At 62.8% G+C, this 57,075-nt stretch carries 50 protein-coding genes, 1 tRNA gene and 2 pseudogenes (1 of these 53 only partly in view); 29 read left to right on the forward strand and 24 right to left on the reverse strand.

Going from position 1 to position 57,075, the window contains the following annotated elements; all coding sequences use genetic code 11:
• Nucleotides 1-488 precede the first annotated feature (488 nt).
• Nucleotides 489-1,688, reverse strand: a complete 1,200-nt coding sequence (tyrS, locus tag PPL01S_RS11845) for a tyrosine--tRNA ligase (protein ID WP_016393174.1) — start codon at nt 1,686-1,688, stop codon at nt 489-491.
• A gap of 215 nt (nt 1,689-1,903) precedes the next feature.
• On the opposite strand from tyrS, the gene PPL01S_RS11850 reads away from it, so the two are divergent.
• Both PPL01S_RS11850 and PPL01S_RS11855 read left to right on the forward strand, forming a co-directional pair.
• Nucleotides 1,904-3,322 carry a peptidoglycan DD-metalloendopeptidase family protein gene (locus tag PPL01S_RS11850; RefSeq protein WP_028625698.1) on the forward strand — a complete coding sequence of 473 codons (1,419 nt, stop codon included), beginning with the start codon at nt 1,904-1,906 and terminating at the stop codon, nt 3,320-3,322.
• A gap of 4 nt (nt 3,323-3,326) precedes the next feature.
• A complete protein-coding gene (locus PPL01S_RS11855; RefSeq protein WP_016393176.1) occupies nt 3,327-4,418 on the forward strand; it encodes an anhydro-N-acetylmuramic acid kinase in 1,092 nt (363 codons plus the stop codon).
• A gap of 55 nt (nt 4,419-4,473) precedes the next feature.
• Here the strand turns inward: PPL01S_RS11855 and erpA are convergent, their stop codons facing one another.
• Together erpA and argC are read right to left on the reverse strand one after the other, a co-directional pair.
• The gene (gene erpA / locus PPL01S_RS11860; RefSeq protein ID WP_008089525.1) at nt 4,474-4,824 is read right to left on the reverse strand and encodes an iron-sulfur cluster insertion protein ErpA; all 351 of its coding nucleotides are present in this window, start codon (nt 4,822-4,824) and stop codon (nt 4,474-4,476) included.
• A gap of 144 nt (nt 4,825-4,968) precedes the next feature.
• The gene (gene argC / locus PPL01S_RS11865) at nt 4,969-6,003 is read right to left on the reverse strand and encodes an N-acetyl-gamma-glutamyl-phosphate reductase (RefSeq protein ID WP_016393177.1); all 1,035 of its coding nucleotides are present in this window, start codon (nt 6,001-6,003) and stop codon (nt 4,969-4,971) included.
• Nucleotides 6,004-6,144: 141 nt separating this feature from the next.
• Between argC and hemJ the strand changes: the two genes are divergently transcribed.
• From hemJ to PPL01S_RS11895, 6 genes are all read left to right on the forward strand, one after another.
• Nucleotides 6,145-6,570, forward strand: coding sequence for a protoporphyrinogen oxidase HemJ (gene hemJ, locus PPL01S_RS11870; protein WP_016393178.1), 426 nt, complete (start codon nt 6,145-6,147; stop codon nt 6,568-6,570).
• Nucleotides 6,571-6,593: 23 nt separating this feature from the next.
• Entirely contained in the window at nt 6,594-7,550 is a 957-nt protein-coding gene (locus PPL01S_RS11875; RefSeq protein WP_016393179.1) for an NAD(P)H-dependent flavin oxidoreductase, read from the forward strand.
• Between the two features lie 67 nt (nt 7,551-7,617).
• Nucleotides 7,618-8,400, forward strand: a complete 783-nt coding sequence (locus PPL01S_RS11880) for an SDR family NAD(P)-dependent oxidoreductase (RefSeq protein WP_016393180.1) — start codon at nt 7,618-7,620, stop codon at nt 8,398-8,400.
• Nucleotides 8,401-8,464: 64 nt separating this feature from the next.
• Nucleotides 8,465-8,803 (forward strand): histidine triad nucleotide-binding protein, encoded by a 339-nt coding sequence (locus tag PPL01S_RS11885; RefSeq protein ID WP_008089536.1) that lies wholly within the window; start codon nt 8,465-8,467, stop codon nt 8,801-8,803.
• A 65-nt stretch (nt 8,804-8,868) separates the two neighbouring features.
• Nucleotides 8,869-9,516 carry a 2-polyprenyl-3-methyl-6-methoxy-1,4-benzoquinone monooxygenase gene (coq7, locus tag PPL01S_RS11890; protein WP_016393181.1) on the forward strand — a complete coding sequence of 216 codons (648 nt, stop codon included), beginning with the start codon at nt 8,869-8,871 and terminating at the stop codon, nt 9,514-9,516.
• Between the two features lie 10 nt (nt 9,517-9,526).
• Complete coding sequence (locus PPL01S_RS11895) at nt 9,527-10,567, forward strand: hypothetical protein (protein ID WP_016393182.1); 1,041 nt, start codon at nt 9,527-9,529, stop codon at nt 10,565-10,567.
• A 120-nt stretch (nt 10,568-10,687) separates the two neighbouring features.
• Here PPL01S_RS11895 and PPL01S_RS11900 read toward each other — a convergent pair whose 3' ends face one another.
• Nucleotides 10,688-11,110, reverse strand: coding sequence for an OsmC family protein (locus PPL01S_RS11900; RefSeq protein WP_004376171.1), 423 nt, complete (start codon nt 11,108-11,110; stop codon nt 10,688-10,690).
• 191 nt (nt 11,111-11,301) lie between these two features.
• Here PPL01S_RS11900 and crp point away from each other — a divergent pair, with 191 nt between their 5' ends.
• Entirely contained in the window at nt 11,302-11,946 is a 645-nt protein-coding gene (gene crp / locus PPL01S_RS11905) for a cAMP-activated global transcriptional regulator CRP (protein WP_016393183.1), read from the forward strand.
• Here crp and PPL01S_RS11910 read toward each other — a convergent pair.
• The 4 genes from PPL01S_RS11910 to PPL01S_RS11925 all read right to left on the reverse strand — a co-directional run bounded on the left by PPL01S_RS11910 (nt 11,943) and on the right by PPL01S_RS11925 (nt 15,196).
• Nucleotides 11,943-12,647: a lipoate--protein ligase family protein gene (locus tag PPL01S_RS11910; protein WP_016393184.1), complete on the reverse strand. Its 705-nt coding sequence runs from the start codon at nt 12,645-12,647 to the stop codon at nt 11,943-11,945. The genes crp and PPL01S_RS11910 overlap by 4 nt on opposite strands.
• A gap of 66 nt (nt 12,648-12,713) precedes the next feature.
• Nucleotides 12,714-13,547: an indole-3-glycerol phosphate synthase TrpC gene (gene trpC / locus PPL01S_RS11915; RefSeq protein ID WP_016393185.1), complete on the reverse strand. Its 834-nt coding sequence runs from the start codon at nt 13,545-13,547 to the stop codon at nt 12,714-12,716.
• Nucleotides 13,544-14,593: an anthranilate phosphoribosyltransferase gene (gene trpD, locus PPL01S_RS11920; protein WP_016393186.1), complete on the reverse strand. Its 1,050-nt coding sequence runs from the start codon at nt 14,591-14,593 to the stop codon at nt 13,544-13,546. The genes trpC and trpD overlap by 4 nt, the downstream gene beginning before the upstream one ends.
• 9 nt (nt 14,594-14,602) lie before the next feature.
• A complete protein-coding gene (locus PPL01S_RS11925; protein ID WP_016393187.1) occupies nt 14,603-15,196 on the reverse strand; it encodes an aminodeoxychorismate/anthranilate synthase component II in 594 nt (197 codons plus the stop codon).
• Nucleotides 15,197-15,546: 350 nt separating this feature from the next.
• On the opposite strand from PPL01S_RS11925, the pseudogene PPL01S_RS24640 reads away from it, so the two are divergent.
• Nucleotides 15,547-16,520, forward strand: a pseudogene (locus PPL01S_RS24640) (autotransporter domain-containing protein).
• A 50-nt stretch (nt 16,521-16,570) separates the two neighbouring features.
• Here the strand turns inward: PPL01S_RS24640 and trpE are convergent.
• The 9 genes from trpE to PPL01S_RS11975 all read right to left on the reverse strand — a co-directional run bounded on the left by trpE (nt 16,571) and on the right by PPL01S_RS11975 (nt 27,306).
• The gene (gene trpE, locus PPL01S_RS11935) at nt 16,571-18,052 is read right to left on the reverse strand and encodes an anthranilate synthase component I (RefSeq protein ID WP_016393188.1); all 1,482 of its coding nucleotides are present in this window, start codon (nt 18,050-18,052) and stop codon (nt 16,571-16,573) included.
• A gap of 70 nt (nt 18,053-18,122) precedes the next feature.
• Nucleotides 18,123-18,941: a phosphoglycolate phosphatase gene (locus PPL01S_RS11940; RefSeq protein ID WP_016393189.1), complete on the reverse strand. Its 819-nt coding sequence runs from the start codon at nt 18,939-18,941 to the stop codon at nt 18,123-18,125.
• Nucleotides 18,938-19,612, reverse strand: coding sequence for a ribulose-phosphate 3-epimerase (gene rpe, locus PPL01S_RS11945; RefSeq protein WP_016393190.1), 675 nt, complete (start codon nt 19,610-19,612; stop codon nt 18,938-18,940). Before rpe ends, PPL01S_RS11940 begins: the two co-directional genes overlap by 4 nt.
• 92 nt (nt 19,613-19,704) lie before the next feature.
• Nucleotides 19,705-20,532, reverse strand: a complete 828-nt coding sequence (locus PPL01S_RS11950; RefSeq protein WP_016393191.1) for an ABC transporter permease — start codon at nt 20,530-20,532, stop codon at nt 19,705-19,707.
• A gap of 11 nt (nt 20,533-20,543) precedes the next feature.
• A complete protein-coding gene (locus tag PPL01S_RS11955; protein ID WP_016393192.1) occupies nt 20,544-21,791 on the reverse strand; it encodes an ABC transporter permease in 1,248 nt (415 codons plus the stop codon).
• 140 nt (nt 21,792-21,931) lie between these two features.
• Nucleotides 21,932-22,966, reverse strand: coding sequence for an ABC transporter substrate-binding protein (locus PPL01S_RS11960; RefSeq protein WP_016393193.1), 1,035 nt, complete (start codon nt 22,964-22,966; stop codon nt 21,932-21,934).
• A 40-nt stretch (nt 22,967-23,006) separates the two neighbouring features.
• The gene (locus PPL01S_RS11965; RefSeq protein ID WP_016393194.1) at nt 23,007-24,131 is read right to left on the reverse strand and encodes an ABC transporter ATP-binding protein; all 1,125 of its coding nucleotides are present in this window, start codon (nt 24,129-24,131) and stop codon (nt 23,007-23,009) included.
• 147 nt (nt 24,132-24,278) lie between these two features.
• The gene (locus tag PPL01S_RS11970; RefSeq protein ID WP_016393195.1) at nt 24,279-24,908 is read right to left on the reverse strand and encodes a response regulator; all 630 of its coding nucleotides are present in this window, start codon (nt 24,906-24,908) and stop codon (nt 24,279-24,281) included.
• 10 nt (nt 24,909-24,918) lie between these two features.
• Nucleotides 24,919-27,306, reverse strand: a complete 2,388-nt coding sequence (locus PPL01S_RS11975) for a PAS domain-containing sensor histidine kinase (protein ID WP_016393196.1) — start codon at nt 27,304-27,306, stop codon at nt 24,919-24,921.
• 95 nt (nt 27,307-27,401) lie between these two features.
• Here PPL01S_RS11975 and PPL01S_RS11980 point away from each other — a divergent pair, with 95 nt between their 5' ends.
• A complete protein-coding gene (locus tag PPL01S_RS11980; RefSeq protein WP_016393197.1) occupies nt 27,402-28,400 on the forward strand; it encodes an alpha/beta hydrolase family protein in 999 nt (332 codons plus the stop codon).
• A gap of 88 nt (nt 28,401-28,488) precedes the next feature.
• Here PPL01S_RS11980 and PPL01S_RS11985 read toward each other — a convergent pair whose 3' ends face one another.
• From PPL01S_RS11985 to PPL01S_RS11995, 3 genes are read right to left on the reverse strand one after another with little or no spacing between them, the layout of a single operon-like run.
• Nucleotides 28,489-29,253, reverse strand: coding sequence for a TerB family tellurite resistance protein (locus PPL01S_RS11985; protein WP_016393198.1), 765 nt, complete (start codon nt 29,251-29,253; stop codon nt 28,489-28,491).
• Nucleotide 29,254: 1 nt separating this feature from the next.
• Nucleotides 29,255-29,926 carry an N-acetylmuramate alpha-1-phosphate uridylyltransferase MurU gene (murU, locus tag PPL01S_RS11990; protein WP_016393199.1) on the reverse strand — a complete coding sequence of 224 codons (672 nt, stop codon included), beginning with the start codon at nt 29,924-29,926 and terminating at the stop codon, nt 29,255-29,257.
• Nucleotides 29,923-30,942, reverse strand: coding sequence for an aminoglycoside phosphotransferase family protein (locus PPL01S_RS11995; protein WP_016393200.1), 1,020 nt, complete (start codon nt 30,940-30,942; stop codon nt 29,923-29,925). Before PPL01S_RS11995 ends, murU begins: the two co-directional genes overlap by 4 nt.
• A gap of 130 nt (nt 30,943-31,072) precedes the next feature.
• Here PPL01S_RS11995 and PPL01S_RS12000 point away from each other — a divergent pair, with 130 nt between their 5' ends.
• The 11 genes from PPL01S_RS12000 to PPL01S_RS12050 all read left to right on the forward strand — a co-directional run bounded on the left by PPL01S_RS12000 (nt 31,073) and on the right by PPL01S_RS12050 (nt 45,122).
• Nucleotides 31,073-33,883, forward strand: coding sequence for an LPS-assembly protein LptD (locus PPL01S_RS12000; RefSeq protein ID WP_016393201.1), 2,811 nt, complete (start codon nt 31,073-31,075; stop codon nt 33,881-33,883).
• The gene (gene surA, locus PPL01S_RS12005) at nt 33,864-35,183 is read left to right on the forward strand and encodes a peptidylprolyl isomerase SurA (protein WP_016393202.1); all 1,320 of its coding nucleotides are present in this window, start codon (nt 33,864-33,866) and stop codon (nt 35,181-35,183) included. The genes PPL01S_RS12000 and surA overlap by 20 nt, the downstream gene beginning before the upstream one ends.
• Nucleotides 35,180-36,169 carry a 4-hydroxythreonine-4-phosphate dehydrogenase PdxA gene (gene pdxA, locus PPL01S_RS12010; RefSeq protein WP_028625699.1) on the forward strand — a complete coding sequence of 330 codons (990 nt, stop codon included), beginning with the start codon at nt 35,180-35,182 and terminating at the stop codon, nt 36,167-36,169. The genes surA and pdxA overlap by 4 nt, the downstream gene beginning before the upstream one ends.
• Entirely contained in the window at nt 36,166-36,966 is an 801-nt protein-coding gene (gene rsmA / locus PPL01S_RS12015) for a 16S rRNA (adenine(1518)-N(6)/adenine(1519)-N(6))-dimethyltransferase RsmA (RefSeq protein WP_016393204.1), read from the forward strand. Before pdxA ends, rsmA begins: the two co-directional genes overlap by 4 nt.
• 205 nt (nt 36,967-37,171) lie before the next feature.
• Nucleotides 37,172-37,552: a Co2+/Mg2+ efflux facilitator ApaG/CorD gene (gene apaG / locus PPL01S_RS12020; protein WP_016393205.1), complete on the forward strand. Its 381-nt coding sequence runs from the start codon at nt 37,172-37,174 to the stop codon at nt 37,550-37,552.
• Nucleotides 37,552-38,418 carry a symmetrical bis(5'-nucleosyl)-tetraphosphatase gene (locus PPL01S_RS12025; protein ID WP_016393206.1) on the forward strand — a complete coding sequence of 289 codons (867 nt, stop codon included), beginning with the start codon at nt 37,552-37,554 and terminating at the stop codon, nt 38,416-38,418. Before apaG ends, PPL01S_RS12025 begins: the two co-directional genes overlap by 1 nt.
• Before the next feature lie 14 nt (nt 38,419-38,432).
• Complete coding sequence (glpE, locus tag PPL01S_RS12030; protein WP_016393207.1) at nt 38,433-38,762, forward strand: thiosulfate sulfurtransferase GlpE; 330 nt, start codon at nt 38,433-38,435, stop codon at nt 38,760-38,762.
• A gap of 283 nt (nt 38,763-39,045) precedes the next feature.
• Nucleotides 39,046-40,968, forward strand: a complete 1,923-nt coding sequence (locus PPL01S_RS12035) for a PrkA family serine protein kinase (protein WP_028625700.1) — start codon at nt 39,046-39,048, stop codon at nt 40,966-40,968.
• Between the two features lie 141 nt (nt 40,969-41,109).
• The gene (locus PPL01S_RS12040; RefSeq protein ID WP_016393209.1) at nt 41,110-42,381 is read left to right on the forward strand and encodes a YeaH/YhbH family protein; all 1,272 of its coding nucleotides are present in this window, start codon (nt 41,110-41,112) and stop codon (nt 42,379-42,381) included.
• Nucleotides 42,378-43,946, forward strand: coding sequence for a SpoVR family protein (locus tag PPL01S_RS12045; protein WP_016393210.1), 1,569 nt, complete (start codon nt 42,378-42,380; stop codon nt 43,944-43,946). The genes PPL01S_RS12040 and PPL01S_RS12045 overlap by 4 nt, the downstream gene beginning before the upstream one ends.
• Before the next feature lie 60 nt (nt 43,947-44,006).
• Nucleotides 44,007-45,122, forward strand: coding sequence for a tRNA nucleotidyltransferase/poly(A) polymerase-related protein (locus PPL01S_RS12050; protein ID WP_016393211.1), 1,116 nt, complete (start codon nt 44,007-44,009; stop codon nt 45,120-45,122).
• 178 nt (nt 45,123-45,300) lie between these two features.
• Here the strand turns inward: PPL01S_RS12050 and folK are convergent, their stop codons facing one another.
• Entirely contained in the window at nt 45,301-45,810 is a 510-nt protein-coding gene (folK, locus tag PPL01S_RS12055; protein ID WP_016393212.1) for a 2-amino-4-hydroxy-6-hydroxymethyldihydropteridine diphosphokinase, read from the reverse strand.
• A complete protein-coding gene (gene folB / locus PPL01S_RS12060) occupies nt 45,801-46,157 on the reverse strand; it encodes a dihydroneopterin aldolase (RefSeq protein ID WP_016393213.1) in 357 nt (118 codons plus the stop codon). Before folB ends, folK begins: the two co-directional genes overlap by 10 nt.
• 74 nt (nt 46,158-46,231) lie before the next feature.
• Here folB and plsY point away from each other — a divergent pair, with 74 nt between their 5' ends.
• Nucleotides 46,232-46,801 carry a glycerol-3-phosphate 1-O-acyltransferase PlsY gene (plsY, locus tag PPL01S_RS12065; protein WP_016393214.1) on the forward strand — a complete coding sequence of 190 codons (570 nt, stop codon included), beginning with the start codon at nt 46,232-46,234 and terminating at the stop codon, nt 46,799-46,801.
• Nucleotides 46,802-46,817: 16 nt separating this feature from the next.
• Here the strand turns inward: plsY and tsaD are convergent, their stop codons facing one another.
• Complete coding sequence (tsaD, locus tag PPL01S_RS12070; protein ID WP_016393215.1) at nt 46,818-47,843, reverse strand: tRNA (adenosine(37)-N6)-threonylcarbamoyltransferase complex transferase subunit TsaD; 1,026 nt, start codon at nt 47,841-47,843, stop codon at nt 46,818-46,820.
• A gap of 204 nt (nt 47,844-48,047) precedes the next feature.
• Here tsaD and rpsU point away from each other — a divergent pair, with 204 nt between their 5' ends.
• The 6 genes and pseudogenes from rpsU to PPL01S_RS25655 all read left to right on the forward strand — a co-directional run.
• Entirely contained in the window at nt 48,048-48,263 is a 216-nt protein-coding gene (gene rpsU / locus PPL01S_RS12075) for a 30S ribosomal protein S21 (RefSeq protein ID WP_003255575.1), read from the forward strand.
• A 309-nt stretch (nt 48,264-48,572) separates the two neighbouring features.
• A complete protein-coding gene (gene dnaG / locus PPL01S_RS12080) occupies nt 48,573-50,555 on the forward strand; it encodes a DNA primase (RefSeq protein WP_016393216.1) in 1,983 nt (660 codons plus the stop codon).
• 67 nt (nt 50,556-50,622) lie between these two features.
• Complete coding sequence (rpoD, locus tag PPL01S_RS12085; protein ID WP_016393217.1) at nt 50,623-52,473, forward strand: RNA polymerase sigma factor RpoD; 1,851 nt, start codon at nt 50,623-50,625, stop codon at nt 52,471-52,473.
• Between the two features lie 122 nt (nt 52,474-52,595).
• Nucleotides 52,596-56,339 carry a bifunctional diguanylate cyclase/phosphodiesterase gene (locus PPL01S_RS12090; RefSeq protein WP_016393218.1) on the forward strand — a complete coding sequence of 1,248 codons (3,744 nt, stop codon included), beginning with the start codon at nt 52,596-52,598 and terminating at the stop codon, nt 56,337-56,339.
• A gap of 16 nt (nt 56,340-56,355) precedes the next feature.
• Nucleotides 56,356-56,432: transfer RNA gene (locus PPL01S_RS12095), tRNA-Ile, on the forward strand.
• Between the two features lie 81 nt (nt 56,433-56,513).
• Nucleotides 56,514-56,612: pseudogene (locus PPL01S_RS25655) on the forward strand (LysR family transcriptional regulator); the annotation flags it as partial.
• A gap of 35 nt (nt 56,613-56,647) precedes the next feature.
• On the opposite strand, the gene PPL01S_RS12100 reads toward PPL01S_RS25655, so the two are convergent.
• Nucleotides 56,648-57,075: the 3' portion of a serine acetyltransferase gene (locus PPL01S_RS12100; RefSeq protein WP_016393235.1), read on the reverse strand. The gene runs 94 nt beyond the window's last position; 428 of the gene's 522 nt are visible here — the last part of the coding sequence; its start codon lies beyond the right edge, outside the window; it ends in the stop codon at nt 56,648-56,650.

Here is a 57,075-nt window from a genome sequence, read left to right on the forward strand (position 1 = left end):
CCCCGTCAACCTTTAATTTCATATATTTGAAATATTCTGGCGAAGACCGCATCAAGGCCACCAGGTGCCTGCCACGAACCTTTCTGCACCTGGGAGATCGAGCGCCGCCCGCGCGGCGCATCGCGGGCAAGCCCGCTCCTACATCTGTTTCAGGCCAATCACTCCTGTGAAGCCAACAGGGACCGCCTTGTTGGCATGGCGATGCATCCTGGTGGGCGCCGATGCAGCTCCACCCGTCTCCCGTCATGCACCGAGGCGGACAGTGAAGGCCTCACAGAAGAGACTGGCCTGAAACAGATGTAGGAGCGGGCTTGCCCGCGATGCGCCGCGCGGGCGGCGCTCGATCTCGCAGGCGCCAGAGAAACCAAGGCAGGCACCTCTCAAAACCAACCCAACCTCAAGACAAGCGCCCGCCAGCCCCGCCCCCCCAAAAAAAGCGGGGAGGCCTGTCGGCCTCCCCGCTTCTATATAGCTACACCACCCGGCGGTCACTCAGCCTTGAGGGTAACCCGGCCAAACGACTTCTTGCCCGCTTGGCACACATGAGTCGCACCCAGGATAAACAGGAAGTCCTTGTCGACCACCTCACCATCGACCTTCACCGCGCCACCGCTGAGCAGATCGCGGGCCTGCGCCGAGTTCTTCACCAAGCCCGCACGGTTCAGCACTGCGGCGATCGGCAGATCTTCAGCCGCAGCCACTTCGATCTCAGGCAGATCTTCAGGCAGCTCACCTTCCTTCATGCGATTACCGGCAGCACGGTGCGCATTGGCCGCAGCGTCTTCACCGTGGAAGCGCGCAACGATCTCTTCGGCCAGCTTGATCTTGATGTCACGCGGGTTCGCGCCATTGGCCACATCGGCACGGAACTGTTCGATCTCTTCCATCGAACGGAAGCTCAGCAGCTCGAAGTAACGCCACATCAGCGTATCGGGGATCGAAACCAGCTTGCTGTACATGACGCCCGGCGCTTCCTGGATACCCACATAGTTGCCCAGCGACTTGGACATCTTCTTCACGCCGTCGAGCCCTTCGAGCAGCGGCATGGTCACGATGTTCTGCGCTTCCTGGCCGTAGGCGCGCTGAAGCTCACGCCCCATCAGCAGGTTGAACTTCTGATCGGTACCACCCAGCTCCACGTCAGCCTTCAACGCCACCGAGTCGTACCCTTGGACGAGCGGATAGAGGAACTCGTGGATAGCGATCGGCTGATTGGTGGTGTAGCGCTTGTCGAAGTCATCGCGCTCAAGCATCCGCGCCACGGTGTACTGCGAAGCCAGGCGAATGAAATCAGCCGGCGTCAGCTTGTCCATCCAGGTGGAGTTGAAGGCAACCTCGGTCTTGGCCGGATCAAGGATCTTGAACACCTGCTGCTTGTAGGTCTCGGCATTGTCCAGCACCTGTTCGCGCGTCAGCGGCGGGCGGGTGGCGCTCTTGCCGCTCGGGTCACCAATCATCCCGGTGAAGTCACCGATCAGGAAGATCACCTGATGCCCCAGCCCCTGGAACTGGCGCAGCTTGTTGATCAGTACCGTGTGCCCGAGGTGCAGGTCGGGCGCAGTCGGGTCGAAGCCTGCCTTGATGCGCAGAGGTTGGCCGCGCTTGAGCTTCTCTACCAGTTCCGACTCGACCAACACTTCTTCCGCACCGCGCTTGATAAGCGCCAGCTGCTCTTCAACCGACTTCATAAACAGACCCGCTAGGCTCAGATTCAAGGGGAGCCAACCATACAAGATCGGCCATCAAATACAAGTTTCGCAATGAAATGTGACCTGACCGCAGCGATGCGGCGTCTACGCGCCCTTGCGTGAAAATGGATTTGGTTATATTTTATACAGTTATTTCATCTTCATCATGTCATTCATCTTTTCCATATTCACTTTTCTTCAAAGCCACCTTACCTATGACCAACGAAACGCCTAAAGCGCCCCCGCTTTATCCGAAAAGCCATCTGTTGGCCGCCAGCGGCATCGCCGCCCTGCTCAGCCTGGCCCTGCTGGTATTTCCATCCAGCGAAGTCGAAGCCAAGAAGACCACCCTCAGCCTGGAGCTGGAAAGCCCGGCGGAGCAGCTGAAAGATGAGTCCAAGGCCGCGCCATTGGTGCAGGCCGAGGCCGATCAGGGCACACCGTTCGCGCAGATCGAAGGCACCGACGCCACTGCCGAGCAGGCCGCTCAGCAAGCGCCTGCCACCGAGCAGAAGCCAGAAGCCAAAGACCCCAGCCACCGCGAAGTGACCGTCGCACGTGGCGACACCTTGTCGACGCTGTTCGCCAAGGTCGGGCTGCCGAGCAATGCGGTGCACGACCTGCTGGCCAGCAACAAGCAGGCCAAGCAGTTCAGCCAGCTCAAACACGGCCAGGTGCTGCAGTTCGAGCTCGACAAGGACGGCCAGCTGGCCAGCCTGCACAGCAAGGTCAGCAACCTCGAAACCATTCGGCTGACCAAGTCTGCCAAGGGCTACACCTTCGCGCGCGAAATCAGCAAACCGGTCGTGCGTACCGCCTACACCCATGGCGTGATCAAGAGCTCGCTGTCGGCATCGGCCCAGCGCGCCGGCCTCTCCCACAGCCTGGCCATGGACATGGCCAAGGTGCTCGGCTATGACATCGACTTCGCCCAGGACATCCGCCAGGGTGACGAATTCGACCTGGTCTACGAACAGAAGGTCATGGATGGCAAGGTGGTGGGCACCGGCAACATCCTCTCTGCCCGCTTCACCAATCGCGGCAAGACCTACACCGCAGTGCGCTACACCAACAAGCAGGGCAACACCAGCTACTACACCGCCGACGGTAACAGCCTGCGCAAGGCATTCATCCGTACGCCGGTTGATTATGCCCGCATCAGCTCGCGCTTCTCCGCCGGGCGCAAGCACCCGATCCTGAACAAGATCCGCGCGCACAAGGGCGTTGACTACGCAGCACCAAGGGGCACACCGATCAAGGCAGCAGGTGACGGCCGCATCGAACTGGCCGGTCGCCGTGGCGGCTATGGCAACACCGTCATCATTGCCCATGGCAACCGCTACAAGACCCTCTACGGGCACATGCAGGGCTTCGCCAAGGGCATCAAGAACGGCAGCAACGTGAAGCAGGGCCAGATCATCGGCTACATCGGCACCACCGGCCTGTCCACCGGCCCGCACCTTCATTACGAGTTCCAGGTGAACGGTGTGCATGTCGACCCGCTGAGTCAGAAGGTCCCCATGTCCGACCCGATCACCAAGGCCGAACGCCAACGCTTCCTGCAGCAGAGCCAGCCCCTGATCGCCCGCATGGATCAGGAAAAGGCCACCATGCTCGCTGCGAACAAGCGCTGACGCCATGGCGCTCTACCTGGGGGTGATGTCCGGCACCAGCCTCGATGGCCTGGATATCGCCCTGATCGAACAGGGCGAGCAGCTGGAACTGCTCGCCACTCATTACCTGCCCATGCCCGCCGATCTGCGCCAGGCGCTGTTGAGTCTGTGCAGCACTGGCCCGGACGAGATCGCGCGTGCCGCGCTGGCGGAGAACCGCTGGGCAAGCCTTGCAGGTGAAGGCATCCAGCAGCTGCTGGCGAAACGAGGCCTGCAAGCCAACGCCATTCGTGCCATCGGCAGTCATGGGCAGACCATCCGCCATGAGCCTGCGCGTGGCTTTACCGTGCAGATCGGCAACCCCGCATTGCTGGCCGAACTCACCGGCATCAGTGTGGTTGCCGACTTCCGCCGCCGCGACGTGGCGGCCGGGGGCCAGGGTGCGCCTTTGGTACCAGCCTTCCACGAAGCCTTGTTCAGCCACCTCGGGCAGCGCCTGGCAATTCTCAACGTCGGCGGCTTCAGCAATCTCAGCCTGATCGAACAGGACAAGCCCGTACATGGCTTCGACTGCGGCCCAGGCAACGTGCTGCTGGATGCCTGGATCGAGCGCAAGCATGGCCAGTCTTATGATGCAGACGGCGCCTGGGCTGCCAGTGGCGTGGTGCAGGCCGACCTGCTCGAGCGCCTGCTGGCTGATCCATTCTTCGCCGGTACCGGCCCGAAGAGCACTGGCCGTGAAGTGTTCAACCTGCCCTGGCTGGATAGCCACCTTGGCCGCCTCCCCACCTACCATGACGAGGACGTCCAGGCCACCCTGCTGGAGTTGACGGCAAGAAGCATCATCGATGCGCTGCGCAATGCCCAACAAGGCACCGAAGCCTTGCTGGTGTGCGGTGGAGGTGCACGCAATGGCGCATTGATGGCCCGCCTTGGCGCGCTGCTCCCCAATGCCCAGGTCGCCAGTACCGCGGCGCACGGCGTCGATCCGGACTGGGTCGAGGCCATGGCATTTGCCTGGCTTGCCCACTGCTGCCTTGAAGGCATTGCTGCCAATCGGCCAAGCGTTACCGCTGCCAAGGGGTTGCGTGTGCTCGGGGCGATCTACCCGGCCTGACAGGCCACAATGCAAAACGCCGCGCTTATGCGCGGCGTTTTGGTAATGCCAGGTCTCAGATCGAGAACGAGGAGCCGCAGCCACAGGTCGTGGCAGCGTTCGGGTTCTTGATCACGAAGCGCGAACCTTCCAGGCCTTCCTGATAGTCCACTTCGGCACCCGCCAGGTACTGGAAGCTCATCGGATCGACCACCAGCGACACGCCTTCACGCTCGACGATGGTGTCATCTTCGGCCACATCTTCATCGAAGGTGAAGCCGTACTGGAAGCCCGAGCAACCGCCACCGGTCACGAACACGCGCAACTTCAGGCGCTCGTTGCCTTCTTCGGAAACCAGGGTCTTCACCTTTTGCGCTGCCCCTTGGGTAAATTCCAGAACCGTGGGGGTGAAGGTTTCGACGCTCATGTAGATTCTCCCGGCGCAGTGCCGTCATAAAACTCGATGACGCGCATTATCCGCTTCTCCGAGAAAATCGGTCAAGAATTGTGCGGCTTTAGTCTCGGCAAGAAAAAGGCCCGCGCACGGCGGGCCTCTTCTCCGAGCCTGCGCTTATGGCAGCAGGCCGGCATGGGACAGACCCATGCGCTCGTCCAGACCGAACAGGATGTTCAGGTTCTGTACCGCCTGGCCGGAAGCGCCCTTGACCAGGTTGTCGATGACCGACAACACGACCACCAGGTCACCACCCTGAGGGCGATGAACGGCGATGCGGCATACGTTGGCGCCCCGCACGCTGCGGGTCTCCGGGTGGCTGCCCGCTGGCATCACGTCGACGAACGGCTCATCGGCATAGCGCTTCTCGAACAGCGCCTGCAGATCGACCGAAGTGTCGACGACGTTGGCGTACAGGGTGGCGTGGATGCCGCGAATCATCGGCGTCAGGTGCGGCACGAAGGTCAGACCGACGTCCTTGCCCGCAGCCAGGCGCAGGCCTTGGCTGATTTCCGGCAGGTGGCGATGCCCCTTGACCGCGTAGGCTTTCATGCTCTCCCCGGCCTCACAGAACAGTGACCCGACGGCTGCTCCGCGGCCGGCACCGCTGACGCCCGACTTGCAGTCGGCGATCAGGCGCGACGGATCGGCCAGGCCAGCTTCCAGCAGCGGCAGGAAGCCCAGCTGGGTGGCGGTCGGGTAGCAGCCGGGCACCGCGATCAGGCGTGCCTGGCGGATTTTCTCCCGGTTCACTTCCGGCAGGCCGTAGACCGCATCCTTGAGCAGCTCGGGCGCACCATGCGGCTGTCCGTACCACTTGCCCCACTCGGTAGCGTCCTGCAGGCGGAAGTCGGCGGACAAGTCGATGACCTTGGTCCCGGCAGCCAGCAGCTCGCCAGCCAGGGCGTGGGCAACGCCGTGCGGTGTGGCGAAGAACACCACGTCGCAGGCTGCCAGGGTCTTGCTGTCCGGCACGCTGAAAGCCAGGCCGTCATAATGACCGCGCAGGTTCGGGTACATGTCGGCGACCGCCACGCCCGCTTCGGAACGCGAAGTGATCACCGCCACTTCGGCCTGTGGATGCTGTGCCAGCAGACGCAACAGTTCGACGCCGGTGTAACCCGTGCCGCCGACGATACCGACCTTGATCATAACGCTTGCCCCTTTCAACGAGCCGACTGGAAAACGCACGATGATAGGGGCGCAAGGCGCCTGTAACAACTCTTGGGGTGACCCTTCGGGCACTTGGCCTCTACTATCTGACGACCGTGAAAACCTGAAGGAACTCCCTCCATGCTCTACCTATGGATCAAAGCGCTGCACATCGTCAGCGTGGTCTGCTGGTTCGCCGGCCTGTTCTACCTGCCTCGCCTGTTCGTCTACCATGCCCAGAGCCAGGACAGCATCAGCCAGGAACGCTTCTCGACCATGGAGCGCAAGCTGTATCGCGGCATCATGAACCCGGCAATGATCGCCACTTATGTGTTCGGCGCGTGGATGCTGTACCTCACGCCCGGCTGGCTCAGCCAGGGCTGGCTGCATGCCAAGCTGACCCTGGTGATCCTCCTGACCGGCTACCACCACGTCTGCGGCGCCCAGCTCAAACGCTTCGCCAGCGGCAACAACACCCGCAGCCATGTCTACTACCGCTGGTTCAACGAGGTGCCGGTGCTGTTCCTGCTGGGCATCGTGATCCTCGTGGTGGTCAAACCCTTCTGACGATCTGCACTGGAGCCTCGCCCATGTCCCTCCCTGCCGCGCTCGAAAAACACCTGCGCTTGCCCGTGGTCGCTGCACCGATGTTCCTGATATCCAACCCTGACCTGGTCCTGGCCTGCTGTGGCCAAGGCGTGGTGGGCAGCTTCCCGGCCCTGAACCAGCGCGACAGCGCAGGCTTCAAGGCCTGGCTGGATGAGATCGAGGCAGGTCTGGCGCAGTTGCATGAGCCCGCACCCTATGCCGTCAACCTCATCGTCCACCCCACCAACCCGCGCCTGCAGGCCGACCTGGCGCTGTGCGTCGAGCATCGCGTACCGATCGTCATCACCAGCCTTGGCGCGGTCAAGGAAGTGGTAGATGCAGTACATGGCTACGGCGGCCTGGTGTTCCACGACGTGACTACAAGGCGTCATGCCGAAAAAGCCGCCGAAGCGGGTGTCGATGGCCTGATCGCCGTCGCGGCAGGCGCAGGAGGACATGCCGGCACCTGGAGCCCGCTTGCCCTGGTGGCCGAGATCCGCCAGTTCTTCGACAAGACCCTGCTGCTGGCGGGCTGCATCAACCACGGGCACGAGATTCTCGCTGCCCAGTTGCTAGGCGCCGACCTGGCCTACATGGGGACCCGCTTCATTGCCACCCGCGAAAGCCGTGCGCAGGAGGCCTACAAGCAGATGCTGCTCGATGCCCATGCCGCCGACATCATTCACACGCCTGCCGTTTCCGGCATTCCGGCGAGTTTCCTGCGCCCAAGCCTGGAGCAGGCAGGCTACGACATGGATGCCCTGAAGGCCGGGCAGGAACAGGGCAAGCTCAAGCCCCTCGATGACGAAGCCAAAGTCTGGAAGACCGTGTGGTCCGCCGGCCAGGGGGTGGGCGAAATCCATGACTCGCCAAGTGCCGCCGAATTGATCGAACGCCTGAGGGGCGAGTACCTGGCAGCACTCGAGCGCTGCCAGGCATTGAGCGTCAAGGCCCGGTAGCAAAAGGCAACACCTTGGCGGGCCAAGTTGTACACTAGGCGCCCTCTTCAGCCCCCAGGAGCCTTGCATGACCCGTTACGCCATGATCACTGGTGCTTCCAGCGGCCTGGGCCTTGCCCTGGCGGAAGCCCTGGCACGGCGCGGGCGTAACCTGATCCTGGTGGCTCGCCATCGAGAAAGCCTGGAACCGGTGGCCATCGAGCTGACCCAGCGCTTCGGCGTCGAGGTGCTGTTCCGCGCCTGCGACCTGAGCCAGCCGCTGCGCCTGTCGGGTTTCGTGCTGGAGCTGGAGGAAGGCGAAAGGCGCATCGACCTGTTGGTCAATTGCGCCGGGCAGCGTACCTACGGCCCGTTCCTGGCCCACGAGTGGGCCGATGAGCAGGACCTGCTCGAGGTCAATATCCTCGCCATGAGCCGGCTGTGTCACGCCATCGGCAACCTGATGGCGGTGCAGGGCGGTGGGCAGATCCTCAATGTCGCCGGCCTGGCGGCGGTAGCGCCTGGCCCATGGATGGCGACCTATGCCGCGAGCAAGACCTATGTGCTGAACTTCACCGAAGCGCTGCGCGAAGAGCTCAAGCCCACGGGCATCAAGGTTTCGGTGCTGTGCCCTGGCCCGGTTCGCTCAGCACGTCGGCGCATTCCCCGCCTCGATGGCAGCAGCCGCTGCCTGAGCCCCGAGGAAGTGGCCTTGTACACCGTGCGGGCCCTGGCGAAGAACCGCGCGCTGATCATGCCCGTGCGGCGCAATCGCTGGCTGGCTTTCGCCCCACGCCTGTTACCGCGATGGCTGGCACGCAAGCTCGCAGGTTTCATCCACCGCCGCTACTGCCCGACTGGAATGGAATAGCCACTGGGCGAGCGGCGCCTGGCTCAGTAAACTCGGCCCGGACCCTCACCATGGAGCAAGTGCTGTGGACGATTTATTCTGCAAGATCATCAACCGGGAAATCCCGGCGAAGATCATCTACGAGGACGACCAGGTTCTGGCGTTCCACGATATCGCGCCCCAGGCGCCGGTGCATTTTCTGGTCATCCCGAAAAAGCACATTCGTACCCTCAGCGACCTGACCGAAGAAGACAAGGGCCTGGCAGGCCACATCCTGTTCACGGCCCAGCGCCTGGCCAAGGAGCTGGGTTGCGAGGACGGTTTCCGCGTGGTCATGAACTGCAACGAGCAAGGCGGCCAGACCGTCTATCACATCCACATGCACGTGCTCGGCCAGCGTCAGATGCACTGGCCACCGGGCTGATCCAGGGCAAGCGACCCTGAAGCGATTGCGGTAAACTGTCGGGCACACTCTAGCGGAGGTGCCCGATGGCTACCGAACGTCACTATTCGCCGCTCGACCGCTTGTTGCTGCAGGCCGATACCGCCATGCGCACCTTGCTTCCCTTCAGCGGCCAGCCGTCCCGGCCCTCCCCGGCCATCATCCAGCCGGATGTCGATCTGGACGAAACCCAGACCCGCCATATTGCCGGGCTGATGCGCATCAACCATACCGGCGAAGTCTGCGCCCAGGCGCTGTACCAGGGCCAGGCCCTGACCGCCAAGCTGCCACAGGTGCGCAAGGCCATGGAAAGTGCCGCCGACGAAGAAATCGATCACCTGGCCTGGTGCGAGCAGCGCATACGCCAGCTGGGCAGTCACCCGAGCGTACTCAACCCGCTGTTCTACGGCATGTCGTTCGGCATCGGCGCCCTCGCCGGCCTGGTCAGCGACAAGGTCAGCCTGGGCTTCGTCGCCGCCACCGAGCGCCAGGTGTGCAAGCATCTGGACGAACACCTTGAACAGATACCTCACGAAGACGAGAAGTCCCGCGCCATCCTTGAACAGATGCGAGTGGATGAAGAACAGCATGCCGAATCGGCCCTCGAGGCAGGCGGCTATCGCTTCCCCGCACCGGTGCGCCTGGGCATGAGTCTGCTGGCCAAGGTGATGACCAAGAGTACCTACCGTATCTAGGGGCACGCCCATGACGGATCGAATAGACGCCAAGGATCTGGCGCGCGCCGTGCAAGCCGGCATTCTCCAGCCGGGCCAGGACCGGGCCCTGCTGGACTTCCTGCAGCAACAACCCGCCTCGCGTGGCAGTTTCCAGCTGGCACACGTCGCCTTCTACTTCGGCGCCCTGTTGATCATGGGGGCCATGGGCTGGTTGTTGACCGAAGCCTGGATGCGCATTGGCGACGGTGCCTTGCTGGCCATCGCAACCCTGTACATCGCATTCATCACCCTGTTCGCCCTGAACCTGCAAAAGCGCCAGCAACCCATTGCTGCAGGCGTGCTGGCCGCCGTCGCGGTGAGCATCGTGCCGTTGGCGGTATTTGCCCTCGAACGCCTGGCTGGCTGGTGGCCGCTGGACGATGCGCAAGCGGACTATCACCAGTACTACACCTACGTCCAGGGTGGGTGGCTGGTGATGGAGGCGGCCACGGTGCTGGCCGGTCTGCTGATGCTGCGCCTGATCCCCTACCCGTTCATCGTGATGCCGATCGCCGTCGCGCTCTGGTTCATGTCGATGGACCTGAGCGAGTGGGTGTACGGTTCACCGTTCAGCTGGGAACAACGGCGCACGGTTTCGTTGTGGTTCGGGCTGGGATTGTTGCTGGTGTTCCTGCTGGTGGACGGCCGAACCCGCGAGGACTATGCCCGCTGGGGCTATCTGGCCGGACTGGCCGCTTTCTGGGGCGGTCTGACGATGATGGAGAGCGACAGCGAGCTGGGCAAGGCGATGTACTGCTTGATCAACCTTGGCCTGATGGGCATGGCAGTGCTGCTGCGCCGGCCGCAGTTCATGGTGTTCGGAGCGCTGGGCGTGGCGGCTTATCTCGGCTACCTGTCTTATGAGGTATTTGCCGAATCGTTGTTGTTCCCGGTGGTGCTGACGTTGGTCGGACTGGGCGTCATTGGCCTGGGGCTTGGCTATCAGAAGCGCCGGGAGCGCTTGAGCGAGGCGGTAAGAAGCTGGCTGCCGGGGTGGTTGCTGGCTGCCTTGCCGGCACTGCGCAACTGAAGATCGCTGGGGCCGCTTTGCGACCCAGCGCCGGCAAGCCGGCTCCTACAGTAACGGCGCACATCCTGTGGGAGCCGGCTTGCCGGCGATGGGCTGCGCAGCAGACCCAAAATCTCGGGATCAGCCCAGCTCTACAATCTCGTAACCGTGGGTGATCTCCACGCCAGCACGTTCCAGCATGATCGACGCCGAGCAATACTTCTCCGCCGACAGCTCCACCGCTCGCTTGACCTGAGCCTCTTTCAGCCCACGCCCCTTGACCACGAAGTTCATGTGAATCTTGGTGAAGACCTTGGGGTCTTCGCTGGCGCGCTCGGCCTCCAGGAAAGCTTCGCAGCTTTCCACCGCCTGCCGGGATTTCTTCAGGATGCTCACCACATCGAAACTGCTGCAGCCACCCAGGCCGAGCAGGAGCATTTCCATCGGGCGCACGCCCAGGTTGCGACCGCCAGCCTCGGGCGGGCCGTCCATCACCACCACGTGGCCGCTCCCCGACTCACCGAGGAACATCGCTTCACCGGCCCACTGGATGCGTGCCTTCATCTGTCCATACTCCTGGATTTCGCAAAAGGGTGTCAGCTTAAGCCTTGTGTGACTGTCCGAAAAGCTCAATGCCCGTCGCATTTGTGCCGAAACATCCTGCAGTGTCTGATAAGCTGGCGCCAATTGACTGGCGCGTCGCGCCAGGCAATGACTAACAAGAGCCTATGCGTCACATCGAACAGGATTTCGTGATGGTTGCCTCAGCCCTACCCGCCAAGATCAAGAACATCGACAAGCTGCTGGTGCACTGCCAGCGCCGCCGCTACACCGCCAAGAGCAACATCATCTGCGCCGGTGATCGTGCCGAAACCTTGTCATTCATCATCAAGGGCTCAGTCACCATTCTGATCGAAGATGACGAAGGTCATGAAATGATCATCGCCTACCTCAACAATGGCGATTTCTTCGGCGAGCTGGGGCTGTTCGAACCCTCCGACAGTGATCAGCAGCGCAGCGCCTGGGTCCGTGCCAAGACCGAATGTGAAGTGGCGGAAATCAGCTACGAGAAGTTTCGCGAGGTCACCCGGCAGGATCCGGACATTCTCTACGCCCTCGGCAGCCAGATGGCCCAGCGCCTGCGCAACACCACACGCAAGGTCGGCGACCTGGCGTTCTTCGATGTGACCGGCCGTGTTGCCCGTTGCCTGCTCGACCTGTGCAAGCAGCCCGATGCCATGACGCATCCTGACGGCATGCAGATCAAGATCACCCGTCAGGAGATCGGCCGCATCGTTGGCTGTTCGCGGGAGATGGTCGGCCGCGTTCTCAAGGACCTTGAAGAACGCAGCCTGGTGCAGGTCAAGGGCAAGACCATGGTGGTCTACGGCACCCGTTAATCCTTGGGCATCGCCGCCAGCACGTCGTTGTAGGCCTTAGACAGGCGCTCGAACCACGGCGCCTCGGGCACGACTTCGTGCAAGGCGATATGACTGTCGGCCCGGCAGCGTTGCCCCAGCTCGCAACACTCATTGAAGCGGTTGACCGCGGCGACCATCGACTCGCGCTCGTTATCCAGCAGCAGCGCACCATGTACCAGCACCACCGGACGCTTGCCGCCCAGCCCCTGGCGCCAGCGCTGAGCCGTACCGACCAGCTTGCGGCCATTGAGATTGACGTTGTAGCGGCCATCGCAGAATGCACCGTCGATCTCGCCTACCGAAGCCACACCGCCCCATTCGCGCAACACATCGCACAGTGGCAGGCACAAGCGCTCGTAGGCGTTTTCAATGCGGCCGTGATCGCCTTCGCTGCGCGGAGCCACATAAACCAGGGCGACGTTCACCGTCGAATGGGACTGCGGCACCGGCTCGCCACCGGTTTCCCGCAGCAGCACCGGCCAGCCGGCAATGGCCAGCTCCGCACAGGCCGCTTCGAAATTGTCCAGACGGCTCATGCGCCGGGGCATGACCAGGGCGTGATCGGTGGGGCGCCAGAACAGCACACCGCACTCGCGCTCGCCGCGGCATACGGCAGCCAGCAGATCCTGTTCGGCGTGCAGGCCTTGTTCGACGGTAAGGGCCAGGGGTTGATCGGTCATTGATCCACCTTCAGATAGGGTTTTCTCTGCGCACAAAAAAGCCGGCATGAGCCGGCTTCGTTGCAATCAGTCCAGTTGTTTGGCGGTCGGCTTCACCTGTTCGGGGAAGAACAACCGCTGCAGTTCCAGCCCTGGCTGCTCGGCGCGCATGAACGCCTCGCCGACCAGGAATGAATACACCTCGTTGATTTCCATCAGCTCGACATCGGCGCGGTTGAGAATGCCGCTCTCGGTAATGGCCAGGCGGTCGCGCGGAATGCGCGGCAACAGGTCGAGGGTGGTCTCCAGGCGGACGTCGAAGGTGTGCAGGTTGCGATTGTTGACGCCGACCAACGGTGTATCGAGGGTCTTCAATGCACGCTCGAGCTCATCGCCGTCATGCACTTCGACCAGCACGTCCAAGCCGACGTCCTTGGCCGTGGCGGCCAGCTCGGCCATTTTCACGTCATCCAGCGCCGACACGATCAGCAATACGCAATCGGCACCGAGTGCCCGGGCCTCGACGATCTGGTACGGGTCGACCATGAAGTCCTTGCGGATGACCGGCAGCGAAACCGCCGCGCGGGCTTGTTGCAGGTAGGCATCTGCGCCCTGGAAGTAGTCCACATCGGTCAGCACCGACAGGCAGGTCGCCCCGCCCTTTTCGTAGCTGACGGCAATGTCCGCAGGCACGAAGTTCTCGCGGATCACGCCTTTGCTCGGCGACGCCTTCTTGATTTCGGCGATCACCGCCGGCTGCTTGTGTTTGGCCTGCTCGATGAGCGCCTTGGCGAAGCCACGCGGCGCATCGGCCGCCTTGGCCAGACGCTCCAGTTCGGCAAGGCTGACGCGTGCACTGCGTTCGGCCACTTCCTGGAACTTGCGGGCAATGATCCTTTCCAGCACCGTCGGCACACTCATGCTTCGTTCTCCACCTTGAATACAGCGGTAAAGGCACCCAACTCCTGCAGCTTCTCCCAGGCCAGGCCGGTGTGCAGGACGTCATGGGCCAGTTCCACACCGGCCTTGAGGCTCATGGCATGGTCAGCGGCGTACAGCGCCGCGCCCGCGTTGAGCACGATCATCTCGGCCGCTTTCTGGCCGTTTTCGGTCTTGCGCCGTCCCAGGGCATCGCGGATCAGCTCCAGCGACGCCTGCGGGTTCTCGACGGCCAGGCCATGCAGGCTCTGGCTCTTCATGCCGAGGTCTTCCGGCTCGACCCAGTATTCGGTGATTTCGTCGTTCTTCAGCTCGGCGACAAAGGTCGGCGCAGCCAGGCTGAACTCGTCCAGTCCGTCCTTCGAATGCACCACCAGCACATGCTTGCTCCCGAGGCGCTGCAGCACTTCGGCCAGCGGGCGGCACAAGGCTTGGGTGAATACGCCGACGACCTGGTGTTTTACCCCGGCCGGATTCGTAAGCGGGCCGAGCATGTTGAACAGGGTACGCAGGCCCAGGTCACGACGCGGGCCGGCCGCGTACTTCATGGCGGTGTGGTGGCTTTGCGCGAACATGAAACCGATGCCGAGGCTGTCGATGCAGCGCGCCACCTGGACCGGCGTCAGGTTCAGGTAGATGCCTGCGGCCTCCAGCAGGTCGGCGCTACCGCTCTTGCCGGACACCGCGCGGTTGCCATGCTTGGCGACCGTGCAGCCTGCAGCTGCAAGCACGAACGAGGATGCAGTGGAAACGTTGAAGATGTTGGCGCCGTCACCGCCGGTACCGACGATATCGACCACGCCATCGAGATTCTTCAGCTCGACCTTGTCGGCCAGCTCGCGCATCACCGATACCGCACCGACGATCTCGTCGATGCTCTCGCTCTTCATGCGCATGCCCATCAGGAAGGCACCGATCTGCGCCTCACTGCACTGACCGGTCATGATCTGGCGCATGACGTCGCGCATTTCCTCGGTACTGAGGTCCAGGTGACCGACGATGCGGCTCAACGCATTCTTGATATCCATGATCGATCCTTAGCGGCGGCCGCCGGTCTGCTTGAGGAAGTTGGCGAACAGCTCGTGGCCCTGCTCGGTGAGGATGGATTCGGGGTGGAACTGCACCCCTTCGATATTCAGCGTCTTGTGACGCAAACCCATGATCTCGTCGACCGAGCCGTCTTCGAAAGCGGTCCAGGCAGTCACTTCCAGGCAATCCGGAAGGGTTTCGCGCTTGACCACCAGGGAATGGTAGCGGGTTACCGTCAGCGGGTTGTTGAGGCCGGCGAACACGCCGAGGTCGCGATGGTGCACCGGGCTGGTCTTGCCGTGCATAACCTGACGGGCACGCACCACGTCACCGCCAAAGGCCTGGCCGATGGACTGGTGGCCCAGGCAAACGCCGAGGATCGGCAGCTTGCCGGCGAAATGCAGGATGGCCTCGATGGATACACCCGCTTCGCTCGGGGTGCACGGGCCTGGGGAAACGACGATGCGTTCGGGGTTGAGGGCTTCGATCTGGGCGATGGTCATTTCATCGTTGCGAATGACCTTCACCTCGGCACCCAACTCGCCAAGGTATTGAACGACGTTGTAGGTGAATGAGTCGTAATTGTCGATCATCAGTAACATCGGCTGAACCTCTTGAATCTACTGACTTTGAATTCGAACCTTCCCCGGCCACGCACGCATGTGGGTGTTCAGGCAAACAGGAAGGTAAACGGGGGCGGGCCGGACAGGCCGGCAGGGGATAAAGTCAGGCGCGCCAACGCCAACGGGCGTGGGCCTTGATTACGCGCATCAAGAGTTTGCTGACGATCAACACAGGGTAGGTCTCGCTCATACGTCCCGGCACAGTAGCCTACCGGCGCGGCGGGCGCAATATGCCCGTAAACACAGGGAAACGAATGGACTTGGCAGGCTTGCCCAGCGATTTGCTAAGGTCGATCAGGTTGTCCTCATAAAAAAAAGGATGTTCATCGATGCGCCAAGCTCCGCCGCTGCGTTTCACCGTCGCCTCGTTGGCCCTTGCCTGCAGCCAGGCGTTCGCCGTGCCTTCGCCCTACTCCACGCTGATCGTGTTCGGTGACAGCCTCAGCGACGCGGGGCAGTTTCCCGACCTGACCGGCGGCACCCCTGGCGCACGTTTCACCAACCGCGATGCGCAGGGCAATTTCGCGCCCGTATCGCCCATGATCCTCGGCGGCAAACTGGGCTTCGGCACCAGCGAACTGGGCCCCTCGACCTCTCCAGGCAACCTGGCCAGGGGCCTTGCCGACGGCAACAACTGGGCTGTCGGTGGCTACACCACCGGACAGATCCTGGCATCGATCACCGACACCTCCGAAACCGTGATCCCGCCTGGCCAGCCAGGTGCCGGCCAGGTGCTGCGAGAACGGCCCGGCTACCTCGCCAACGGCCTGCGGGCCGATCCTGACTCGGCGTCAACGAGCGCAGCGAGAAGGGCGACAGCGATGGCGAAGCCTGGGCCGTCACCGCTCGGCTGGGCTACAACCTGGCGGCCGAGGCCAGCATCTGGCAGCTGGCCCCGTTCATCAGCGCCGACTATGCGCGGGTGAAGGTCGATGGCTATGACGAAAAGAGCGCGCGCTCTACGGCGTTGGGCTTCGACGACCAGGAACGCACGTCGCGGCGCCTGGGCCTGGGCATGCTCGGCAGCGTGCAAGTGCTACCGAGTACCCGGCTGTTCGCCGAAGTGGCGCAGGAACATGAGTTCGAGGATGACCAGCAGGATGTGACCATGCACCTGGCGACGCTGCCGGCCAATGACTTTACCCTGACCGGGTACACGCCACACAGTGACCTGACCCGGGCCAGCCTGGGCGTGAGCCATGAACTGGCGGCGGGGGTGCATCTGCGGGGGAACTACAACTGGCGCAAGAGTGACGAGCTGACCCAACAGGGCGTGAGCCTGGGTGTCAGCGTCGACTTTTGAACCTGTGGGAGCCACAGGGGTCCACAGGGTTATGCAACGCTCCTGTCGGCTTACTTGGCGCTGGTCTGCTCGGCCAACGCCACCGCACGGAACATCGCCCGGCGCTTGTTGATGGTTTCCTCCCACTCCAGCGCCGGCACCGAGTCGGCAACGATGCCACCGCCGGCCTGCACGTGCAGTTCGCCGTCCTTGATCACGGCCGTACGAATCGCGATCGCGGTATCCATGTTGCCGTTCCAGGCGAAATAGCCCACCGCACCACCATAGACGCCGCGCTTGACCGGCTCCAGTTCGTCGATGATCTCCATCGCGCGGATCTTCGGCGCGCCGGAGAGCGTGCCCGCCGGAAGAATCGCCCGAAGCGCATCCATGGCAGTCAGGCCTTCGCGCAATTGGCCCGTGACGTTGGACACGATGTGCATCACGTTCGAATAACGCTCGATCACCATCTTCTCGGTCAGGCGTACGCTGCCGGTCGACGACACCCGACCCACATCGTTGCGGCCCAGGTCGATGAGCATCAGGTGCTCGGCAATTTCCTTCTCGTCGGACAGCAGGTCGTCTTCCAGCGCCCGGTCCGCTTCCTCGGTGGCCCCACGCGGGCGCGTGCCGGCGATAGGACGCACGGTGACCAGGTTGTCCTCCACCCGCACCAGCACTTCAGGCGAGCTGCCGACCACGTGGAAGTCGCCAAAGTTGAAGAAGTACATGTACGGCGTCGGGTTGAAGCAGCGCAGCGCCCGGTACAGGTCGATGGGCGCGGCCTTGAAATCGATCGACATGCGTTGCGACGGCACCACTTGCATGCAGTCGCCCGCCAGGATGTATTCCTTGATGCGCCCTACCGCGTTCTCGTAGTCGTCACGGGTGTAGCTGGAGCGGAACTCAGGCTCGGCTGCCATCGGGCCGCTCAGGTCCAGGCCGCGACGTGGCGTGATTGGCTGACGCAGGGTCTCCAGCAACGCTTGCAGGCGCGCCTGGCCCTGTTCGAAGGCCTGCTCCTGGGCCGGGTCGACCAGCACGATGGCGTGCATCTTGCCCGCCAGGTTGTCGAACACCACGACAGCGTCGGAAACCATCAACAGAATGTCCGGCACGCCCAGTGGATCCGGGTTCGGGCTGGCGCCCAGGCGTTTCTCCACATAGCGCACGCAGTCGTAGCCGAAGTATCCCACCAGGCCACCGTTGAAGCGTGGCAGGCCGGGGATGTCGGCGACCTTGTAGCGGTCCTTGAAGGTTTCGACGAAAGCCAGCGGATCCTCGACCTCGTGGCTTTCCACCTCGACGCCATCCTGCAGGATGCTGACGTGGTAGCCGTGCACGCGCATCACGGTGCGCGACGGCAGGCCGATCATCGAGTAACGGCCCCACTTCTCCCCGCCCTGCACCGATTCGAGCAGGTAGGTATTGGGCTGGTCGGCCAGTTTCAGGTAGATCGACAGCGGCGTGTCGAAGTCGGCCAGGGTTTCGCAGGCCAGGGGAATGCGGTTGTAGCCGGCAGCGGCCAGGCGCAGGAATTCTTCGCGGGTCATGGGTAGCCTCGTGGCAAGCAGCAATAGGGTCGGGCAAGCGGACGGGCCGGCAGGCGCCGGCGGGCAGAAGTCAGGCGCGCCAGCGCCAACGGGCCAGGGCCTTGATGACTTTCATCCAGAATTTGCCAGTGACCGCCACGGTGGACTCTCTGTCGTGTGAGGCTTGAAGGTCCGCCAACGTTATCCCAGTGGCCGGGTCTGCGCAACCTGGCAGCAGCGCGCGCAGGTCGTCGACCACCAGGTTCGGCGACTCTTCGTCGATCGGCCGGCCATGGTTGTAGCCATAGCTCAGGCCGACGCACTGCACACCGGCGGCCTTGGCCGCCAGCACATCACTGCGCGAATCACCGACGAACAGCGACTGCTGCGGGCTGACCCCGGCCATCTGCATGACGAACAACAGCGCTGCCGGGTCGGGCTTTTTCTGCGGCAGGGTATCGCCGCCGATGATCCAGCGGAAATAGCGGCCGATCTTCATCTGGTCCAGCAGCGGCGCGACAAAGCGTTCGGGCTTGTTGGTGATCAGCGCCATTTCCACACCCTGTTTCTGCAACCAGCGCAGGGTGTCTTTCACACCGGGATAGACCACGGTGAGCTCATGGCTCTCGGCATAGGCGTCCATGAACAGCGCCAGGCCCTGTTCGGCCAGTGCGTCGTCCACGCCATCATGCTCGATACCACCGGCCAGGGCGCGGCGCACCAGTACCTGGGCGCCGTTGCCGACCCAGTGGCGGACCGCTTCGAGGCCGGCGGGCGGGCGCCCGAGTTCGAGCAGCATGCGGTCCACGGCCGCGGCCAGGTCTGGCACGGAGTCGATCAGGGTACCGTCCAGATCGAACATCACCAGCCTGGGCAGCGCTCCCGGGAACAGCTGCTCGAAGCCGCTCATGGGCGGGCCTGGGCCAGTTCGGCGCGCATCCTGGCGATGACTTCCTGGTAGTCCGGAGCGTTGAAGATCGCCGAGCCGGCCACGAAGGTGTCGGCGCCAGCGGCAGCGATCTCGCGGATGTTGTTGACGTTGACGCCGCCGTCGATCTCCAGACGGATGTCGCGGCCACTGGCATCGATCAGGGCACGGGCTTCGCGCAGCTTGTCGAGGGTGCCAGGGATGAACTTCTGCCCGCCGAAGCCTGGGTTGACGCTCATCAGCAAGACCATGTCGATCTTGTCCATCACGTACTTCAGGGCATCCAGGCTAGTTGCCGGGTTGAACACCAGGCCGGCCTTGCAGCCACCGTCCTTGATCAGCTGCAGCGAGCGGTCGACATGCTGCGAGGCTTCCGGGTGGAAGGTGATGTAGGTGGCGCCGGCTTCGATGAAGTCGCCGATGATGCGGTCGACCGGGCTGACCATCAGGTGCACGTCGATCGGCGCGGTCACGCCGTACTTGCGCAGGGCGGTGCAGACCATCGGGCCGATGGTCAGGTTGGGGACGTAGTGGTTGTCCATTACGTCGAAGTGAACGATGTCGGCCCCGGCGGCCAGCACCTTGTCGACGTCCTCGCCCAGGCGGGCGAAGTCGGCGGAGAGAATGGAGGGGGCAATAGCGTAGGGCTGCATGGCGCACCTGTTGGCAGAATCACGGTGGCGCGCATTGTAACTCAGGCAAGCGAATCGGGGCTGATTGACATCAACCCCGATCGTCACGTCTGTCAGCCCGGTTGCTGGGTGCGCAATTTCTCGCTGCGTCCGCGCAACCACTCCAGGGTCAGCAGCAACACCACCGAGAAGCCGATCAGCAGCGTTGCCGCCGCCGCGATGGTCGGGCTGAGGTTCTCGCGGATGCCGCTGAACATCTGCCGTGGCAAGGTCGCCTGCTCTGGGCCTGCGAGGAACAGCGTCACCACCACTTCATCGAACGAGGTGGCAAAGGCGAACAGCGCGCCGGAGATGACCCCAGGGGCGATCAGTGGCAGGGTCACCCGACGGAAGGCCAACAACGGCGAGGCACCCAGGCTGGCCGCAGCGCGCACCAGGTTGTAGTTGAACCCCTGCAGGGTTGCCGACACGGTGATGATGACGAACGGTACGCCCAGCACCGCATGCACCAGAATCAGCGAGATGAAGCTGTTACCCATGCCCAGCGGTGCGAAGAACAGGTAACTGGCCACACCGATGATCACCACCGGCACCACCATCGGCGAAATGACCAGCGCCATCACCAGCGACTTGCCGGGGAAATCCCCCCGGGTCAGGCCGATCGACGCCAGGGTGCCGAATACCATGGCCAACAGCGTCGCCGCCGGGGCGACGATGATGCTGTTCTTCAGCGCCCGCATCCATTCTGCCGAGGAGAAGAAGTCCTGGTACCAATGCAGCGAGAAGCCCTGCAGCGGGTACACCAGGAAACTGCCGCTGTTGAACGACAGCGGCACGATCACCAGCACCGGCAACACCAGGAACAACAGGATCAGGCCGCACAGAATGCGCAGGCTGTAGAACCACACCCGCTCCACGGGCGACATGTATGGGCTCAGCATCACAAGGCTCCTCAGCTCAGGCGCAGACGGCTGGCGCCGACCAGCCAGCTATAGATCAGGTACAGCAGCACGGTCGCCAGCAGCAACAGCCCACCCAGCGCGGTGGCCATGCCCCAGTTGATGCTGGTGTTGGTGTAGAAGGCCACGAAGTAGCTGACCATCTGGTCGTTGGGGCTGCCGAGCAGCGCCGGAGTGATGTAGTAGCCGATAGCCAGGATGAACACCAGCAGGCAACCGGCACCCACGCCTGCGTAGGTCTGCGGGAAGTACACGCGCCAGAAGCTGGCGAACGGGTGGCAACCGAGCGAGATTGCCGCGCGCATGTAGCTCGGCGAAATGCCTTTCATCACGCTGTACAACGGCAGGATCATGAACGGCAGCAGAATGTGCACCATCGAGATGTACACGCCGGTGCGGTTGAACACCAGCTCCAGCGGCTGATCGATGATGCCCATGGCCATCAGCGCACTGTTGATCAGACCGCCCGACTGCAGCAGCACGATCCACGCCGCCACCCGTACCAGGATCGAGGTCCAGAACGGCAACAGCACCAGGATCATCAGCAGGTTGCTCTGGCGGGTCGGCAGGTTGGCCAGCAAATAGGCCAGCGGGTATGCCAGCACCAGGCAGATGGCCGTGATCACCACCCCCATCCACAGTGTGCGGGTAAAGATGTCGAGGTAGATGGCCTGGTCAGGCGTGGCCTTGGCCAGCTCGCCGAGGTCATCGATACGGTGGTCGAGCGCCGCCAGCAGGTAGAACGGGGTCACGGAACTGGTGTTGCGGCGAATCGCCTGCCAATAGGCCGGGTCACCCCAACGTTCGTCGAGGGCTTGCAAGGCATCTTTATAAGAAGCCGGCTCTGCCTTGAACGGCAGCGCCCGCGCAGTTTTCGCCAGCAGGCTGCGGTAGCCGGCCAGCTCCATGTTCAAGCGTTTGGAAAGATCGCCCAGGGTCTGGTTCTTGCGCGACTCGGCCAGGTCCTGACTCAGGGCCTTGTAGACCTCCTCACCCGGCAAGCTCTTGCCATCCCACTGGGCGATGGTCTCGACGGTGCGCGGCAAGCCGCCGACCACCTCCGGGTTGCCGACGCTCTTGTACAGCAGCGCCGCGATCGGCACCAGGAACACCAGCAGGAGAAACAGCGCCAGCGGCGCGATCAACGCCTGCGCCTTCCAGCGGTTGACCCGCTCGGCGTGCTTGAGGCGCTGCTTCAGATTTGGACCTGCGCCTTCATTGAGGGGCACTGCAATGGCCATGGCGAACTCCGCAAAACAGGCTGAAATTGGGGCTGCTGTGCAGCCTATCGCCGGCAAGCCGGCCCCCACACCGTCACACTGTGACCTCACCTGTGGGAGCCGGCTTGCCGGCGATGAGCCGCATGGCGGCTCCCTGTCGTTTACTTCTTCGCCGCCCAGGCGTTGAAGCGTTGCTCCAGCTGCTCGCTGTTGTCAGCCCAGAAGGCCACGTCGATCTGCACCTGGTTGGCAATGTTCTCAGGCGTGGTCGGCATGTCCTTTTTCACTTGATCCGACAGCAGGCTGACGGCCTTGGAGTTGGCCGGGCCATACGCGATGTTCTCGGAGTAGGTCTTCTGCTGTTCCGGCTGGACGCTGAAGGCGATGAACTTCTTCGCTTCCTCTGTATCCTTGGCGCCTTTCGGAATGGCCCAGGCGTCGAAGTCGTAGATGCCGCCGTTCCACACCACCTTGAGGTTGCTCTCTTTCTGCACCGCGGCGATGCGGCCGTTGTAGGCCGAGCTCATGACCACGTCACCCGAGGCCAGGTACTGCGGCGGCTGGGCGCCAGCTTCCCACCACTGGATGCTTGGCTTGAGTTCGTCGAGCTTCTTGAAGGCGCGGTCCACGCCTTCCTTGGTGCCCAGCACCTGGTAGACATCCTTCGGCGCCACACCGTCCGCCATCAGGGCGAACTCCAGGGTGTACTTGGCGCCCTTGCGCAGGCCGCGCTTGCCCGGGAATTTCTTCGTGTCCCAGAAATCGGCCCAGCTGGTTGGCGCGGTCTTGAGCTTGTCGGCGTTGTAGGCCAGTACGGTGGACCAGACGAAGAAGCCCACGCCGCATGGCTGGATGGCGCCCTTCACGTAATCGCTTTCGTTGCCGAACAGGGCCGGGTCGAGTTCTTCGAACATGCCTTCGTCGCAACCGCGCGCCAGTTCCGGTGACTCCACTTCCACCAGGTTCCAGGACACGCTGTTGGTGTCGACCATGGCTTTGACCTTGGCCATTTCACCGTTGTATTCACCGGCGACGATCTTGCCCTTGCCAGCCTTTTCCCATGGCTCGTAGAACGCCTTGACCTGGGCTGCCTTGTTGGCACCGCCGAAGGAAACCACGGTCAGGTCAGCTGCCATGGTCTGGCCGGCGGCGAACAGGCCCAGGGCCAGGGCGGTCAGTTTCAACTGCTTGCGCATTATTATTCTCTCCACAGTACAGGGTTGGTGAAGCAATCCATCAGTGGGCTTCGGCAATCGGATCGAGCGCGCGGGCGTGCTCCACCTCCCAGCCCAGCGGTACCACATCGCCCACGGCCAGTGCCGGGTCGAGTTCGGCGATCGGCTGCTTCACGAAGAAGTCGGCCTTGCCGCAGACCTCCAGGCGCACGCGCACGTGGTCGCCCAGGTAGATGAACTCGGCCACACGGCCGGAGAAGCGATTGACGCAGCTTTGGCTGTGGCCGTTGAGGCGCACACGCTCAGGGCGAATCGACAGGGTCACCGGCTCACCGGCCTCACCAACGTTCACGGCCAGCGCCTCGACCCGCTCGCCGCGCGCCAGTTGCACCTGGCAACGGTTGCCGTCACTGGCCAGCAGGGTGCCGTTGATGCGGTTGTTCTCGCCGATGAAGTTGGCGACGAAGGTGTTGCGCGGCTCTTCGTAGAGGGTGCGCGGGTCGGCGATCTGCTGGATCTCGCCCTGGTGGAACACCGCCACGCGGTCGGACATGGTCAGCGCTTCGCCCTGGTCGTGGGTCACGTAGACCACGGTCACGCCAAGGCGCTGGTGGATGTGCTTGATCTCCATCTGCATGTGTTCGCGCAACTGTTTGTCGAGCGCGCCGAGCGGTTCGTCCATCAGCACCAGCTGCGGCTCGAACACCAGAGCACGGGCCAGCGCCACACGCTGTTGCTGGCCGCCGGACAACTGACCTGGGTAACGCTTGGCGAAGGCGTCGAGCTGGACCATGTTGAGCACCCGCTTGACCCGCTCGCTGATGTCGGTCTTGCTCAGGTTGCGCACGGTCAAGGGGAAGGCCAGGTTCTCGGCCACCGTCATGTGCGGGAACAGTGCGTAGTTCTGGAACACCATGCCGATGTCGCGCTTGTGCGGCGGCACGTTGTTGATCGAGCGCCCTGCCAGCTGGATCTCGCCGGCGGTGGGGGTTTCGAAACCGGCGAGCATCATCAGGCTGGTGGTCTTGCCCGAGCCGGAAGGGCCGAGCAGGGTAAGGAATTCACCCTTGCGAATGTCCAGGTTGAGATCCTTGACGATCAGCGATTCGCCGTCGTAGCTCTTCTGCACACCCCGGAAGCTGACCAGCGTTTCACCGGTGGCCGCGTTCGAATTCGCCTCGCTCATGCCTGCACCTTCTTGTTGGATGACTGCGTGGCAAAAGACTAGTGCAGGCGCAAGCGCCCTGAAATCGGGGCTGCTGAGAGAATGCCATCATCCGGATGGAAGATTGCGTGTAGGTATTGCCCTACACGCATGTCGCAAACAGAACAGTCACACCAGCTTGTGTTCCATGGCGTACTTCACCAACTCCGCCAGGGAGTTGACCTTGAGCTTCTGCATCAGACGCGCCTTGTGGGTGCTGATGGTCTTGCTCGACAGCGCCAGTTGCTGGGCGATGTCGTTGACGTTGGCGCCCTGGGCCAAGCGCTCGAACACCGAGAACTCCCGCTCCGAGAGCAAGGTATGCAAGGGCCGGGTCTCGGTCAGCCCCACCTCGAACACCATCCGGTCGGCCAGCGCCGGGTCGATGTAGCGCCCGCCTCCGGCCACCCGGCGGATCGCCGTCAGCAGCAAGGCCGGGTCGCTGTCCTTGGTGGCGTAGCCCGCGGCGCCGGCCTTGAGCGCCCGGGCTGCCATCTGCGCCTCGTCGTGCATGGACAACATCAGGATCGCCGGCGGACTGGCCATCGCGCGAATCCTCGGTATGGCCTCGAGGCCGCTTACACCGGGCATGGAAATATCCAGCAGGACAACCTCGCACGGTGTATGGCGCAGGGTTTCCAGCAACTGCTCGCCATTGGCGGCTTCCCCTGCCACCTGCATATCCTTGGCAAGGCCGATCAACTGCTTGATGCCTTCACGGACAATGGTGTGGTCTTCGGCCACCAGCACTCGAATCACGCTCGCTCTCCTATTCCAACGCAATGGTCACGCTCAGGCTGGTGCCCTCGCCCGGTTCGCTGTGCAGCGCCATGCTGCCGCCCAGCATCAATACCCGTTCGCGCACCCCCACCAGGCCGAACGAGGTCGGCCTCGGCTGGTCGCGGCAAAACCCGCGGCCGTCATCGCTGACGGTCATGCGCAGAAGCCCACCTTCGCGTACCAGCTCGATCTCCACGCTGTGCGCCTGGGCATGGCGCATGACATTGGTCAACGCTTCCTGCAGGATGCGGAACAGCCCGGTGGCCTTGGCATCGCTCAATGCTGGCAGGTTTTCCGGCACCTGTACCAGGCAGGGAATCTGCGTGCGGGACTCGAAACGCCGTGCCTGCCATTCGATGGCCGAAGCGATGCCGGCGTCCAGGATCGGCGGGCGCAGTGCCGTGGCGACATCGCGCACCATCTGGAACAACTGGGCGATCAGGCGCTTCATGCTGGCCAGGCGCTCGTTCAGCGCCGGGTCCAGTTCGGCGAAGGCCAGTTCGCACATCGACACCTCGAGTTTCAGCACCGTGAGCATCTGCCCCAGTTCATCATGCACTTCCCGGGCGATGCGGGCTTTTTCTTCCTCGCGCACGCTTTCCAGGTGCGCCGACAGCTCGCGCAGCTGCTCCTGTGACCTGCCCAGCGCCCGCTCGGCCCGCTTGCCCTGGGTAATGTCCCAGACCACCCCGTCCCACACCACTCGCCCATTGGCCAGCTGCCGGGCACTGGCCTTGATGTCGGCCCAGCGCTGTTCCCCGTCGCGAGTGAGGATACGCCCCTGCCAGGACCAGTCCTGGCCACTGGCGATGGCCAGGTCTTGCACCTGATGGTAGTGGGCCCGGTCTTCAGGGTGCACCAGGTTGCGCAAGCCCATGCGCGGATGCTGTATCTGCGCGGGCGTGTAGCCGACCAGCGCTTCGCTGCCTTCGCTGATGTAGGGAAACTCCGGCTCACCCTCGGCGGGGGCAGGCTCCAGACGAAACACCAGGCCCGGCACATTGCCGGCAATCCCTTTCAGCCGCGCATCGCTTTCGCGCAGCGCGGCCAGCGCACGGTGCCGTTCGGTCACATCGGCAAGGTAGACCACCAGGTATTCGGCATCGCGAAAACGCAGGAAACTCAGCGACAACTCCACGGGCAGCAGGCTGCCATCAGCCCTCAGGCACTGCGTCTCGAACTGCCGGACACCGCCCTCCCCGGCGCGCGCGGCTTTCCACAGTGGTAGCCAGTGGTCCATGCTCAGGTTCGGCTCGAAGTCGATCAACGGGCGCTCGAGCAACTCGGCCTCGGCGTAGCCGAGCATGCGCTCCACGGCATGGTTGGCATAGCGCACATGGCTGTCCCAATTGACCCAGAGAATACCCACCGTGCTCTGATCGATAGCAAACTGGCTCAGGCGCAGCGCCTCTTCGCGCACCTGGCGCTCGTTCAGGTTCTCCCTGGCGGCCAGCAGGCTGCGCTCGAGCTGACGCTGCTGCCGGCGCTGCCACACCAACGTGGCCAGGGCACACAGCAGCAGCATGCCGAACAGCAAGGCCAGGTTCTGCCAGAAGCCGGTCGAATCGCCAAGGCGCGGATACCTGGGCTGCAACCAGCGTTGATGAAGTTGTTCCAGCTGCTTGGCCGGCATGGCCTGCAGGCCATGCTCGAGCACATCGGCCAGGATCGGCCAGTCCCGTCGCGATCCGATCCGCAGCAACTGCGGCAGGCCGATGTCGCCCACCACCACCAGCTCGCCGAACTCGCTCTCGCGGGACAGCCGGCTGAGCTGGGCCTCGTCGAGCACGGCAAGGCTGGCCTGGCCGCCGGCCACCAGTTGCAAGGCTTCGCGCTCGCTGGGCACACCCTGCAGATTGAGGTTGGGGTAATTGCCGCGCAGGTAATCGGCCAACACGCTGGGCATGCGTACCGCAACACGGTCGTCGGCTTCGAGTTTTTCCAGTTCCACGGCCAGCGCCCCGGTGCGTGGCCCTACCACCAGTTGCGGCACGCGCATGTAGGGATCGCTGAACAACCACAGGCGCAGGCTGCTCGGGGTCTGGGTCAGGCCTGGGGCGAAATCGATTTCGCCAGCCTGCAGGGCGTGCTCGAGGCTGGCCTGGTCGGCGAAGTGGCGCCAGGTCAGGTCCAGCTTGAGCGCCTCGGCCAACCCGTTCACCAGCTCGACATTGGCACCGTAAAGCTGCTGCAGGCGACGGTCGAACTGGGCATAGGGTGCCTGCAACACCAGGCCGACGCGCAGACTGCGGTGGTTTTCCAGCCATTGCTGCTGAACGGGCTCGAGGGCAACCGCAGGCGCCACCTCCGGCCTTGCCAAGGCGATCAAGGGCAGCCACAGGCAGCCGATAACCCACAGGCGACGCAATCGCTTCATTCACACGCTCGTCTTGGCAAGGACGGCCATGCAGCATGGCCGTCACGGGCAAATACTATTAGGCTGCCGGTACTACTCTGGCCTTGGGTTGATTCATGTTCACACTTTATCGCACGACGCTGGCAATGTGCTGCCTGGCCTCGCTCATGCCGCTCGGCGCCTTGGCCGCCGAGGCCGAAAAACCACCGACGGCGGCGCAAGCCGCTGCCGCACCCGCGCCGCGACCGCCTCTGCTGGAGCGTAGTCAGGAAGATGCACAGGCCCTGGAACGCCTGGTGCCAAAGGCTGAGCAACAGACCCTTGAGGCCGGCAGCGAAAGCTTCCTGGCCCTGTGGAAGCCGGCCAACGACAGCGACCCGCAAGGCACGGTGATCATCGTTCCGGGCGCCGGTGAAAATGCCGACTGGCCGAACGCAGTCGGCCCGTTGCGACGCAAGTTTCCTGATATCGGCTGGCACAGCTTGAGCGTGAGCCTGCCCGACCTGGTTGCCGACAGCCCGCAAGCACGCGTCGAAACCGCGCCTGCAGCCGAAACGCAGAAAAGTGAAGGTGAAAGCGCTCCGGCCAAGGACACCCCCGCCGACGCCAACGCCAATATCGCCCAGGCCACGGCCGCCGACAGCGACACGGCGCAAAGCACCGATGCCGAGCAGGCCAGCGAGCAGAAGGATCCCGCCGACGCCGAGCGCATCTTCGCCCGCCTCGACGCCGCTGTCGCCTATGCCCAGCAGCACAACTCACGCAGCATCGTACTGATCGGCCATGGCAGCGGTGCCTACTGGGCCGCGCGCTACCTGAGCGAAAAACAGCCACCGCAGGTTCAGAAACTGGTGATGATCGCCGCGCAGACGCCAGCGCGGGTGGAGGATGACCTGGAGAGCCTGGCGCCGACACTCAAGGTGCCGGCGGCCGACCTCTACTTCGCAACCCACAGCCGCGATCGCAAGGCTGCCGAACAGCGCCTGCAAGCCAGCAAGCGGCAGAAGGACAGCCAGTACAAGCAACTTTCCCTGATTGCCATGCCGGGCAACCAGGGGGCCGAGCAAGAGCAACTGTTCCGCCGCGTGCGCGGGTGGATGATGCCGCAGGAATAGTTCGCGCTGCCTGTACCGGCCCTGTCGCCGGCAAGCCGGCTCCCACAGCCCCCCGCACTGTGGGAGCCGGCTTGCCGGCGATGGGGCCTTAGAACCCCCTGCGCTTGCGAATCAATGCATAGGCCTGATGCAGCTCGCGGGTCCGTTCGGTCGCCTCGCGCAACTGCGCCTCACTGGCCCCGCTGCCGGCCAGCTTGTCCGGGTGATGCCGGCTGACCAGGCGTCGATAGGCCTGCTTCACCCGGTCGCCCTCGGTATCGGCCTCGACGCCCAGCAGGCGCAGCGCCGCTGCATAGGTCATGACACCGGCACTCACGGGCGCCTTGCGAGGCTCGTACTCCAGCGACATGGCCTGCACCTGGCGCCGGCTGAGCCCCAGTTTCTGGCCCCAGTCCAGCAGCAACTCGCGCTCGCGCTGGCCGGCCTTGCCATCTGCCCAGGCCATGCGCCAACAAGCGCGCAAGGTGCCCTCGGCCGCGTGGGGCTGCAGGCGAATGTGCCGCAGGTGCGCGCCCAGCCGGTCCTTGCCCGCCTTGCCCCGGTTGAACGCCGCAATCGCACGCAGCCGCTGGGCCTCGGCCATGTCCAGGCGCAGCATTTCCTGGCGGGCCTGGTGAATATGTTGCTCGGCCACACGGCCATCGCTCTTGGCCAGGCGGCCGAGCAGCACGAACAACAACTCCTCGTCACGCAGGGCCGGGCGACCGCCCAGCCGTTCGCGCATGTCTTCCCAGCCGCGCACGCGCAGGCGACGGTCCATGGCCTGGCCGAGCAGCGCTCCGAGCAACGCACCGGGAATGCTGGCGACGGCAAAACCCGCGCCCAACCCGATCACCGTGCCTGGCCACCACATCTCAGACGTGCTCGCCGATCAGGCGCTCGGCCTCGGCCAGTCGCTCCAGGGTGCCGACATCGACCCAGTTGCCGCGGTAATGCTCGCCACTGACCTGACCTGCCGACATCGCCTGACGCAGCAGCGGCGCCAGCTTGAAGGCGCCTGGCCTGCAGCCTTCGAACAAGGCCGGATGCAGCACGGACAGGCCGCTGAAGGTGAGCGTGCCGGGTGCATCGTCGCCGTCTACCACCTGATCACCCTGCAGGCGGAAGTCGCCACGCCCGTGATGGCCTGGATTGTCGACCAGCACCAGGTGTGCCAGCCCTTGCAGTGGCGCGCGCAGGCGAGTGAAGTCGTAGTCGGTCCATACATCGCCATTGACCAGCAGGAACGGGCCTTCGCCCAGCAGCGGCAACGCCTTGAAGATCCCGCCGCCGGTCTCCAGCGGTTCGCCCTCGGGCGAGTAGCGAATGCTCAGGCCGAAACGGCAGCCATCGCCCAGGTGGTCCTCGATCTGCTGGCCAAGCCAGGCGTGGTTGATCACCACCTCGGTAATACCGGCGGCCGCCAGGGCACGCAGGTGGTACTCGATCAGTGGCTTGCCGGCGACCGGCACCAGGGGTTTGGGGGTGCGCAGGGTGAGCGGGCGCATGCGCTCGCCCTTGCCTGCCGCCAGGATCATCGCTTTCATGCAGGGACTCCAGCCTTGAGCTCGGCGATCAGCTGGCCCAGTTCCGCAAGCTCCGGACGACGGCCGATCACTTCATCTATATAGGCGAAGAAACGCGGCACGTCGGCCAGGTAGCGCGGTTTTCCGTCGCGGTGGCAGATACGGGCGAAGATACCGATCACCTTCAGGTGGCGCTGCACGCCCATCAGATCGCTGGCGCGATGGAAATCTTCGAACACCGGCTGCACCGCAATCCCGGCGGCCTGCGCCTTGTGCCAGTAATCGCGCAGCCAGCTTTCGACCCGGGCCTGCGGCCAGCTGAGGAAGGCGTCCTTGAACAGGCAGGTGATGTCGTAGGTGACAGGGCCGTAGACCGCGTCCTGGAAATCCAGTACGCCGGGGTTGGGCGTGCTCTGCATCAGGTTGCGTGGCATGTAGTCGCGGTGCACCAGCACCTTGGGCTGGGCCAGGGCGCTGTCGATCAGCGTCTGGCTGGCGCGCTGCCAGGCAGCCTTCTGTTCGTCGGTAAATGCCTTGCCCAGTTCGCGGCCCACGTACCATTCGGGGAACAGTTCGACTTCACGGCGCAACAGCGCGTCATCATAGCTGGGCAGCGGCGCCTCCATCGGCAGGCGCTGGAACGCCAGCAGCGCATCGATGGCGTCGGCGAACAGTGCGTCGGCGTTTTGCGCGTCGATGATGTCGAGGTACGTCTGATGGCCCAGGTCACCCAGCAGCAGGAAGCCGCGCTCAAGGTCCTGCGCATGGATCTGCGGCACATGCACGCCCGCGCCAGCCAGCAAGTGGTCGATGGCGACAAACGGGCGGCAGTTTTCCTGGGGGGGCGGTGCATCCATGATCACGAAGCTGTGGCCCGCGCCCTGCCAACGGAAGTAACGGCGGAAGCTGGCGTCGCTGCTGGCGGCGGTCAGGCTGCCTTCAGGCACCTCGCCCCAGGCGTTGCGGCGGAAAAGATCATTGAGCTGCTCATCGAGCCAGACGGTCAGTTGTTGCAGGCGTGCATCGTGTTCAGGCATTACAAGGGTCTCCGACGGCCCTAGCCGTCAAGCGGGTCATGCTTTATTATCCAGCATCTTTTTCAGACCATCGAGAGGCGTGCGGCCCCACACGCGGGCAGATGGCACGCAGGAAGCCCGGACTAATAAGATGGCATTGAAATCCCCCGCGTTTCGTAGAAAGTTTCCGTTGCTGGTGACCGGCAGTCTGCTGGCCCTGCAACCTCTGGCCACCTCCTATGCGGTGGCGGCCGAGCAGTTCGACTGCCAAGTGTCCGCCTCCGGTGGCTGGGACTGCAAGCCCAAGACCCCAGTCAACAACCTGCCTCCGCGTCCGGTTCACGACGGTGCTGCGCTCACCTCCGGCACCGAAGCGCCGTCGGCCGAAGCCGAAAGCGCTGAAAAGCCGATGCTGGTGACTGAAAGCAAGGGACGTGGTCTCAAGTCGCGCAGCGAAGACTACAGCCACCTGGACTGGGTCCCGCGTGACCAGCTCACCGCCGCCCAGCTGGCCGAAACCGGCCCGTACTGCGGTGGCTCGTATGTCGAGCCTACCCGCCCAGGCATGGCCGACACCACGCCGAAGGACGAATCGCCGACCTACATCAATGCCAAGGTATCCAAGTACCAGCAGGAGCAGCAGATCGCCACCCTCGCCGGTGACGTGGTCATGCGCCAGGGCAGCATGCAGGCCGAGGCCGACGAGGCCAACCTGTACCAGGCCGAGAACCGCGGCGAGCTCAAGGGCAATGTCAAGATCCGCGACAAAGGCTCGCTGGTCGTGGGTGACCAGGCCCAGATCCAGCTCGACACCGGCGAAGCCCAGGTCGACAACGCCGAATACGTGATGCACAAGTCGCATATTCGCGGCAACGCCCTGTACGCCAAGCGTGGCGAAAACGCCATCATCCGTCTCAAGGACGGTACGTACACCACCTGCGAACCGGGCAGCAACGCCTGGCAGCTGAAGGGCAACAACATCACCTTGAACCCGGCCACCGGCTTCGGTACCGCGACCAACGTCACCCTGCGGGTCAAGGATTTCCCGGTGTTCTACACACCGTACATCTACTTCCCGATCGACGACCGTCGCCAGTCCGGCTTCCTGCCGCCGTCGTTCAGCAGCACCAGCGATTCCGGCTTCACGTTGGTCACGCCGTACTACTTCAACCTGGCGCCGAACTACGACGCCACGTTGTATCCACGCTACATGGCCAAGCGCGGCCTGCTGATGGAAGGCGAGTTCCGCTACCTGACCAAATCGAGCGAAGGTCAGTTCGGTGGTGCCTACCTGAGCGACAAGAACGACGATCGCAAAGAGCAGACTGATTTCGAAGATCAGCGCTACATGGTCAACTGGCAGCACAAGGGTGGCCTGGACAATCGCCTGATGGCCGAGGTCGATTACACCGACATCAGCGATCCGTTCTACTTCCAGGACCTGGATACCGGCCAGATTGGCGTCGAGAGCCGTGATGCACTGAACCAGCGAGGGGCTCTGACCTATCGCGGCGACGACTACCAGGCTCGTCTGAACCTGCAGGCCTACGAGATGGCCACCATCTCGCAGATCACGCCGTACAACAAGCTTCCACAGATCACCCTCAACGGCCTGTTGCCGTACCACCCGAGTGGTTTGAACTTCAGCTACAAGACCGAAGCCGTGCGCTTCGATCGTGACCTGAAGGACGGTACGGTGTTCGACGAAGATGGCAACCTGGACACCACTGCCGGTTCCGACGGACGCCGGCTGGACCAGAACATCTTCGGCCTGGCGCGGGCCAACGGCAACCGCCTGAACCTTGCCCCGGCCATCAGCCTGCCAATGGAGGCCAGCTACGGCTACGTCAAGCCGAAGCTGACCTACATGTACACCAACTACGACCTGGACCTGGACAGCAAGGGCAAAGCCGACCTGGCAAACGCCAGTCAAACTACCCGCGACCTGCGTGGCGACTTCTCCAGCAGCCAGACCCGTGATGTCCCGATCTTCAGCGTCGACAGCGGCCTGTACTTCGACCGCAACACCTCGCTGTTCGGCACCAACTACCGTCAGACCCTCGAACCGCGTCTGTTCTACCTCTACGTCCCGTACAAGGACCAGGTGGACATCCCCCTGTTCGACACGGGTGAATCGGTATTCAGCTACGACTCGCTGTTCCGCGAAAACCGCTTCAGCGGCACTGACCGCATCGGTGACGAGAACAAGCTGTCGCTCGGTGTGACCACGCGCTGGATCGAGGAAAACGGTTTCGAGCGTCAGTTCCTGAGCCTCGGCCAGGCCTACTACTTCAAGGATCGCAAGGTCCAGCTGCCAGGCATCGACTACCGCACCCGCGAAGACTCGCAGTCGGATGTCTCGCCCTACGCCCTGCTGTACGGCTATCGCTTCAACCGCGACTGGCGCTTCAACAGCAACTACAACTGGGACCCGGACACCCGCAGCCCACGTTCGGGCTCGGCGATGTTCCATTACCAGCCGGAAGACGAGCCCAACAAGATCCTCAACCTGGGCTACCGCTACCGCAACGACACCATTGCCTACGACTCCACTACCGGTAACTGGACAGTGGGCGGCGGCGACTATGGCACCCCAGGCAGCCCGAACTACGTCAAGGACTACTACAAGATCCAGCAGCACGACTTCTCGGTCATCTGGCCGATCGTGCCGCAATGGAGCGTGATCGCGCGCTGGCAGCACGACTACAACCGCAACCGCACCCTGGAAGCCATGGGCGGTTTCGAGTACGACAACTGCTGCTGGAAACTGCGTCTGATCAACCGCTACTGGATCGATTATGACGACTTCAGCCAAGCCGCTCCGCAGAACGAACAAGGCGACCATGGCATCTTCCTGCAGATCGTGCTGAAAGGCCTCGGTGGCGTGGTAGGCAACAAGGTCGAATCTTTCCTCGACGAAGGCATTCAAGGTTACCGTACACGTGAAGACCAAGCTTATTGATCGACTGCGCCCCGCATTGCTGGGCGCGGTAATGCTGAGTGGCGCGGTGCATGCCGCGCCGCAACCCCTGGACCGCGTCGTGGCCATCGTCGATAACGATGTGGTCATGCAAAGCCAACTGGACCAGCGTGTCCACGAAGTGCAGCAAACCATCGCCAAGCGCGGCAACGGCGTACCGCCGACCGGCGCGCTGGAACAGCAGGTGCTGGAACGCCTGATCGTCGAGAACCTGCAGCTGCAGATCGGCGAACGTTCGGGTATCCGTATCACCGACGAAGAACTGAACCAGGCCATCGGTACCATTGCCCAGCGCAATGGCATGTCGCTGGATCAGTTCCGCGCCGCGCTGGCCCACGACGGCCTGTCGTTCGACGACGCCCGCGAGCAGGTCAAGCGCGAGATGATCATCAGCCGCGTGCGCCAGCGCCGTGTGGCCGAGCGCATCCAGGTGTCCGAGCAGGAAGTGAAGAACTTCCTCGCCTCGGACATGGGCAAGATGCAGATGTCGGAAGAGTACCGCCTGGCCAACATCCTTATTCCTACCCCGGAAGCCGCCAACTCGGACGACATCCAGAAGGCTGCTCGCAAGGTCGGCGACGTCTACCAGCAACTGCGCCAGGGCGCCGACTTCGGCCAGATGGCGATTGCCAACTCGCGCAGCGAAAACGCCCTGGAAGGCGGCGAGATGGGCTGGCGTAAAGCCGCCCAGCTGCCACCGGAATTTGCCAAGCTGCTCAGCAGCATGAGCACCGGCGACATCACCCAGCCCCTGCGCATCCCAAGCGGTTTCATCATCATCAAGCTCGAGGAGAAGCGCGGCGGCAGCGAGAACGTGCTGCGTGACGAGGTGCATGTGCGCCACATCCTGATCAAGCCGAGCGAAATCCGCAGCGAAGATGCGACCAAGCAGCTGGCCGAGCGCCTGTATGACCGGATCCAGAACGGTGAAGACTTCGCCGAGCTGGCGAAGAGCTTCTCGGAAGACCCAGGTTCGGCGCTCAACGGCGGCGACCTCAACTGGGTCGACCCGAACAGCCTGGTACCCGAGTTCCGCGAGCAGATGGCCAACGCCCAGCAAGGCGTGGTGACCAAACCGTTCAAGACCCAGTACGGCTGGCATGTTCTGGAAGTGCTGGGCCGTCGCGCCACCGACAGCACCGAACAGGCCCGCGAGCAGCAAGCCATGAGCGTGTTGCGTAACCGCAAGTACGACGAAGAGCTGCAGACCTGGCTGCGCCAGATCCGCGACGAAGCCTACGTTGAAATCAAGCTGCCTGGCGCCGACCAGGCCGCACAGTGAAGCCCCTTCGCTTCGCCGTCACCCCCGGCGAACCAGCCGGCATAGGTCCCGACCTGTGCCTGCTGCTCGCCGCCGACGCCCAGCCACACCCCCTGATCGCCATCACCAGCCGTGACCTGCTCGCCGAGCGGGCCGCGCAGCTGGGGCTGGCCGTCAACCTTTTGCCAGTGTTGCCGGGCCAGTGGCCAGACCAGCCCGCACCGGCCGGCAGCCTGTATGTGTGGGACACCCCGCTGGCGGCGCCAGTACAGGCAGGCCAGCTGAACCAGGCCAATGCCGCCTTCGTCCTGCAAACCCTGACCCGTGCCGGCCAAGGCTGCATGAACGGTGATTTCGCCGGCATGATCACCGCCCCTGTGCACAAAGGCGTGATCAACGAAAGCGGCATCGCCTTTTCCGGCCATACCGAATTCCTCGCTGACCTCACCCACACGACACAGGTCGTGATGATGCTGGCAACCCATGGCCTGCGCGTGGCCCTCGTGACCACGCACCTGCCGCTGCGGGACATTGCCGACGCCATCACCCCTGAGCGACTGGAACGGGTGACGCGCATCCTGCATGCCGACGTGCGCGAAAAGTTCGGCATCGCCAACCCACGCATCCTGGTCTGCGGGCTCAACCCGCATGCCGGCGAAGGCGGCCATCTTGGCCGCGAAGAAATCGACATCATCGAGCCGACGCTGGCCCGCTTGCGCAGCGAAGGCATGGACCTGCGCGGCCCGTTGCCGGCCGATACCCTGTTTACCCCCAAATATCTGGAGCACTGCGACGCAGTGTTGGCGATGTACCATGACCAAGGCCTGCCCGTACTCAAGTACAAAGGCTTCGGTGCCGCAGTCAATGTGACCCTGGGCCTGCCGATCATCCGCACTTCGGTCGATCACGGCACGGCGCTGGACCTTGCCGGCACCGGCAAGGTCGACACCGGCAGCCTGCGCGTCGCCCTTGAAACCGCCTACCAGATGGCCGAGAACCGACCATGAACGAGCAATACCAACACCGGGCGCGCAAGCGCTTCGGCCAGAACTTCCTGCATGACGCGGGCATCATCGACCGCATCCTGCGGGCGATCAACGCCAAGACCGGCGAACACTTGCTGGAAATCGGCCCTGGCCAGGGCGCCCTGACCGAAGGGCTGCTGGGCAGCGGCGCGCAGCTGGACGTTGTGGAGCTGGACAAGGACCTGGTGCCGATCCTGCAGCACAAGTTCGCAGGCCGCGACAACTTCCGCCTGCACCAGGGCGACGCCCTGAAATTCGACTTCAATCAGCTGGGCGTACCGGCGCGCAGCCTGAAAGTGGTAGGCAACCTGCCATACAACATTTCCACGCCGCTGATTTTCCATCTGCTCAGCCATGCCGGGCTGATTCGCGACATGCACTTCATGCTGCAGAAAGAAGTCGTCGAACGCATGGCAGCAGGCCCGGGCGGCGGCGACTGGGGCCGCCTGTCGATCATGGTGCAGTACCACTGCCGGGTCGAGCACCTGTTCAATGTCGGCCCGGGCGCGTTCAACCCGCCGCCGAAAGTGGACTCGGCCATCGTGCGCCTGGTGCCCCATGAAGTGCTGCCGTATCCGGCCAAGGACCATCTGCTGCTGGAGCGCGTGGTTCGCGAAGCCTTCAACCAGCGTCGCAAGACCCTGCGCAATACCCTGAAGGGCCTGCTCGACAGCCAGGCCATCGAGGCCGCCGGCGTCGACGGCAGCCTGAGGCCTGAACAACTGGACCTGGCCGCCTTCGTGCGCCTGGCCGACCAGCTGGCTGACCAGCAAGGCTGATTCAAGCTGCACCGGCCCCAATCGCCGGCAAGCCGGCTCCTACAGGTAGGGCACAGGACTTGAATGCTGTGCTGTACCTGTGGGAGCCGGCTTGCCGGCGACATCACGGGCACTGCAGCTCCCTTCCCCCACACTGGCCCTCCCCCCCGCCAATAGCCTAGACTGCATAGATCGCCGTATTCGCGTGTTTGCTCAAGGCCCTTGCATGTCCGACCCCCGCTATCAGATCGACGTCAGCGTCGTGACCCGCTACCTCAAAGAACAATCCGACCCCGAAAGCAGTCGTTTCGCCTTCGCCTACACCATCACCGTGCAGAACAACGGCTCGGTCACCGCCAAGTTGATGTCCCGTCACTGGCTGATCACCAATGGTGACGGCGAAGTCGAAGAAGTGCGCGGCGCCGGTGTGGTTGGCCAGCAGCCGACCCTGGAACCTGGTCAGAGCCATACCTACAGCAGTGGTGCGGTCATCAGCACCCGTGTGGGCACCATGCAGGGCAGCTACCAGATGTTCGCCGAAGACGGCAAACGCTTCGACGCCGAGATCGTCCCCTTCCGCCTGGCGGTGCCGGGAGCCCTGCACTGATGGCCACCTACGCCGTCGGTGACCTGCAGGGCTGCCTGCAGCCGCTCAAATGCCTGCTCGAACGGGTCGCCTTCAATCCGCAGGTCGACCGTTTGTGGCTGGTGGGCGATCTGGTCAACCGCGGCCCCGAGTCACTGGAAACCCTGCGTTACCTTTACTCGATACGCCAGTCGCTGGTCTGCGTGCTTGGCAACCACGACCTGCACTTGCTGGCCACCTGGCACAACGTCGAACGCCTGAAGAAAAGCGACACCCTGCGCGAAATCATCGACGCACCGGATGCCGATGTGCTGTTCGACTGGCTACGCCAACAGAAGCTGCTGCATTACGACGAGGCACGCGGCATAGCCCTGGTGCATGCCGGCATCCCACCCCAGTGGACCCTGGGCAAGGCACTGGAATTGGCGGCCGAAGTGGAAGAAGCGCTTCGTGATGACGGGCGCCTGAAGCTCTACCTGGACGGCATGTACGGCAACGAACCGAACAAGTGGAGCAAGAATCTTGGCGGCATCGAACGCCTGCGGGTCATTACCAACTACCTGACTCGCATGCGCTTCTGTACCGCCGAAGGCAAGCTTGACCTCAAGAGCAAGGAAGGCGTGGGCACTGCACCCAAGGGCTACAAGCCATGGTTCGCCCACAAGGGCCGCCGCGCCCGCCATGTGAAGATCATCTTCGGCCATTGGGCCGCACTCGAAGGGCGTGTCGACGAGCCCGACGTGATAGCCCTGGACACCGGCTGCGTGTGGGGCGGCGCCATGACCCTGTACAACGTCGACAGCGGTGAGTACCACCGCTGCGAATGCGCCGACGACGGCACCCTGCGCCAGCCGGCAGAACCCACTAAACTCAACGATCACCCCTGAAGGAAGCCGTACCCATGAGCGAATTCAAACGCATCCCTCCCGAGCAGGCCCTGGCCCTGCGCGCGCAAGGTGCGGTCGTCGTCGACATTCGCGACCCGCAAGCCTTTGCTGCCGGCCACATCACCGGCGCCACGCATCTGGACAACCACTCGGTCGCCGAATTCATCCGCAATGCCGACCTGGATGCCCCGACCCTGGTGGTCTGCTACCACGGCAACTCCAGCCAGAGCGCAGCCGCCTACCTGGTCGGCCAGGGCTTCTCGGACGTCTACAGCGTCGATGGCGGCTTCGAACTGTGGCGCAGCACCTACCCGGCAGAAACAGCCCAAGGCAGCACCGAGTAATTTTTTCATTCTTACTGCAGCCCGCGCCCCACGCGGGCTTGCGCCTGACCTGACGAACGGTCCATGGCAACTTCTCCGCCGCTTCCCCTTGACCTTGCGGATAACCAACTATTCTTAAGCGCAGGCCATCCAAAAAAAGGGGAGAGCCGGTACACCGGCGTGCGGGTCATCGGTAGCGTTACAGGGTGTTCTGGGGGGTATACAGCAATCGGCGCGTCCGGTTGCATGCCAGCATCAGCTGACTGATCCGGCGTCGTCTCCACGTATCGAGCGAGGTGACGTCATGAGTATTTTTAGCCACTTCCAACAACGCTTCGAGTCTACGCGCCAGGAAGAACTTTCGCTGCAGGAGTACCTCGAGCTGTGCAAAGAGGATCGCAGTGCCTACGCATCGGCGGCTGAACGGCTGTTGCTGGCCATCGGCGAGCCGGAACTGATCGACACCTCAAGCAACTCCAGACTGTCGCGAATCTTCTCCAACAAGGTTATTCGCCGGTATCCGGCCTTTGCCGACTTCCACGGCATGGAAGAGTGCATCGACCAGATCGTCTCCTACTTCCGCCACGCCGCCCAAGGCCTGGAAGAGAAAAAACAGATCCTCTACCTGCTGGGCCCGGTAGGCGGCGGCAAATCGTCGCTGGCCGAGAAACTCAAGCAGCTGATGGAAAAGGTACCCTTCTACGCGATCAAGGACTCGCCAGTCTTCGAGTCTCCGCTGGGCCTGTTCAATGCCACCGAAGATGGCGCCATTCTCGAAGAAGAGTACGGCATCTCGCGGCGTTACCTGAACACCATCATGTCGCCTTGGGCCACCAAGCGCCTGCAGGAATTTGGCGGCGACATCAGCAAGTTCAAAGTGGTCAAACTCTACCCATCGATCCTCAACCAGATCGCCATCGCCAAGACCGAACCGGGCGATGAGAACAACCAGGACATCTCGGCCCTGGTCGGCAAGGTCGATATCCGCAAACTCGAGGAATTCCCGCAAAACGACGCAGACGCCTACAGCTACTCGGGCGCACTGTGCCGGGCCAACCAAGGCCTCATGGAATTCGTCGAAATGTTCAAGGCGCCGATCAAGGTCCTGCACCCTCTGCTGACCGCGACCCAGGAAGGCAACTACAACAGTACCGAAGGCCTCGGCGCGATCCCCTATTCCGGGATCCTGCTGGCCCACTCCAACGAATCGGAATGGCACACCTTCCGCAACAACAAGAACAACGAGGCCTTCATCGACCGGATCTACATCGTCAAGGTGCCGTACTGCCTGCGCGTCAGCGACGAGATCAAGATCTACGACAAGCTGCTGATCAACAGTTCGCTGGCCAAGGCGCACTGTGCACCCGACACGCTCAAGATGCTTGCCCAGTTCACCGTGCTCTCGCGCCTCAAGGAGCCGGAAAACTCCAACATCTATTCGAAGATGCGCGTCTATGATGGCGAAAACCTCAAGGATACCGACCCGAAGGCCAAGTCGATCCAGGAGTATCGCGACTCAGCCGGTGTAGACGAAGGCATGACCGGCCTGTCCACTCGCTTCGCCTTCAAGATCCTGTCCAAGGTGTTCAACTTCGACCCGCACGAGGTAGCCGCCAACCCGGTCCACCTGCTGTACGTACTGGAACAGCAGATCGAGCAGGAGCAGTTCCCGGCCGAAGTGCGCGAGCGCTACCTGCGCTACCTGAAAGAGTACCTTGCCCCGCGCTACATCGAGTTCATCGGCAAGGAAATCCAGACCGCCTACCTCGAGTCCTACAGCGAGTACGGCCAGAACATCTTCGATCGCTATGTGCTGTATGCCGACTTCTGGATCCAGGATCAGGAATACCGCGACCCGGAAACCGGCGAAATTCTCAACCGCATTGCCCTCAACGAAGAGCTGGAGAAGATCGAGAAACCGGCCGGCATCAGCAATCCGAAGGATTTCCGCAACGAGATCGTCAACTTCGTACTGCGTGCCCGCGCCAACAACAATGGCAAGAACCCGAGCTGGCTGAGCTACGAGAAGCTGCGCGTGGTGATCGAGAAGAAAATGTTCTCCAACACCGAAGACCTGCTCCCGGTCATCAGCTTCAACGCCAAGGCCAGCAAGGAAGACCAACAGAAACACAACGACTTCGTCACGCGGATGGTGGAGCGTGGCTACACCGACAAACAGGTGCGCCTGCTGTCGGAATGGTACCTGCGGGTCAGGAAATCGCAATAAAGCGGCAAGTGACAAGCCGCAAGCTGCAAGCTGTCCAGCGCCGAGCGCAAGCCCGGCGCAACAGTTTGCGGCAGCGGTGGCTGCTCTTTCTTGCGGCTTGAAGCTTGAGGCTTGTAGCTGCATTCAGTCACCGGAGGGACCATGAGCTACGTTATCGACCGACGCCTGAACGGCAAGAACAAGAGCACGGTCAACCGCCAGCGTTTCCTGCGGCGTTACCGTGAGCACATCAAGAAAGCCGTCGAAGAGGCCGTGAGCCGCCGTTCCATCATGGACATGGAACATGGCGAGCAGATCAGCATTCCGGGACGGGACATCGATGAACCGGTGCTGCACCATGGCCGCGGCGGCAAGCAGACCATCGTGCACCCCGGCAACAAGGAATTCACCGCCGGCGAGCATATCGCCAGGCCACAGGGCGGTGGCGGCGGCGGTGGCCGCGGCAAGGCCGGCAATTCCGGTGAGGGCATGGACGACTTCGTCTTCCAGATCACCCAGGAAGAGTTCCTCGAATTCATGTTCGAAGACCTCGAACTGCCCAATCTGGTCAAGCGTCACCTGACCGGCGCCGACACCTTCAAGACCGTACGCGCCGGGATCGCCAACGAGGGCAACCCGTCACGCATCAACATCGTCCGCACCCTGCGCTCGGCCCATGCCCGGCGTATCGCCCTGACCGGCAGCAGCCGTGCGCTGCTGCGTGAGGCGCAGAAGGAACTGGCCCGGCTCAAGGTGGAAGAGCCAGACAACTTCACCGACATCCAAGAGGTCGAGCAGGAGATCGAACGGCTCAAGGCGCGTATCAATCGCCTGCCATTCCTCGACACCTTCGACCTCAAGTACAACCTGCTGGTCAAGCAACCGAACCCCAGCTCCAAGGCGGTGATGTTCTGCCTGATGGACGTGTCCGGCTCGATGACCCAGGCCACCAAGGATATCGCCAAGCGCTTCTTCATCCTTTTGTACCTGTTCCTCAAGCGCAACTACGACCGCATCGAGGTGGTATTCATCCGCCACCACACCAGCGCCCGCGAAGTCGACGAGGAAGAGTTCTTCTACTCCCGCGAAACCGGCGGCACCATCGTCTCCAGTGCTCTGAAGATGATGCAGGAGATCATGGCCGAACGTTACCCGGCCGCCGACTGGAACATCTACGCCGCCCAGGCTTCCGACGGCGACAACTGGAACGATGACTCGCCGATCTGCCGCGAGATTCTCTCCAAGCAGATCATGCCGCACGTGCAGTACTACACTTACGTCGAGATCACCCCCCGTGAGCACCAGGCGCTGTGGTACGAGTACGAGCGAATCGGCGAAGCCTTCCCCGACACGTTCGCCCAGCAGCAGTTGGTTTCGGCCGGCGATATCTACCCGGTCTTCCGTGAACTCTTCCAGCGCAGGTTAGCCACATGACCGCCAGAGAACAGAGACGCCAACCCATTTCCACCGGGTCCGAGTGGACGTTCGAGCTTATCCAGACCTACGACCGGGAAATCAGCCGCCTGGCCGAACGTTATGCCCTGGACACCTACCCCAACCAGATCGAAGTGATCACCGCCGAACAGATGATGGATGCCTATGCATCGGTCGGCATGCCGTTGGGCTATCACCACTGGTCCTATGGCAAGCAGTTCCTCAGTACCGAGAAGTCCTACAGTCGCGGCCAAATGGGCCTGGCCTATGAGATCGTGATCAACTCCGATCCCTGCATCGCCTACCTGATGGAAGAAAACACCATGTGCATGCAGGCACTGGTGATTGCCCATGCCTGCTATGGCCACAACAGTTTCTTCAAGGGCAACTACCTGTTCCGCACCTGGACCGACGCCAGCTCGATCATCGACTACCTGGTGTTCGCCAAGCAGTACATCGCACAGTGCGAGGAGCGCCACGGCATCGATGCCGTCGAAGACCTGATCGACTCTTGCCATGCCCTGATGAACTACGGCGTAGACCGCTACAAGCGCCCCTACCCGATTTCAGCCGAAGAAGAACGGCGTCGGCAGAAAGAACGTGAAGAACACCTGCAAAAGCAGATCAACGACCTGTGGCGCACCATTCCGAAAAGTGCGGAAAAAGGTGGCGAGCGTGATGATGCACGCTTCCCCGCCGAACCCCAGGAAAACATCCTCTACTTCATCGAAAAACACGCGCCCTTGCTGGAGCCCTGGCAGCGTGAAGTGGTGCGGATCGTGCGCAAGATCGCGCAGTACTTCTACCCACAGCGCCAAACTCAGGTGATGAACGAAGGTTGGGCCACTTTCTGGCATTACACCTTGATGAACGATCTGTACGATGAGGGCCTGGTGACTGACGGCTTCATCATGGAATTCCTCCAGTCGCACACCAGCGTCGTGTTCCAGCCCGGCTTCGACAGCCCCTACTACAACGGTATCAACCCCTACGCGCTGGGCTTTGCGATGTATACCGACATCCGCCGCATGTGCGAAAACCCGACCGAAGAGGACCGCCGCTGGTTCCCGGAAATCGCCGGCAGCGACTGGCTGTCGACCATCAAGTTCGCCATGAGCAGCTTCAAGGATGAAAGCTTCATCCTGCAGTACCTGTCACCCAAGGTGATCCGCGACCTCAAGCTGTTCAGCATTCTCGACGACGACCAGCGCGACGACCTGCTGGTACCGGCCATCCATGATGAGGCCGGCTACCGCATCATCCGCGAGCAGCTGGCCTCCCAGTACAACCTGGGCAACCGCGAACCCAACGTGCAGATCTGGAGCATCGACCGCCGGGGTGATCGCTCGCTGACCTTGCGTCACCAGCAGCACAATCGCAAACCGCTCGGCGACTCCACCGAGGAAGTACTCAAGCACCTGCATCGGCTGTGGGGCTTCGACATACACCTGGAGACCGTACAGGGCGACCAGGTGGTCAAAACCCATCACATGCCACCTCGTGGCGAGCACAGCGAAAGCGGCGATTATGGCCGCATGGACCTGGCCGTCATCCATCACCTCTAGCCACCGGGCACCGCCATTGCTGCCAACAGGGTATCCTGTCGGCAGTAATGGAGGCTGCACATGCACATCTACAAAGTTGGCGGCGCGGTGCGCGACCGCCTGCTCGGGCGCCCTGTCAGTGATATCGACTGGCTGGTGGTCGGCGCTACCGTCGAAGAAATGCACGCCAAGGGCTACCGCCCGGTGGGCGCTGACTTTCCGGTTTTCCTGCATCCCAGGACAGGCGAGGAATACGCCTTGGCGCGTACCGAGCGCAAGAGTGGGCGAGGCTATGGTGGCTTCACCTTCCATGCCAGCCCGGACGTCACGCTCGAGGAAGACCTGGCTCGGCGCGACCTGACCATCAATGCAATGGCCGAAGACGACCAGGGTCAGGTCTTCGACCCCTATCACGGCCAGGCCGATCTCGAACAGCGCCTGCTTCGCCATGTTTCACCGGCGTTCGCCGAAGATCCATTGCGGGTATTGCGTGTGGCGCGCTTTGCCGCCCGCTATGCACCGCTCGGTTTCAGGGTCGCCGAAGAAACCCTGGCATTGATGCGGCAGATCAGTGCTTCCGGCGAGTTGCAGGCGTTGACCGCCGAACGCAGCTGGAAAGAGATCGAGCGCGCCTTGATGGAGGACCAGCCGCAGGTGTTCATCCAGGTACTGCGCGAATGTGCAGCCTTGCCTGAGCTGATGCCTGAAATCGACGGCGACGAGCAATCGCTAAGCGCCCTGGTCCAGGCCGCAGGGCATCATCAGCCATTGCATGTGCGCTGGGCCTGCCTGCTGCGAAGCCTGCTACCGGCAGCGATCAAAGCGCTCAACCAGCGTTTCAAGGCGCCGCGGGAATGCCAGGAGCTGGCCATGCTCGCCAGCGAGTTCGCCGGACAAGGCCATGGGGCTTTTGAACTGGAGCCAGAGGCTTTGCTGGAGCTGTTGCAGAAGTTCGACGTGTATCGTCGACCACAACGCTTCGAGGATTTCATTGCCACCTGTGAAATGGATGCGCGGGGGCATGGCGCGCAAAGTTACCCACAGGGCGACTACCTGCGTGGTGCAGCAACGGCAGCCAGGGAAGTGGATGTGAAGCCCTTGGTGGCGGCCGGGTTGACCGGGCAGCAATTGGGAGAGGCGCTCAAGCAGGAACGCCTCAGAGCGTTGCAAGCCTACAAAGACACCGCAAGGCCCTGAAGGGTGCACGACTGGCCCTGAAGCTTGCACGATCCCTGTGGGAGCCGGCTTGCCGGCGATGAGGCCGGATCCGACACAACACGGCCGCGTTGAGCAGCCTGTTCGGGCCCTATCGCCGGTAAGCCGGCTCCCACAGGTACGTCACGGTTTTCAATGCTTGAGGTGTGCCCCGCTCCGCTCAAGCAGGGGTCAGCTGCAACCCGCGCCATTCGAACGCAACAGGCGCCAGCACCTGCTCGATGCGCGCTTCCTGCCACAACTGCGCCATGCTCTTCCCTGCCCCCGGGTGCACCAATTCGGGGGCCAGCAGCGACAAAGGCCACAGCACGAAGGCATTTTTCAGAATCTCGGCCCTGGGTAGCACCAATCCATCATGGTTACCGTGCAGATCGTCATACATCAGCACATCGATATCCAGCGGCAGACCCTTGCGGTCCGGGGCATAGCGGCCGTTGTCAGCCTCGATGAACTTCAGCCGTCGATCCAGCTCCATCAGCGGCAGGTCGGTCTTGCCCGTGACCACGAAGTTGATGAACGGCCCACTCTTGATTCCTACCGCCTGACTCTCGAAGACAGGTGAACAGCGCATGTCGGTCAGGATGGCGGCCAGTGCATCGAGCCCCGCGCACAGATGCGCATGGCGGTCGATATTGCTGCCAAGGCCCAGGTAAACCGTGCTCAGAGGCATCCGCGCTCGATCTCCACGCCAACACCACCACGGGCTGCAGGGACGGCGCCCGGCTTGGTCAGCTTCAGCCGCACCCAGGGGATGTGGAACTCTTCCATCAACGTAGCGACAAGGCGCTCGGCAAAGGTTTCGACCAATTCGAAGCGCGCCTGCTCGGCAAAGGCCTGGATACGCGACGAGACACTGGCGTAGTCCAACGCCAGGTTCAGATCATCACCCGCCGCAGCCGGGCGGTTGTCCCAGGCAAAACTCAGGTCCAGGCGCAGGCACTGGCGAATATCCCGCTCCCAGTCATAGGCACCGATGACGGTCTCGACTTCCAGTCCTTCGATGAACACTCTGTCCAAGCACTTTTCTCCACAGCACGACAAGGGCGACTGGCGCCGTTAGAATCGGGGCGTCCTCGCCCGGAATAGTTAGCATGTTTTGGTTACTGGCGCTGCTCGCTTACCTGCTTGGCTCGCTGTCCTTCGCCATCGTCCTCAGCCGCCTCTCGGGCAGCCCGGACCCGCGTTCCAGTGGTTCGGGCAACGCCGGCGCCACCAACATGCTACGCCTGGCAGGCCGTAAACTCGCGATCCTGACCTTGCTCGGCGACCTGTGCAAGGGCTTGTTGCCGGTGCTGCTCGCACGCCTGGCCGGGCTCGACCTGCAGGAACAGGCCTGGGTCGGTATCTGCGCGGTATTCGGCCATCTGTTCCCAGTGTACTTCCACTTCCAGGGCGGCAAGGGCGTTGCCACTGCGGCTGGCATGCTCATGGGCCTGTACTTCCCCGCCGCGTTGCTGGCCATTGGCGCCTGGCTGCTGACCTTCTACCTCACCCGTACCAGCTCGTTGGCGGCGTTGATCGCCACGCCACTGACCCTGCCCCTGTTGGCCTGGCGCGAGCCCGAGGCCCTGCTGCCGATCAGCGTGCTCACGGTGATGATCGTCTGGCGCCACCGCAACAACCTGCGCGACTTGTTCGCCGGGCGCGAACGCCACTTCTGACGTTCGTGCAGTCCGTTCACAACGGCGGCAACTGCTCCATCGGCCAGCGTGCCTGCACGCTGATCGCCAGGTCTTGCTGCTGCCCCGCCAACAGGCGCTGGCAGCCGGCATAAGCGATCATCGCGCCGTTGTCGGTGCAGAACTGGGGGCGAGCGTAGTACACGTTGCCCTTGATGCCGGCGAGCATGTCCTCCAGGGAAGCACGCAGGGCCTTGTTGGCGCTCACGCCACCGGCAATGACCAGGCGCTTGAGGCCAGTCTGCTTCAATGCACGCTTGCACTTGATGGTCAGAGTCTCCACCACCGCCTGCTGGAATGCCAGGGACACGTCGCAACGGGTTTGTTCATTGTCGTCGCCAGCATCACGGCAGCGCTGCCAGGTGTTGAGGGCGAACGTCTTGAGGCCACTGAAGCTGAACTCCAGGCCCGGACGATCGGTCATCGGCCGCGGGAAGACGAAGCGGCCCGGTACGCCCTGTTCGGCGAGGCGTGCGATTTCCGGGCCACCGGGGTAGTTCAGGCCAATCAGCTTGGCAGTCTTGTCGAACGCCTCGCCCGCGGCGTCGTCCAGGCTCTCGCCCAGCAGCTGGTACTGGCCGATGCCATCGACCCTCACCAGTTGGGTATGCCCGCCGGACACCAACAAAGCGACGAACGGAAACTCTGGAGGATTTTCCTCCAGCATCGGCGCCAACAGATGGCCTTCCATGTGGTGCACGCCGATGGCCGGGATATCCCAGGCGAACGCCAGGGCCTGGGCGCACGAGGCACCCACCAGCAATGCCCCGACCAGGCCAGGACCCGCGGTATAGGCGATGGCGTCGATCTCGGTGGCCACGCAGCCGGCCTCGTCCAATACCTGACGGATCAGTGGCAGCATGCGCTTGACGTGGTCGCGCGACGCAAGCTCGGGCACGACCCCGCCAAACACACGGTGCAGGTCGATCTGGCTGAACAGCGCGTCGGCCAACAAACCGCGCTCGCTGTCGTATAATGCGACGCCGGTTTCGTCGCAGGATGTTTCCAATCCCAGTACTAGCATGGGCTCGTCCCTTGTGGGGGCTGAATTCGAAGCCGCGCATGATAGTCCCCGTGCCGGGTGCCGACCAGCGGTTTTCGATCAGAGGCTTTGCATTCCGGCGTACTAAGGGTTAACATCCGCAACCCTTGAAAACCGACGTTCTCCAGCACACCTTTGTTTTGCCAGGAGCACGTCTACCCCGGTAATGAATTAAGGTAGCCCTGGATGCCAGCCGTCAAAGTTAAAGAGAACGAACCCTTCGACGTAGCTCTGCGTCGTTTCAAGCGCTCCTGCGAAAAAGCCGGTGTACTGGCTGAAGTTCGTAGCCGCGAGTTTTACGAGAAGCCGACCGCAGAGCGTAAGCGCAAAGCAGCTGCCGCTGTTAAGCGTCACGCCAAGAAAGTTCAGCGCGAACAGCGCCGCGCCGTTCGTCTGTACTAATACAGACGTTCAACGCAAAGCTTCTGCCCTGCCCGGCTCACCGCCGGGCCGATGGCAGCGGTTTGTTTCATCCTTGAGCAGCTAGCCCAAGGCGTCCGCAGCAACTCGCAGCGGGCAACCGCATCAACGCGTCAGAACTGGTCTTCGACCAGCCGTGCACGTCCTGACTGACGAGCCTTTGGTGAACCTGCCCTGGTGAACCTCCCGGCTACCGACGAGCACACACTCCCTCGCGCTTCCCCTAGCAGCACTCGCCCCAACCGGCGCGCTAGCGATTAGACTTGCCAGTTGCCAGATGACGAGACTGCCATGGCCGGGCTGATTCCCCAAAGCTTCATTGACGACCTGATCAACCGCCTCGACATCGTCGATGTGGTGAGTTCGCGCGTCCAGCTGAAAAAGGCCGGCAAGAACTACTCCGCCTGCTGCCCGTTCCACAAGGAGAAAACCCCCTCCTTCACGGTCAGCCCCGACAAGCAGTTCTACTACTGCTTCGGCTGCGGCGCCGGCGGCAACGCCCTTGGCTTCGTCATGGACCACGACAACCTGGACTTCCCCCAGGCCGTCGAGGAGCTGGCCCGCGCCGCCGGCATGGAAGTGCCCCGCGAAGAAGGCCGACGCGGGCAGAAGCCACGCCAACCGACCGACTCGCCGCTGTACCCGCTACTGGACGCCGCCGCGGAATTCTACCGCCAGGCCCTGCGCAACCATCCGACCCGCAAGGCAGCGGTGGACTATCTCAAGGGCCGCGGCCTTTCCGGTGAAATCGCCCGCGACTTCGGCCTGGGCTTCGCACCGCCGGGCTGGGACAACCTGCTCAAGCACCTGGGTGCCGACACCCTGCAGCAGAAGGTGATGATCGACGCCGGCCTGCTGATCGAGAACGCCGAGAGCGGCAAGCGCTACGACCGCTTCCGCGACCGGGTGATGTTCCCGATCCGCGACAGCCGTGGGCGCATCATCGCCTTCGGTGGCCGGGTGCTTGGCGACGACAAGCCCAAGTACCTCAACTCGCCGGAAACCCCTGTTTTCCACAAAGGCCAGGAGCTCTACGGGCTATACGAGGCGCGCAAGCACAATCGCAACCTCGACGAGGTCATCGTCGTCGAAGGCTACATGGACGTCATCGCCCTGGCCCAGCAGGGGCTGCGCAACGCCGTGGCCACCCTTGGCACTGCCACCAGCGAAGAGCACCTCAAGCGCTTGTTCCGCGTGGTGCCCAGCGTGCTGTTCTGCTTCGATGGCGACCAGGCCGGGCGCAAGGCTGCCTGGCGCGCCCTGGAGTCGACCCTGACCGCCCTGCAGGACGGGCGCCGGGCACGCTTCCTGTTCCTGCCCGAAGGCGAAGACCCGGACAGCCTGGTGCGCGCTGAAGGCACCGATGCCTTCATGGCCCGCATCAACCAGCACGCCCAGCCGCTGGCCGACTATTTCTTCGAGCAACTGAGCAACGAGGCCGACCCGCGCTCGCTGGAAGGCAAGGCGCACATGGTGACCCTGGCTGCACCGTTGATCGAAAAGATTCCCGGCGCCAACCTGCGTCAGCTGATGCGCAACCGCCTGAAGGAAATCACCGGCCTCGACACGCAGCAGGTCGAGCAACTGGCGCAACAAGCGCCGGCTGCCAGCAGCGTTCCGGACTACGACCCTGGTTACGATTACGACGCCATGGCCAGCTACACCCCGGACTACGGCGACATGCCACAGCATGACTATGCTCCGGTGCAACAGGAGCAGCAGTGGAAGCCGAACAAGGGTGGCGGCAAGAAGCCGTGGAGCGACAAGCCATGGGACAAGAACCGCAAGGGCGGCAAGCCCTGGCAACAGCGCGATGAAGCGCCGCCACGTACGCCGGCACCGGTGGAGCCCCCGACGCTCGCGGCCTTGCGCACGCTGCTGCACCACCCGTTGCTGGCCGGCAAGGTCGAGGACGCCAGCCATTTCGCCGACGAAGAGCACCTCTACAGCCAGTTGCTGGTGGCATTGATCGAAGCCGCGCAGAAAAATCCTGGACTAAGCTCAATGCAGTTGATCGCACGCTGGCACGGCACGGAGCAGGGCCGCCTGCTGCGGGCCCTGGCGGAAAAGGAATGGCTGATCGTGGCCGACAACCTTGAACAACAGTTTTTCGACACTATAACTAGCTTGTCCGCCCGCCAACGCGAGCGCAGCCTGGAACAACTGCTCAGGAAATCGCGTCAAAGCGAATTGACCAGCGAGGAAAAATCACAGCTTCTCGCACTGCTGAGCCGTAATGTTCCCGCACAAACGCCGACCTCATCTGGCGCGTGAGGCCCATGCTCGGGTATAATCCTCGGCTTGTTTTTTGCCCGCCAAGACCTTCAGTGGATAGGGTGTTATGTCCGGAAAAGCGCAACAGCAGTCTCGTATCAAAGAGTTGATCACCCGCGGTCGTGAGCAGGGCTACCTGACTTACGCGGAGGTCAACGACCACCTGCCTGAGGATATTTCAGATCCGGAACAGGTGGAAGACATCATCCGCATGATCAACGACATGGGGATCAACGTATTCGAGAGTGCTCCGGATGCGGATGCCCTTCTGTTGGCGGAAGCCGACACCGACGAAGCCGCGGCCGAAGAAGCCGCTGCTGCGTTGGCGGCAGTTGAAACCGATATCGGCCGCACGACCGACCCGGTGCGCATGTACATGCGCGAAATGGGTACCGTCGAGCTGCTGACCCGCGAAGGCGAAATCGAAATCGCCAAGCGTATCGAGGAAGGCATCCGCGAAGTGATGGGCGCCATCGCCCACTTCCCGGGTACTGTCGACTATATCCTCGGCGAATATGACCGCGTCACCACCGAAGGTGGCCGTCTGTCGGACGTTCTCAGCGGTTACATCGACCCTGACGACAACATCGCCGCGCCGACCGAAGAAGTGCCGGTTCCTGGCACCAAGGCCGCCGCAGCGAAGGAAGAGTCCGACGACGAGGAAGAAGAGTCCGAAAGCAGTGACGACGAGGAAGAGACCGAAAGCGGTCCGGACCCTGTCGTTGCGGCCCAGCGTTTCGGCGCCGTTTCCGACCAGCTCGCCATCACCCTCAAGGTGCTGAAGAAGCATGGTCGCACGCATGCCGAAAGCATCGGCGCAATGCAGGCCCTGGCCGATCTGTTCATGCCGATCAAGCTGGTGCCCAAGCAGTTCGATGTACTGGTCGAGCGTGTACGCGACGCCCTGAGCCGCCTGCGCCAGCAAGAACGCGCCATCATGCAGCTGTGCGTGCGTGACGCGCGCATGCCGCGTGCCGACTTCCTGCGCCTGTTCCCGAGCAACGAGACCGACCAGACCTGGTCCGGTGACCTGGCCAAGCGCAGCACCAAGTGGGCAGCTGCCCTGGGTGAGAAGGACGCCGCCATCGTTGCGTGCCAGCAGAAGCTGATCGACCTCGAGACCGAGACCGGCCTGACTGTCGCCGAGATCAAGGAAATCAACCGTCGCATGTCCATTGGTGAGGCGAAAGCTCGCCGCGCCAAGAAGGAAATGGTCGAGGCGAACCTGCGTCTGGTGATCTCCATCGCCAAGAAGTACACCAACCGCGGCCTGCAGTTCCTCGACCTGATCCAGGAAGGCAACATCGGCCTGATGAAGGCGGTGGACAAGTTCGAATACCGTCGCGGCTACAAGTTCTCGACCTACGCCACCTGGTGGATCCGCCAGGCGATCACCCGTTCGATCGCCGACCAGGCACGCACCATCCGTATCCCGGTGCACATGATCGAGACCATCAACAAGCTCAACCGTATTTCCCGCCAGATGTTGCAGGAAATGGGCCGTGAACCGACCCCGGAAGAGCTCGGTGAGCGCATGGAAATGCCTGAGGACAAGATCCGCAAGGTATTGAAGATCGCCAAAGAGCCGATCTCCATGGAAACGCCGATCGGTGACGACGAAGATTCGCACCTGGGCGACTTCATCGAGGACTCGACCATGCAGTCCCCGATCGACGTGGCCACGGTCGAAAGCCTCAAGGAAGCGACCCGCGACGTGCTCTCGGGCCTGACCGCACGCGAAGCCAAAGTGCTGCGCATGCGTTTCGGCATCGACATGAACACCGACCACACCCTTGAAGAGGTGGGCAAGCAGTTCGACGTGACCCGTGAGCGGATCCGTCAGATCGAGGCGAAGGCGTTGCGCAAATTGCGCCACCCGACCCGCAGCGAGCATCTGCGCTCCTTCCTCGACGAGTGATGACAAAACCCCGGCCCAGGCCGGGGTTTTTCTTATGTGACAAATGGTTGTGGCCATTCGCTACCCGCCGAGCCGAATGCCCGTCTACACTCGACTTCAGACCATCTGAATGCGAGGCTGATATGCCGCCGATGCCGGCCATTCTGTTGCTGCTCCTGATCCTGTGGAACACAACGGCCGGCGCCCTGACCCTGACAGACGAGGAAAAAACCTGGCTTGCTGCCCACCCGCAGCTGAAGCTGGGCGTCGACGCCTCATGGCCACCTTTCGAGTTTCGTGACCAGGAGAGCCGGTACCAGGGATTGGCCGCCGATTACATCGCCTTGCTCCAGCAACGCCTGGGCGTAACGCTCAAGCCGGTCGAGCCCAGCAGCTGGACCGAGGTACTGCAGCAGGCACGGGAAAACCGCATCGACCTGTTGCCCGGCATCATGTCCACGCCGGAACGCCAGGGTTACCTGGCATTCACCCGCCCCTACCTGGACTTCCCGATCGTCATCCTCGCCCATGAGGGCGGCCCGCAACCCCGCACGCTCAATGATCTTTACGGCCTGAAGATCGCCGTGGTGGAGAACTACGCCCCTCATGAGCTGTTGCGCACCCACCATCCCGATCTCAACCTGGTGGCCATGCCCAATGTCAGCTCGACCTTGCAGGCGCTGGCCACCGACGAAGTGGATGCGGTGGTCGGCGACCTCGCTTCAAGCATCTGGAGCCTGCGCCAGCTCAAGCTCGACGGCTTGTACGTCAGCGGCGAAACGCCCTATCGCTATCAGTTGGCCATGGCCGCTCCGCGCGACAACAAGATCCTGGTCGGCATCCTCGACAAGGTCATGGCCGACATGACCAGTGACGAAATCAGCGCGATCCAGCAACGCTGGGTCGGCAACGTCGTCGACCAGCGCGCCTTCTGGCACGACGTGCTGATGTACGGCCTGCCTGGAGTCCTGCTGCTGGTGGCCATCCTTGCAGTGGTCATCCGGATCAACCGCAGGCTCAGTTCGGAGATTTCCCGGCGCATCGCGCTGGAGCAGGAGCTGCGCAGCAGCGAATACCACTATCGGGGCCTGGTCGAGAGCCTGTCGGCCATCGCCTGGGAAGCCGACGCCAACGATTTCACCTACAGCTACGCCTCGCCCCATGCCGAAGACCTGCTCGGCTACCCCCTGCACGAGTGGCTCAAGCCTGGTTTCTGGCGCAGCATCCTGCACCCCGAGGACGCGCTGTGGGCACAGGCCTACTGCGAAAGCGAAACGGCTGGAGGGCGCGACCACAGCCTCGATTACCGCGTGATTCGCGCCGATGGCCAGGCCATCTGGGTGCGCAATATCGTCAGCATGATCGAACACGGGCATCGCCCCGTGATGCGTGGCCTGATGATCGATATCAGCGAGACCAAGCGCACCGAGGACGCCCTGCGCCTGTCCGAACAGAAGTTCGCCTCGGTGTTCCAGCAATGCCCCGACATTCTGCTGATCGCCCGTCACAGCGATGGCTGCCTGCTGGAAGTGAACGAAGCCTTCGAAGAACAGATCGGCCTCAGCGCAGCCCAGGTGATAGGCCGTACCGCGACGGAGCTGAACCTGTGGGGTGCACCAGGCGCCGGGCCACTGATGCTCGAACGTCTGCACCAGGGCGGCATCCGCAACCTTGAGATGAGCTTCCGCCGTAGCAATGGCCAACTGTTCACCGGCCTGACTTCCGCGGAAACCTTCGAGCTCGATGGTACCTTGGCCTTTGTCGTTGCGGTACGTGACATCAGCCAGCTGAAAGAAACCCAGCAGCAATTGCAGATTTCCGAGGAGAAGTTCGCCAAGGCCTTCCATGCCTCTCCCGATGGCCTGCTGCTGTCTCGCCAGAGCGATGGCCTGCTGGTCGAGGTCAATGAAGGCTTCTGCCGGCTGACCGGCTATGAACTCAACCTGTCCATCGACCAGACCTCCTTCGACCTGGGGATCTGGGTCGATCTCAATGAACGCAAGCGCCTGATCGACCAGCTGGCCCGTGATGGCTTCGTGCGCGATTTCAGCTGCCACATCCGCCGCAGCGATGGGCAGATCCGCCTGTGCGAACTGTCGGCACGGCCGTTGCCGATAGGCGGGGTCGACTGCATGCTGACCATCGCCCGCGACATCACCGAGCGCCATCTGATGCAGGAAAAGCTGCAGCTGGCTGCCACCGTGTTCGAGAACACCGCCGAAGGCGTGCTGATCACCGACATCGACCAGCGTATCAGCGCCGTCAACCGCGCCTTCAGCGAAATCACCGGTTACAGCGAGATCGAGGCGCTCGGCCAGACCCCGCGCCTGCTCGCCTCCGGCCAGCATGACAGCGCCTTCTATGCCGCCATGTGGCACCAGCTCACGGCCGAGGGCCACTGGCAGGGCGAGATCTACAACAAGCGCAAGAACGGCGAGCTGTATCCTGGCTGGCTGACCATCAGCGCCGTGCGCAACAACGAGCAAGCCATCACCCACTTCGTCGCCGTGTTCGCTGACATCTCCAGCCTCAAGCACGCCCAGGCCAAGCTCGACTACCAGGCCCACCACGACCCGCTCACCGGTCTGCCCAACCGCGCCCTGTTCGAAAACCGCCTGCAGGCCGCGCTCGCCTGCTCGCAAACCTCCAACCGCCAGGGCGCCGTGCTGTTCCTCGATCTCGACCGTTTCAAGCACATCAACGACAGCCTCGGACACCCCGTCGGCGACCTGCTGCTCAAGGGCATCGCGCAGCGTCTCAAGGAGCAGGTACGCGACGTCGACACCGTGGCCCGGCTGGGCGGCGACGAGTTCATCATTTTGCTGCCCGGCCTGCACCGGCCCAGCGACGCCAGCGCCATCGCCAACAAGCTGCTGGCCGGTTTCAGCGCACCGTTCCAGGCCGGTGAGCACGAGTTCTTCACCAGCGCCAGCATCGGCATCAGCCTCTACCCGCAGGACGGTACCGATGTCTCCACGCTGATTCGCAATGCCGACGCCGCCATGTATCGCTCCAAGGCCAAAGGCCGCAACCGCGTCGAAGCCTACACCCGCGACCTCACCGCCCAGGCCAGCGAACGCATTGCCCTGGAGCACGAACTGCGTCGCGCCGTCGAACGCAACGAAATGAGCCTGAGCTACCAACCCAAGTTCAGCCTCAAGACCCAGACCCTGGTCGGTGCCGAAGCGCTCATCCGCTGGAGTCACCCAACCTTCGGCGAAGTACCGCCCGAGCACTTCATTCATCTGGCCGAAGAGAACGGCACCATTCTCCAGCTTGGCGATTGGGTACTGGAGCAAGCCTGCCTGCAGATGCACCACTGGAAGAGGGACTACCAGGCCTTCGGCCCGCTGTCGATCAACCTCGCCGGCGCGCAACTGCGCCACGGCGGTCTGGCCAGACGCATCGAGCAGCTGCTCAAGACCTACCAGCTCAAGGCCGGCGACCTGCAACTGGAGATCACCGAGAACTTCATCATGAGCCAGGCCGAGGAAGCCCTGGCCGTGCTGCACGAGTTGAAGCAGCTGGGCGTGCAATTGGCCATCGACGATTTCGGCACCGGCTACTCGTCGCTGAGCTACCTCAAGCGCCTGCCGCTGGACATCCTCAAGATCGACAAGTCGTTCATCCGCGGGCTGCCGGATGATCCCCACGACGCCGCCATTGCCCGGGCCATCATCGCCCTGGGCCGCAGCATGCAGTTGACCATCATTGCCGAAGGGGTGGAAAACCAGGCGCAGCAACGCTTTCTGGCCGCCGAAGGTTGCGAGCAGATCCAGGGCTACATCGTCAGCCTGCCGCTGCCGGCGCAGGAGTTCGCAGCGACGTTTCTTCACATAGCACTATCCGATCTTTCGGATGGCACCCTTTCAAAACCCTCGTTATAATCCGGGCACTTACTGAGGGCCTATAGCTCAGTTGGTTAGAGCAGAGGACTCATAATCCTTTGGTCCACGGTTCGAGTCCGTGTGGGCCCACCAACAGACTCAACAATCAAGCCAACCCTTGCGGTTGGCTTTTTTGTTTCTGGCGTCTTTACAAGCATCCGGCACAGGTAAAATCACATCGGTAGCCTGCAGAAGCGCTTCGGCTATCGCCTGTGCGAACGCGGCAAGCTGGCCAGACTGACTGCGAAAGGCCAGCGGATCCTCGATGCCTCGTGGCCCTGTTCGACACCACACCCATGACCTGCCGATCACTCGGGCGCGCCCCGCAACACGCTCTGTCGGGGATTGTAGAAAGTCGCGTTGGCCGGGATATCACGAGTGACCAGCGACATGGCGCCAATCACCACATTGTCCCCGATGCTGATGCGGTCGGCGATGATGCAGCTGTTGGCGCCCAGACTGACGTTGTCGCCGATGCGCAGCGCATAGCCATCCAGGCCAAGGGTCTTGATCCCGATCGAGCAGTTCTGGCGAATGAAGAAGTTGCGGCCGATGCTCACGTGCCGAGTGATCACCACGCCCGGCAGATGGGCGATGCGCATGCCGGGGGCGATCTGTGCGCCGATGTCGATGTCCACAGCGTACTTGAGGTTCAAGCGCTGCTGCATCCGCCGGGCATGGCGCCTGGCCAGGCCGCCGCGGGCATCGAGGTACTGTGCCAGGCGAAAAGCGAAGA

The sequence above is a fragment of the Pseudomonas plecoglossicida NBRC 103162 = DSM 15088 genome (assembly GCF_000730665.1).
Classification (GTDB): domain Bacteria; phylum Pseudomonadota; class Gammaproteobacteria; order Pseudomonadales; family Pseudomonadaceae; genus Aquipseudomonas; species Aquipseudomonas plecoglossicida.

Bases quoted from the DNA above. Each gene is read 5' to 3' on its own strand.
- tyrS (WP_016393174.1), bottom strand. From the start codon at position 1,688: ATGAAGTCGGTTGAAGAGCAGCTGGCGCTTATCAAGCGCGGTGCGGAA.
- PPL01S_RS11850 (WP_028625698.1), top strand. From the start codon at position 1,904: ATGACCAACGAAACGCCTAAAGCGCCCCCGCTTTATCCGAAAAGCCAT.
- PPL01S_RS11855 (WP_016393176.1), top strand. From the start codon at position 3,327: ATGGCGCTCTACCTGGGGGTGATGTCCGGCACCAGCCTCGATGGCCTG.
- erpA (WP_008089525.1), bottom strand. From the start codon at position 4,824: ATGAGCGTCGAAACCTTCACCCCCACGGTTCTGGAATTTACCCAAGGG.
- argC (WP_016393177.1), bottom strand. From the start codon at position 6,003: ATGATCAAGGTCGGTATCGTCGGCGGCACGGGTTACACCGGCGTCGAA.
- hemJ (WP_016393178.1), top strand. From the start codon at position 6,145: ATGCTCTACCTATGGATCAAAGCGCTGCACATCGTCAGCGTGGTCTGC.
- PPL01S_RS11875 (WP_016393179.1), top strand. From the start codon at position 6,594: ATGTCCCTCCCTGCCGCGCTCGAAAAACACCTGCGCTTGCCCGTGGTC.
- PPL01S_RS11880 (WP_016393180.1), top strand. From the start codon at position 7,618: ATGACCCGTTACGCCATGATCACTGGTGCTTCCAGCGGCCTGGGCCTT.
- coq7 (WP_016393181.1), top strand. From the start codon at position 8,869: ATGGCTACCGAACGTCACTATTCGCCGCTCGACCGCTTGTTGCTGCAG.
- PPL01S_RS11895 (WP_016393182.1), top strand. From the start codon at position 9,527: ATGACGGATCGAATAGACGCCAAGGATCTGGCGCGCGCCGTGCAAGCC.
- PPL01S_RS11900 (WP_004376171.1), bottom strand. From the start codon at position 11,110: ATGAAGGCACGCATCCAGTGGGCCGGTGAAGCGATGTTCCTCGGTGAG.
- crp (WP_016393183.1), top strand. From the start codon at position 11,302: ATGGTTGCCTCAGCCCTACCCGCCAAGATCAAGAACATCGACAAGCTG.
- PPL01S_RS11910 (WP_016393184.1), bottom strand. From the start codon at position 12,647: ATGACCGATCAACCCCTGGCCCTTACCGTCGAACAAGGCCTGCACGCC.
- trpC (WP_016393185.1), bottom strand. From the start codon at position 13,547: ATGAGTGTGCCGACGGTGCTGGAAAGGATCATTGCCCGCAAGTTCCAG.
- trpD (WP_016393186.1), bottom strand. From the start codon at position 14,593: ATGGATATCAAGAATGCGTTGAGCCGCATCGTCGGTCACCTGGACCTC.
- PPL01S_RS11925 (WP_016393187.1), bottom strand. From the start codon at position 15,196: ATGTTACTGATGATCGACAATTACGACTCATTCACCTACAACGTCGTT.
- trpE (WP_016393188.1), bottom strand. From the start codon at position 18,052: ATGACCCGCGAAGAATTCCTGCGCCTGGCCGCTGCCGGCTACAACCGC.
- PPL01S_RS11940 (WP_016393189.1), bottom strand. From the start codon at position 18,941: ATGAGCGGCTTCGAGCAGCTGTTCCCGGGAGCGCTGCCCAGGCTGGTG.
- rpe (WP_016393190.1), bottom strand. From the start codon at position 19,612: ATGCAGCCCTACGCTATTGCCCCCTCCATTCTCTCCGCCGACTTCGCC.
- PPL01S_RS11950 (WP_016393191.1), bottom strand. From the start codon at position 20,532: ATGCTGAGCCCATACATGTCGCCCGTGGAGCGGGTGTGGTTCTACAGC.
- PPL01S_RS11955 (WP_016393192.1), bottom strand. From the start codon at position 21,791: ATGGCCATTGCAGTGCCCCTCAATGAAGGCGCAGGTCCAAATCTGAAG.
- PPL01S_RS11960 (WP_016393193.1), bottom strand. From the start codon at position 22,966: ATGCGCAAGCAGTTGAAACTGACCGCCCTGGCCCTGGGCCTGTTCGCC.
- PPL01S_RS11965 (WP_016393194.1), bottom strand. From the start codon at position 24,131: ATGAGCGAGGCGAATTCGAACGCGGCCACCGGTGAAACGCTGGTCAGC.
- PPL01S_RS11975 (WP_016393196.1), bottom strand. From the start codon at position 27,306: ATGAAGCGATTGCGTCGCCTGTGGGTTATCGGCTGCCTGTGGCTGCCC.
- PPL01S_RS11980 (WP_016393197.1), top strand. From the start codon at position 27,402: ATGTTCACACTTTATCGCACGACGCTGGCAATGTGCTGCCTGGCCTCG.
- PPL01S_RS11985 (WP_016393198.1), bottom strand. From the start codon at position 29,253: ATGTGGTGGCCAGGCACGGTGATCGGGTTGGGCGCGGGTTTTGCCGTC.
- murU (WP_016393199.1), bottom strand. From the start codon at position 29,926: ATGAAAGCGATGATCCTGGCGGCAGGCAAGGGCGAGCGCATGCGCCCG.
- PPL01S_RS11995 (WP_016393200.1), bottom strand. From the start codon at position 30,942: ATGCCTGAACACGATGCACGCCTGCAACAACTGACCGTCTGGCTCGAT.
- PPL01S_RS12000 (WP_016393201.1), top strand. From the start codon at position 31,073: ATGGCATTGAAATCCCCCGCGTTTCGTAGAAAGTTTCCGTTGCTGGTG.
- rsmA (WP_016393204.1), top strand. From the start codon at position 36,166: ATGAACGAGCAATACCAACACCGGGCGCGCAAGCGCTTCGGCCAGAAC.
- apaG (WP_016393205.1), top strand. From the start codon at position 37,172: ATGTCCGACCCCCGCTATCAGATCGACGTCAGCGTCGTGACCCGCTAC.
- PPL01S_RS12025 (WP_016393206.1), top strand. From the start codon at position 37,552: ATGGCCACCTACGCCGTCGGTGACCTGCAGGGCTGCCTGCAGCCGCTC.
- glpE (WP_016393207.1), top strand. From the start codon at position 38,433: ATGAGCGAATTCAAACGCATCCCTCCCGAGCAGGCCCTGGCCCTGCGC.
- PPL01S_RS12035 (WP_028625700.1), top strand. From the start codon at position 39,046: ATGAGTATTTTTAGCCACTTCCAACAACGCTTCGAGTCTACGCGCCAG.
- PPL01S_RS12040 (WP_016393209.1), top strand. From the start codon at position 41,110: ATGAGCTACGTTATCGACCGACGCCTGAACGGCAAGAACAAGAGCACG.
- PPL01S_RS12045 (WP_016393210.1), top strand. From the start codon at position 42,378: ATGACCGCCAGAGAACAGAGACGCCAACCCATTTCCACCGGGTCCGAG.
- PPL01S_RS12050 (WP_016393211.1), top strand. From the start codon at position 44,007: ATGCACATCTACAAAGTTGGCGGCGCGGTGCGCGACCGCCTGCTCGGG.
- folK (WP_016393212.1), bottom strand. From the start codon at position 45,810: ATGCCTCTGAGCACGGTTTACCTGGGCCTTGGCAGCAATATCGACCGC.
- plsY (WP_016393214.1), top strand. From the start codon at position 46,232: ATGTTTTGGTTACTGGCGCTGCTCGCTTACCTGCTTGGCTCGCTGTCC.
- tsaD (WP_016393215.1), bottom strand. From the start codon at position 47,843: ATGCTAGTACTGGGATTGGAAACATCCTGCGACGAAACCGGCGTCGCA.
- rpsU (WP_003255575.1), top strand. From the start codon at position 48,048: ATGCCAGCCGTCAAAGTTAAAGAGAACGAACCCTTCGACGTAGCTCTG.
- dnaG (WP_016393216.1), top strand. From the start codon at position 48,573: ATGGCCGGGCTGATTCCCCAAAGCTTCATTGACGACCTGATCAACCGC.
- rpoD (WP_016393217.1), top strand. From the start codon at position 50,623: ATGTCCGGAAAAGCGCAACAGCAGTCTCGTATCAAAGAGTTGATCACC.
- PPL01S_RS12090 (WP_016393218.1), top strand. From the start codon at position 52,596: ATGCCGCCGATGCCGGCCATTCTGTTGCTGCTCCTGATCCTGTGGAAC.